Below are 57671 nucleotides of genomic sequence, written 5' to 3' on the forward strand. Positions count from 1 at the left end.
ACTGTTCTTCGACTATCGGCGGCAACACAACCTTTCGATAAAGGTTGCCCGCATTTTCAATACTTACGGTCCACGTATGCGTCCCTATGACGGGCGTGTCATTTCCAACTTCATCGTGCAGGCACTAACCAATCAGCCGATCACAATTTACGGCGACGGGCAGCAGACGCGCTCATTCTGCTACGTCGATGATCTGATCGACGGTCTGGTCAGGCTGATGAATACACGTGACGACGTCGTCGGTCCGATGAATCTCGGTAACCCCGCCGAGATCACAATGCTTGAACTGGCCGAGATGGTCGTGGACCTCACAGGATCCAGATCCGCGATCGAGTTCAAGCCGCTTCCGATCGACGATCCCAAGCAACGCCAACCCAACATCAAATTGGCTAAGGACTCGTTGGGCTGGCTTCCATCGCTCTCGTTGCGGGACGGCCTAGACAAGACCATTGCCTATTTCGAGAGCCTGATGATTGCGCAGCGTGTGGAGGCGACGAAGTGAAAAAGACCGTTCTTGTCACCGGTGGTGCCGGCTATGTCGGTTCGCATTGTTGCAAGGCGTTTGCGATGGCCGGCTGGAACGTCGTGACGCTCGACAATCTTTCCCGGGGGTGGCGCGATGCGGTGCGCTGGGGACCGCTGATCGAGTGCGACATTCGCAATTCCGTCGGCGTGCGCGCCGCCCTGGAAAGCCACAAGCCAGACCTTGTCGTGCATTTTGCGGCGCTGGCCTATGTCGGCGAGTCCGTAGCCGATCCTGCCATCTATTACGACAACAACACGAGAGGAACGCTTGCCCTTCTGGAGGCCATGCGAGCGGCCGGCTGTTCGCGCGTGCTCGTTTCCAGCACGTGCGCCAGTTACGGAATACCCAATCGGATTCCGATAGACGAAACGCATCCTCAAGCGCCCATCAATCCCTATGGATGGTCCAAGATGATCATCGAGCGCATGCTGCAGGACTTTGGTCGCGCGTACGGAATGTCGTCGGTCTCGCTGCGCTACTTCAACGCCGCGGGTTGCGATCCAGACGGCGAGATCGGCGAGCGCCACGAGCCGGAGACGCACGCCATTCCGCTTGCGATCGAAGCTGCGCGCCGAGCTGATCGGCCTTTCACGATTCTGGGAGCGGACTTTCCGACGCCGGATGGCAGCGCAATCAGGGACTATATTCATGTCAATGACCTGGCGCAGGCCCATCTTCTCGCGGGTGAGATGCTGCTAGCTCGAGGCGGTACTCATGTCTTCAATCTCGGTACTGGGATTGGCACGAGCGTGCTCGAACTGATACAGGCCGTGAAGCGTGTCTCCGGAAACGATCCCGTCGTCCGCCGTGGCCCGCGCCGCTCGGGAGACCCGCCGACACTTGTCGCTTCCTTTGCCAAAGCAGAGCGGGAGCTTGGTTGGAAGCCTAGGCAGTCCCACATCGACTTCATCGTCGGGACTGCGCTCAGGTGGCGCGATAACAATCCGCCGGCGTGACATTGCACGAAGATGGCCGACAACTCGTTCATTGCAGGCATTGGATTGGGACGGGGCGTGACGCATGTCTCCGTTGGGTCCGCTTCCGATGTTGCGCAAGCGCGATTGAGGGAGGGCATGACGGTGTTCTGGCGCGCCGACCAGCCCATTGGCCATGTGCTGATGCACGAGGGCAAGGTGACGGATGCCAGGATCGAGCATATCGACGACACGTTTCTCTCAGCCATCGACTCCAAGGTGCGACCGTCGGCAAAGGCGGGGCTCTCGGCAAGCGTGGTGATCTGCACGCGAGACCGTCCGGATGAGCTGAGCAAATGCTTGTTATCGCTGCCTCTGCAGACCCATCCTCCTCGAGAAATTATTGTGGTCGACAATGCGTCGCGCGATCAGCGGACGCGAGATATCGCGGTGGCCGCGGGAGTGACGTATGTTCGCGAGGATAAACCCGGTCTGGATATTGCGCGTAATGCTGGCGCGCTCCATGCAACCGGCGACATTGTCGCCTATACGGACGACGATGTGCTGCTTCACCCGCGTTGGCTGGAGCAGCTGACATGCGCGTTTGACTCTCCCCAGATCGGCGCGGTGACGGGACTGGTGCTTCCGGCCGAGCTCGCGACCGAGGCGCAACGGCACTTCGAGACGTATTGGGGATTTAATAAAGGCTATCGCGAACAGGAATACGACAGCGAAGTGTTCCGATCGCATCGCGGCCAGGTCCTTCCCGCGTGGGACATAGGCGCAGGAGCGAGCATGGCATTCCGGCGCGAGGTGTTTCAGGCCGTGGGATTTTTCGATGAGCGACTGGACGTCGGTCAGGCCGGCTGCTCGGGCGACTCGGAATACTGGTATCGATTGCTCGCGGGCGGCTACACGTGTCGTTACACTCCGGCGTCAGTCGCGTTCCATTTTCACCGTAGGACGATGGATGGCCTGGCCAGCCAGATCTATCACTACATGCGTGGTCATGCGGCAGCGCTTCTGGTGCAGTATGAGCGAACGGGGATCTCGGCGAACCGGCGTCTGGCTTACTATCACAAGCCACGTTGGTACCTCTATCGGCTGCTCCGTAAAGTCATGGAAGGAGACAGCATTCGCGACCGCTTCCTGAAGGAGGAGGTGACAGGATATCTCGCCGGGTTACTGTTCTATCATCGCCGAAGGTTTCGAAGATGACCGCCTATCCGCGTACCTCCGTCGTGATCGCCGCCCGCGATGCCGAAGCAACCATTGCTGAAACGCTCGGCAGCCTGCTCGCGCAGAGCTTCCCCGACTGGGAGGCTCTCGTCGTGGATGACGGTTCGAACGACGCCACGGCCGCGATCGTAGCTGAACATGCGGCGCGGGATTCGCGGTTTCGGGTTCTGAGGTCTGACGGAGCAGGCGCATCAGGTGCCCGCAACAAAGGACTTTCAAACGCGAACGGCGAACGAATACTGTTTCTGGATAGTGATGATTGGATTGATCGATCCTTCCTTGCCCGGATGAATGCTGCGCTGGATCTCGATCCCTCGGCGGTGGCCGCTTATTGCAACTGTTGCCGGATCATGCCTGACGGCAGCGAGACTCCCGTTCGCGGCGATCCGGCCATCCAGGACAACGCTTTTGAGCGGTTCGCTCGTACGTGTGCCACGTTCATCCATGGTGTGCTCGTCTTAAAGAGTGCTGTCGTAAAGGTCGGCGGCTTTGAGACCAATCTCAGTACGTGCGAGGATTGGGACCTGTGGCAGCGAATCGCGCGCTGTGGAGGCAGGTGGATCCATGTCGCCGAGAAAATGAGCTACTACCGGACAAGCGACCGTTCACTGACGCAGGACGTCAAACGGATGCTGGTCGATGCGCAGGTGGTCATTGCGCGCGGATTCTCGAGCGATGATCGCGTCAGCGAGCCGGCACCCGCACATCGGGCGGGAGCATCAACTGCATATGGGAGCGCCGCCGCTGCCTACGCGTATTTCGCGCTCTGGTGTGCCGGATTTGATTGCGGTCGCGGGAATGCCAGCGATCCATCACTGGAAACGCTCAGTGACATTCCAAAGACCGGGACGTCGGCGGACGAGATTACCACCGTCTTGCTCGATGCCGTCATGGTCGGGGCAAGAACTGTGGCTGCCAAGCTGGCGGAACGGTGGCCGCAATACGGGGAGGGCGTAACGAGCCTCATCTCGGCAATCGGTTGCGCATGGAACGACCCGGCAGCAGGGCGAAAGTGCCAATACAGATTCGAGCGGAAAGTGCTCGACCATGACGACCTTTCGGCGCCCAGGGTCCTCACATTGACGCTCGGCACGCGCGTAGACCTTCGCCATATCAGCACCATCAGGCCAACCGGGACTGTTGATCGATTGTACGTCTATCTCTGCGACGGCCCTCGCATCCTGACGCTGGTCGATATTGGGGCTCTCGGCACTGTCGGCAGCCGCTTCTGGATCGCATTGGCCGCCGACGGACTCGTTCATTTGCAGGTTAAAGACCAGATCGGAAACCTGGTTCGGGCAAAAATCGCGCTCCACAAGCGGACCGGACGGCTTCGATCTTTCATGCGCGACGGGCGAGATACGCACCGGGCGCGGCTGCGCGAGTTGAACTTGCGGGCTTCGCGCCAGGCGCGGCCGCTCATCATTTCAGGCATCCCCGATACCAGCGGCCGGATGCGATGCGTCGAGAAGTCTCAAGCAACCGTACGCAAGCAATTTTGGGAAGATCTCTTCGAGCAGGAAGATCCCTGGAACTACGGTTCGCCGTATGAACAGGAAAAGTACAACCGGCAGCTCGAGCTCCTTCCAGACCGACCGATGGATCATGCGCTTGAGCTTGCGTGTGCGGAAGGTCATTTCACGCAGCAATTGGCCCCCAGGGTCAAGCGCCTCCGGGCCGCCGATATTTCGACCAAGGCGCTCGATCGCGCCCGCGCCCGATGCAATGGACATCCGAACATTGAGTTCTCTCAACTGGATTTGTCCGGCGATCCGCTTCCGCGGGACGTCGATCTGATCGTCTGCTCCGAGCTCCTTTACTACCTTAATGACGAGGCTGAACTCGAACTGGTCGCAAAGCGATTGGCGCAAGCACTGCGCCCCGGCGGTCATCTTTTGGCCGCCCATGCCTTTGTGCTGAAGGATAACATGTCCCGAACGGGTCTCGACTGGGAGACCCCGTATGGGGCGGAGACGATTACGCGGATTGTCCGGGGCGTACCCGGACTGGCCCTGGAGACGTCGATCGAGACGGAGCTTTACCGCATCGATCGGTTCAGGCGGTTACTGCCGGGCGAAGGCACCCCTGATACGCAGGTCAGATGCGCGGCCGTCAACGTGCCGATCGAGGTCGAGGTTGCGCGGTCCATCGTGTGGGGTGGTGCCGTCGCGCGCAGGTTTGACGTCGCGCAATCCGAAAGACGCATGCATGTTCCGGTCCTGATGTACCACCGGATTGCGGTTGAAGGGCCAGGTGAACTGGCGCGGTACCGCCTGTCTCCCGATGCGTTCCGGCAACAGATGTTGTGGCTTCGCCGCAATGGGTACCACACGATCAATTCCGATCAGCTCGCCTGGTTCGTGACAAACAACCATTGGTTCGTCGGCAGGCCGGTGATGATCACCTTCGACGATGGGTACGAGGATTTTGCCGAGCATGCATGGCCGATCTTGCAGGCAAACGATTTCTCGGCAGAGGTGTTCGTTGCGACCGACTTCGTGGGAAAGCGGGCGGAGTGGGATGCATCGTCCGGAGAGCCTGCTTCGCTGCTCGGTGCGGCCAGGATTGCGGGGCTTGCCGCCGAGGGCGTGTCCTTTGGCAGCCATTTGGCGAGCCACCTGCGGAGCGAGGAGCTTGCGACCTGGAATCTTGCCGAGGAACTGACGCGATCTCGTGCACAGTTGGAACGATGGCTTGGGCGACCGATAACGTCGCTTGCCGCGCCTTTTGGCTCCACCGATCAGCGGCTCGGCATTCTCGCAGCCGAATGCGGCTACAAGACCCTGTTCAACACGGTCAGCCGGGCCGCGACACTGAAGGACAATTTGTTGGACCTGCCGCGAATTGAGGTCAGAGGCGATTCTACGCCGGACACATTCGCGCGCTGCCTGGAGCAGTATCAATGAGTGTCGGTACGCTCCTGGTCAGTGTTGTTATTCCGGCCTTCAACGCCGGTGCAACGATCGACGAGACGCTTCGTAGCGTCAGATCCCAGTCGCACCGGCAGCTGGAAATCATTGTCGTGGACGACGGCTCTACGGACGACACAGTTGCGATCGTCCAGCGACATCTGGATCAGGATTCTCGAATAGCAATCATAGAACAGCGTAATGCGGGGGTGGCCGCCGCCCGGAACGCGGGCTGGCAGGCGGCGCGCGCGGACTTCGTCGCGTTCATTGATGCCGATGATCTCTGGACGCCTAGCAAGGTCGAGCAACAGCTTCAGGTCTTGCTGGATGCAGGAAAAAGGACTGGTCTTGTCTACAGCTGGTATGATTGGATCGACGCCGACAGTCGCGTGAGCGCCAGGTCCGAGCCGGTGTTCCATGCGGGCGAGGTGCTGGACTATCTTTGCCAGGGAAATTTCATTGGCAACGGCAGCTCGGCGCTGGTTCGCCGGGAAGCTCTCATAGCTGCGGGAGGTTTCGAGAGCGGACTCAGGGCATCGGGTGCCGAAGGCTGCGAAGATCTACTGTTCTATTGCCGTGTCGCGGAGGCGTACCACTTCGGGGTCGTGCCCGAGTACCAGATTGGCTATCGCTATCTCCCGAACAACATGTCGAGCAACATGACCCGGATGTTCCGGTCGTGGATGCTGGTCGCAGATGAGATCATGACGCGGCATCCCGGGCGCACGGCGCTCCTCGATCAGGGCTTCAGAAACTATGCGCGTTGGCTGCTTCGGAGAGCCCTGACGGGTGGTCAGTTGTGGTACTTCGTTTCAGTCCTTGGCCTCCTGTGCAGACGGAATCCCATGCTGGCGCTCAGGGTCTTCGTGCACGATGTGCCGCGAGATACCGTCTCCGCGATCCGGTGGAAATGGCGCCACCAGCGTCACAGAGCAGTTCGACATCCACTTTCGTCGTTTGCGATCGGCGATCCAAATCAATCGCTATGACAGAGAACGCGGACAATACGAGAAGACCGAGAGCTGCCCGCAGCGCTGCATTGGTCGAACTGTTCAAGCTGCTCAAGCTTGCTCCGCTGCCCCGTTGGGTGACGCCCGCGCTGATCGTCCTTGGCCTGGCTGCATCGTTGGCTGAGACGGTCGGGATTACCCTCGTGCTACTGTTCTTCTATTTCGCGATGGGGCAGGTGGAACTTGCGACGTCGACCGGCGGCCTCCTGGGCGAGGCGCTTCGATATGCGGCGAACTGGTTTCACAGCTCGACTGAAACTGCTGTCGTGCTGCTCCTTCTCATCGTTGCTCGCGGTGCTCTTTCTTTTGTCAACACACTCATCAGTGCGCGTGTTGGCGAACAGATCAATGAAGCCGCACGCAACCGCGTCCATCTGCAGTATCTGGCGACTTCGTATTCGTTCTTTCAACGCCATGAAGAAGCATATCTCATGGAGGTGTTGGGAACTGAGACATGGGTGATTTCTGGAGCATACGCCAGCCTCACCCGCATTATCGTGAGCTCGTGTTCGATTTTTCTCTTTGCGTCCTTTCTGTTGGCGCTCTCGATCAAGGTAACCGTCCTCGCCATCGTTGCCTCGATGCTTGTATCGGCCGGATTGCGTCATCTTTCATTGCCCATGCAGCAGTTGGGCACCGGCGTAAAGCTGGTTCATCAAAGACTGGGGGAGCACATGTTGATGACACTCCAGGGTATGCGCACGATCCGCGCATATGGCCAGGAGGAGAGTCACCAGAGGCGCTTCGAGCAGGCTTCGACGCAGGCGCGACAGGTCGCGCTGCGGCTTGCGCGTCTGTCTGCCCTGGTCTCGCCTCTGACGGAGGTGGGGTATCTTGTCGTGCTGTTTCTCGTCATCGCGTCCGCAGACATGTGGGGAATTGGCTTTGCGACGAGCTTGACCGCGGTAGCGCTGCTTTATCGATTGCAACCGCATATGCGAGACCTGGAAGGGAATTTGCTGTATATGGCGCAAATCGAGCCCCAGCTTCGGTCGATCCGACACATGCTGTCGACGGATGACAAGGAGTACCCTAAGGCTGGGCACGTTGCCGTGACTGAATTGGATGACGGCATCTCATTTCGCGACGTGACTTTCCGCTATGACGCCGGAGCCGAGGCCGCGCTTTCGGATGTTTCGTTTGACATTCCGGCGGGGAAGACCACTGCGCTCATTGGAGCCAGTGGAGCGGGCAAGACCACGATCGTAAATCTGCTGCTGCGACTCTATTCGGCCAACGAGGGTGTCATACGGGTCGATGGTCGACCCATCGAAGATGTTCGCCGGACAGATTGGCTCGGCATGCTCGCGATTGCGGGCCAGGATGTCGACCTGATCGAAGGCACGGTGATCGAGAATGTTCGGATGGCCAAGAACGACGCCACCGAGGAGGAGGTTCTGCAGGCGCTGCGGGTGGCGGGTATTTCAGAGGTCGTCGAGGCCTTGCCCGGCAAATACGACACCTGGATAGGACAGCATGGCCTGCGCTTTTCGGGCGGTCAGCGTCAGCGTCTTGGTCTTGCACGCGCCATTGTGCGCAATCCGAAGTTCCTAATCCTTGACGAAGCAATGAGCGCGCTCGATCTGGCGCTCGAGGACAGCATCAGGAGCGCGATCCAACTGCACTTCAAAGGCCGAACTTTGTTGCTCATAACGCACCGCCTCGAGTCCCTGCGCGATGCGGACCATGTGGTGTGCATCGAAAACGGCCGGGTTCGCGCGGAGGGTCCTCCGGCGAAAGTCCTGGCGAATCCGAGGAGCGTACGTACCGCGAACTTCGCGCGCTGAAATCGGTTCGGGGCCGGCATCGAGTTCTAGCCGGTTCCAGTAGCCGCAGGACCGGAACGAAGCCTGGTTCCGCGCGCTGCTTGAGACGCGATAGCCCGTGCGTGGAATTCGCCTGTTCCAGAACAGCGCTGACTTATCAGCCCGTAGTGTTACGGCGTCTCTCTCAGTCGTCGGCAGATTCTCTCTCATGCTTCAAATTGTGTGGAATCCGTAAGGGTGTTTTGAAGGTCGGCGTAGTTCGGTGCTCCGCAAAGGGAGCACGAAAGTCATCATGACCATCATCATTGGAACTTCCGGTGCTGACGTCTTGTTTGGCGGAACAGGCGATGATCTCTTAACCGGGGGAGCAGGCAGCGACACCTTCGTTGTCTCGAAGGGCTACGGTTCCGACACCATTAGCGACTTTCAAGTTGGCGCCAGTGGCGACGTCCTGCGGGTGCAAAATTACGGCTTTGCGACGTTTGCAAGCTTCATGTCGGCCGCAAAGCAGATCGGAGCTGACGTTGTCGTCACGCTCTCGTCCACGGAAACGCTCACATTACAGAACATCGCGCTTTCCTCGTTCACGTCAGCAAACGTTGTGCTCGACAATCCCCTTCCAGCAAGCGCAGCGCCGGACACTGCTTGGACCACGGTTGGAGCCGGGGGAACGCTCACGGGCGGTGCGACGAACGACTCTCTGCAGGCGATGGGCGACGGTGTCACGTTGATCGGCGGCGCGGGCGACGACTCCTACTTCATGTACAATCACGGCACGAAGGTGGTGGAACTCGCCGGTCAAGGTATCGACACCATCTATGATGGCATGATCGACGGCTACAGCCTCGTTAATGCGCCGAACGTCGAAAATCTCACTCTGGGTGATAAATACAATTCTCCCGCGACCGGCAACGATCTCGACAACATCATCGTCGGCAATGCCGGCAACAACATGATCGACGGCGGCAAGGGTAACGACGTCCTTACGGGCGGGGGCGGAAGCGACACGTTTGTCATCAGGGCCGGCAACGGAAATGACATAATCACCGATTTTCAAACCGGTGCCGGTGGGGACGTTCTGCAGATCAATGGCACGAGCTTCAAGACAATCGCCGACGTCACGGCCGCCATGCAGCAGGTCGGCTCGGATGTCGTTCTATCGCTTGGAAACGGCGAAAAACTCACCCTCGAAAACACGGCCATTCAGAATTTCACGTCCGCCAATATCAATATCGTCACAGCGCCAACGGGATTGATTCAAACGTTCGGTGATGACTTCAATTCGCTTTCGGCCGGCCAGGATCCGCATCTCACCTGGAAAACGAACTACGCCTGGAGTGGCGCCGCAAGTTACTCGCTCTCCGGTGAGCAGGAGGTGTACGTCGATCCCAGCTTCACGGGATTGCCGGGAACACAAGCCTCGAGTCCGTTAGGCCTGAATCCATTCTCGATTCAAGATGGCCATCTAGTCATCACAGCAGCACCAATTCCATCGAACGATGCAGCCTACGTCGGCAATCATGTTTTCTCTTCGGGAGTGATCACGACCGAGAACAGCTTCGTCCAGACCTATGGCTATTTCGAGATGAAGGCTTCGCTACCCGGCACTCAGGGAGCATGGCCTGCATTCTGGATGTTGCCGATCAACACCCATGGCCTCAGCACGGAACTAGATGCGCTTGAGGCGCTGGGCAAAGATCCTGACCAGGCCCATTGGGGCTTTCTGTCGTCCACCACCCCAAATCAAGGTTATTGGGCGAACACCGCCAACCTGTCGGCCGGCGACCACATCTTTGGTGTGGAGTGGACGCCATATACCCTGACCTATTTTGTCGATGGCGTCGAGCTCGGGCAGGTCGCCACGCCGTCCGATATGAACACAGCCATGTACATGATCGCCAATCTGGCGATGGGCGGAAGCTGGGCCGGAAACGCGGATCCTAGCGCAACTGCGCAGATGAGCATTGATTACATAAAGGCCTACCAGCTGCCGGAGTATACGCTCGCGAATTATACGCTTCTGGCCAGCGGAGCGCCGACGAACACCATCGCTGGCACCGCAAGTGCGGATACTTTGACTGGAACTACCGGCAACGATCTCCTCGGCGGTGCAGGAGGTGCCGACACGATGGCCGGCGGGCTTGGTGACGATACCTACATCGTCACAGATCCGAACGCCAAGGTGGTCGAGAGCTACGGCGGTGGGGTGGATACCGTTATTTCCTCCGTCACGTATAAGCTGCCTGACTACGTTGAGAATCTGACGCTGACCGGTTCGGCCGCGATCAACGGCACGGGCAATTCCGAGTCCAACATCATCATCGGCAACGATGCGGCTAACGTAATTACCGGTGGCTTCGGAAATGACGTTCTGACCGGCGGCGGTGGTGCCGACACCTTCGTTATCAACTCGGGTGATGGTTCGGACGTCATCACCGACTTCACTCCCGGATCAGCCACGGGACACGATGTCGTTCAATTGAACGGCTTTGCGTTCACCTCATTCAACGACATCAAGGTAGCGATGACGCAGGTCGGCAACGACGTTTATCTTGCGTTGACGAGCCAGGATACGCTGGTTTTTCGCAACACGACGATTTCGGCCTTCACCAGCGACGACTTTCAGCTGCCCGGAACGTTACCGGTAGGTGGCACTATCACGTCCTGGATCAACGGAACAAGTAGCAGCTATATTGTCTATGGTACCGCCGCAAACGACAAAATAACGCCAGTGCACTACAATGACACGTTGGTGGGTTGGACCGGCGACGACACCTACGTCATCGGCAATGCAAATCAAAAGATCATTGAGAATTCCGGTGGCGGCATCGATAGTGTCGAAGCCTGGTCGTCCTATACGCTCCCTGCAAACGTTGAAAACTTGACCCTGATGCAGGGTGGGCTCACTGGGATCGGCAACGACCTGGCAAACCGTATGGTCGGCTCGAGCGGTGACGACATCCTCGATGGCGCCGGCGGGAATGATTGGCTCTACGGAGGAGCCGGGAACGATACGTTCATCTACAAAGCAGGCAGCGGCAACGATACGATCGCGGATTTCCACGTCTTCACGAGCGCGACCGCCGAACACGACAAGCTGATCCTGAAAGGCTACGACAGCGGCGCCTATTTGACGCATGTGAACGACGTGTGGACCGTTCACTACGCGGGTGGAGCAGATACCCTGCGCATTGCCGGCGTCGCCAGCTTGACGTCGGCCGACTATTCATTCGTGTCCGCGACGAATTCGCCGATGGCGATGACGCCTATCGCCGTGCCGACGATCTCGGCGACCAACGACAGCGGCTCGATCGTGTCGGGCCTCATCAACATAAATCATCTGACCCTCACGGGCCAAGCCGAGGCAGGTGTCACCGTCGAGGTGTTCGACGGGACCAATCAGATCGGCATGGCGATCGCCGACGGCAATGGTAGCTGGAGCTTTGCCACCGAAACGCTGGTCGAAGGCGCCCATGCCTTCGCGGCCGCCGCAATGGACGGCGTCGGCAATCTCAGCGCGCTCTCGGCCGGGGTCAATGTCACCATCGACACCATCGCCCCGACCGCGCCCAAGGTGGCGTCGTTCTCGCCCGACAGCAATGTTGCCGGCGATGGCGTCACCAACGTCAACCGGGTGATCTTGACTGGAACCGCTGACGCGGGAAGCACGGTGCAGGTATTCGATGGCGGGACGTCGATCGGAACGGCAGTCGCCGATACCAATGGAGCCTGGTCCTTTGCGACGGGAACATTGGTGGACGGCAACCACACCTTTACCGGCAGAGCCGCGGACGCCGCCGGCAATGTCAGCGCTTCCTCGGGCGCTCTGAACGTCACGGTCGATACGCGCGCACCGGTTGCACCTGTCATGACCTCGGGGGCACCCGCCGCTTCGAACGCCATCATCGTTTCCGGCACGGCGGAGGCCGGAAGCACTGTCCGGCTGTACGAGGGCTCGACCTTGCTCGGCACGGGCGTGGCGGCGGTGAGCGGGGCCTGGAGCGTCACCACCGGATCGCTCACGGCAGGCCAGCACAGCTTCACCGCGACCGCAACCGACATTGCCGGAAATTTGAGCCAACTCTCGAATGCTTTCAGCTCCGCGGTCGGGACGGTGATCGAAGCGGCCGGCACGACATCGCTCATCAAGTCGGGAAGCAACTTCTACCTCTCGACGGCCGGCTCATCGGTGCTCTTGAAGAATGGCGGGACGGCGGTTGTCGCGGGGCAGCTTGGCGCATGGGTGCCGGTGGGGGCGGAAGCATCGTCGAACGGCTACCTCGTCGCCTGGAAGATTGCCTCCACCGGCCAGTTCGCGATCTGGAACACCGATAGCAACGGCAATTTCGTATCCAACTATCTGAACAAGGTGTCTGGAACGGACCCGGCGCTGGAGTCGAGCGAGAGCCTGTTTCACCAGGATCTCAATGGCGATGGCGTGATCGGCGTTCCTTCGACTGCCACGACGCAGGCGTCGACCACGACAACGATTGCGGGGACGACAATCGAGGCATCCGGCTCGACCAGCCTGGTTGCGGTCGGCAAGAATTTCTCGTTGGTCTCGATGGCCGCCGGCAGCGGACCGACGTTGAAATATGGTGGTGTCGCGGTTGTGTCCGGACAGTTCGGCGTCTGGACGCCGGTGGCGGCGGAGCAGACGTCCACAGGCTACGACGTGGCCTGGAAGATTCCGGCCACCGGCGAATTCTCGGTATGGACCACCGACAGCAACGGCAACTACGTATCGAACCTGCTGAACAAGGTGTCCCCGAACGATCCGTCGCTCAAGGCGGTCGAAACGACGTTTTACCAGGACCTCAATGGCGACGGCGTAATCAACACGTCATCGACCGTCCTCAAGATTTCCGGGAGCGTCGTATTGAAGCTCGGCAACATGACTCAGTCTGCGACGATCGACGCCGGCGCCACACTCGAATTGTCCGGCGCTGCCTCTGGATCGATCACCTTCAAGGCGTCGACAGGCAATCTGGTGCTGGATCATGCGGCACAATTTACGGGGACGCTGATCGGTTTGACGGGTGATGGCGCTGCCGCCAATTCCAACCATATCGATTTGAAGGACATCACCTACGGAGCGGGAACGTCCGCGTCCTTTTCCGGCAACACGGCCGGTGGCACGTTGACCGTGGTCGATGCCCAAAATCACTCGGCACATATTTCGCTTGTTGGCGACTACACCAATTCGAGCTTCACTCTCTCGAGCGACGGAGCAGGCGGCACGCTGGTCATCGATCCTCCGAAAGCCAGCTTTGATTTTGCGCCGGCTCCGGCGTCGCAACCTCCTGCGACCGTGCTGGCCGTCATCGCGGCGCGCCTTGGAGGCGACGGGTTTGTTTTCGAACAGTCCGCTGCCTCGAAGGACGTCCATGAGTTCGTCAACGAGGCGTTCCATGAATTAGCCAAGGTAGCGTCCATCGTGGAGATCAGTCGTCCAAATGCCGACCCCGGCCTTCACTTGGGCGATCTCGTTCACGCGGTGGCGCCGATCGATCCTCATCTGGCGGAGTTGCATAACTTCATCCTTCGCTGAAGGTCCTTACCTTTTGATAGCCGCTGCGCAAGACGCGTCTCGCGAGTGCCCGTTTTTGCGCGAAGAGAATGATAGCCGCGAGATATGACGCGTAGGCAAGCGTTAGCAGCATAGCTAGCTCCGCCGGAGAGTTTCCATCCAGCAACGAGATGGTGGAAATCCTTGTGGCGGCTGCTGCGACGAGACAACCGATCCAATGCGGACCGGTCGTTTGGATCAAGCTCCTCGTTGTCACGGGACCGCTACGACCGATCGATATCGCGTACAGCGGCAACACGATGGCGTAGTTCACCAGCGTATACGCTATGGCAATCCCAAGGGCGCCCCAGGGAAGGCCGATGAGGAACGACATCACATTGATCAGGGCGGTCCAAATGCCGAGCCTGAAGTATTCCTGGCTACGGCCTTGACTGAGAAACAGCCAGGCTGCCGTCGCAGTCGCGACCTGGATCAAGCCCGCAAAACCGAGCCACGAAAAAATCGGAGCTGCACCCACCCATTGCTCTCCAAGGACAAATCTGAAGAGCGGCTCCGAGAGCTGGATGGCGAAGATGATGCCCGGATGGCATACAAGCATGACCATGGAAAGGGTATCGTCGTAGGTGCTCAGATATTTTTCCTTGTCGGAACGAAGCCGCGAAAGCAGCGGGACGATCACCTGGCCGATGGGATTGTGCAGTTGAATGATCGGAAACAGCAACAGCTTGTAGGCCCGATCGTATAGGCCGAGTTCCGCGCTGCCGCGGAATTTTCCGATGAGAATGTTGTCCGCATTTCTCGAGAAGTAGTTGACCAGATTGAACCCGGACACGTGCAGGCCAAATCTCGCCATGTGCCGAGCTTCGCTGTCCAAATGGGGGTAGCTAGGACGATAGCCCGAACAGGCCCAGATCCCGACTGTCGAAAAGAGTGTGAGAACCAGCGTGGAAAGGTAGAGCGCCCAGTAATCCCTCAACATGATCACGGCGACGAGCCCTGCGACAACGGAAGCGGTTGTCGCTACGACGTCCAGGATTGCCAGGGCCTTGAATTGTGAATCTCTGGCGAGCAGTGCGGCGGGAACGGTTGGAAGGCCCGCGATGAAGCTGAGTCCGGCAATCGCGATAGTGAGTCGTTGAAGCCTGGGGTCGTCGTAGAGCAGCGCAATCGGATATGCGCTCAACGCCAGAACGAGAGCAGATGCTGCTGAGGCCAGCACCGACAGCCAGAACAGCGCATCGATCTGGCCCTTGGCGATTTCCGGGCGCTGAACGATGGCCTGCCCAACTCCGAGGTCCTTGAAGAGCCCAACGAACGTTGCTGCGGTCGCAGACATCGCAAGCAGGCCGAAGTCGGACGCTGCGAGATTTCGCGTCGAGACGATGGTCAAGAGAAAGCCGGCGCAGAGTTTCCAGGCTTGCGACCCGCCTGTTATCAGGATGTTGGTTGCGGCTCGTGACTTGCTGTCTCTGTCCAAACGAGCTCACCCGATATCGAACGGCTCTTGCTTGGCCTTGCATCTGGCGGCAGCAAAAGCCGTCGGCTCTCAATGACGACCGTTGCAGGTGTTTAGCTTGGCTCTGGTACGAACGGAAGACGGGATCGAGCCGTGCGGGGCGAGCAGGCTCTGAAAGCGCTTGTCGTTTGCATGTTTTATGGATGCCAAAATCTGATCATGAACAACTGCCTTAAGTTCACCGCTGGCAAAACAGTCGTGCGGTCACATCAATGCCCGCAGTTCGTCACATTTCAATTCGCAATGCTCAGGTTCCCGCGAGATGATTTTGTGAGCAATGCCACCGCGGAAGGCCAAGACTGCCCGCGCGATGCTTGCGCAGCGGAAGTGATCCGATAAGGTCGATTGCAATCGCGCAGTTCGGGTTCCGAGAAAAAGGATGGCGTTCTATACCGTCGCTTCACAGCAAGGAACCCGGTCTGGTGTGTCCTCACTCGCGGGACCTCTCTTTCTCCTTGCAATAGCCGTCATTCTCTCTGCGGTTTCGCGGCGTGCCGTCACGCATCTCGCGCGCTGGTCCGATATTTACGCGCTGATGCTGGTTTGCGCGGCTTTCGCCGGCGCGATCGCCTTTAGCTCGGTTCGTTACCGGGATATCTCGCCGCCATTGCGGATCACCGCCTTCGCGATCGGAATGGCGATCTTCGTGCAGTTGCTGTTCGATTCATTGGGGCCGTTCGCAGGTCCCCCCAATATCCTGTTCGGCTCCGGCGAGAAGATTCTGTTCTTCCGCTACGGCGCCGTGCTTGCAGTTGTGGCAGGCGGGGCTGCGATCTGGCGTCCTTCATTTCTGCTGCCGCTGCTCTACTACTACCATGCATGGCGCGAAATGGTGAGCGTCGTGTCCGGCATCTTCGTGACCGAGACCGATTACCTCGGCATGCTCGACGTCGGCAACTTCGCCGTTCTTGGCGTGCTCGGCACGATCGTCCTCACCAGCACCTGGGCGATGGATCGCGTGCCGTGGCTGCGAACTCTGTTCGCTTCCGAGGATAATGTGAAGCAGCTTCGCGATCGCACCTATGGCTTGATATGGGCGTGCGCGGTCGGGGCGCATCTCGGCAGCTATTTCTGGTCGGGAATCACAAAGCTGCAGGCGGGTGGCGAGAAGCCGTGGACCTGGCTGCTCGCAAATCCGACGCAGACCTCGATCCTGATGGGACTCGAACGTGGCGACGCCCCGCTCGGCCTGTGGCCAGGCGCATTGCAGACGATCTGGGACGCGATCGTCAGCAACCAGCTGCTCTTCAACGTCTTTGTGCTGGGCGCGCAGCTCCTGTCGCCGCTGGCTGCGATCTCGACGCGCGCATTGTCGTTCTTCTGCCTGCTGTTCGATGTCTTTCACATCGGCGTGTACTTCACGCTCGGGGCGCTGTTCTTCTTCTGGATTGCGGTCAACCTGTTCATCGTCGCCGCGGCACGCACGCTGCCGCGGGATGGTTTCACCCCGGCGATGAAGGTTGTGATGGTCGTGACCGTCATCTGCGGCCGATTCTTCTTCTACACCAACTATCTCGGATGGCTGGACGGGCCGAAACTGGCAAGCCCGCGGGTCTTCGTCGAGACCAGGGATGGTCGCCAGATTCTCGCGCCGTCCACCTATTTCGGCATTTACTCGTACATGATCGGGACTGGATCCATGTACATCCCCGAGAACCACTTCCGGGCTCGCGTCGGCGGCAACAACCACGATCTCGTAAGCTGGCACGACGCGACCACCTGCGGCCCGGAGATCCTTTCGCATCAGGACACCGGTGTAACCATGGAGGCCGTGGAGAAATTGGTCCGCAGGACGGATCGTTTTTTTCGCGTCTATCCCTGGGTCAAGGACAAGAACAGCTTCTATGCCTATCCGCACCACATGCTCTCCAATCCATGGCTGTACGGCGAATTCAACAAGCTGACCATGGACGACATTGTCGCCTATCACTACGTGGTGGATTCAGTATGCCTCGGCTTGGCGGAAGGGAAACTTGTGCGCGACGTTCGGAACCGAACAGGCTATCGAATTGACCCAAGATAGCGATGACGAGATCTGGGTGGTCTATGACGGCGAATGCCCGTTATGCAGTCGTTATGTTCTGCTGTACCAGTTGCGGGAGCGGGGTCAGCGTGTTCACCTGATCGACGCGCGCTCGCAGCATCCGATCGTAGGCGATATCCGCGCGCGCAACCTCGATCTCAATGAGGGTATGGTGGTTCGCTGGCGTGGTCAGTATTACCATGGGGCCGAGGCAATGCATCTGCTGGCAACGCTCGCCGGCGAGGCGACTTACTTCAGCCGGCTCAATCGGCTCGTGTTCTCCCGGCCGCGCCTCGCAAGGGCACTTTATCCAGCGCTCATGCGCGGAAGGAAGCTTCTCCTTCGGCTTCTTGGCCGGAAGCTGATCGGTGAGATCTGATCAGACAGAACAGGGGTGTCGGTCGATCCTTCCGAAACCACATCAAGCACAACGATAGAACCCGGTGACGATTGGAGGAAGACTCCGGCGCACCGGAAGCGGTGGGTTAGGGTTGCCGCGTTGCGGCCTGGTAGGCCGGGGAAAGGCGCATCAGACCGCAACTGACAAGATCGTCCGGCGATTGGTAGATCCGGCTGTTCGGATAGGTGAGCTCGAATGAGCGGTCCTGAGCGAGCCGCTCCGCGTAGCGTTGATACTCGATTGATCCGAGGTAGTAATTTCCCTCGCGGACTGCGATGGCGACCTTGTCGGTGAAGTCGTGGAGAAATTTGAAATGGAGCAGGACGCCTGTGACGTCGCCTGGCTTGCCGGGCGGGGCCATCACGTGACCGGCGGCGACATGGCGACGGCCGGGCAACCAGCGCGCGAGCGGCACCTTAGTGAGCAGCGGCGGCTGCCAACGCGCGATGTTGACCGCAGGCAGCAACCGGTCCAGCCCGTATGGCTCAAGCAACTGTACGAGGGTGCCGTAAAGCGCGATCTTCGGCGGCATCGGCTCGTCATAGAACAGCCTCGCTCGCGCTCCGCCAACCAGGTAGTTCATCGGAAAGCCGCGCCGACGGCGCTTCACATAGGTATCCGAATCGAAGTAGGGGCAGAATGCGACGAGGCTCTCACCGGCGCGGTAGCGCTCGGGTCCGCCGAGCCAGCGTGGATACATATCGACCATCTCCGCAGTCATGCAATCCGCGCCGGTGCTGTCCAGGTAGCGGCACAATCGTCGAAGATCAAAACTTTCGTAGCCGGGATAGACAAAGAGCTCGTCGGCATCGAGCGTCAGCCCCCACCGTCCCGGCGCGAATTGGTCGAGCACAGCGCTCGTCCAACGCGCGCCACCACTTGATTCTGCAAACGGCTCGCGGATCTCGAACACGTGAACATCCGGCTGATCGAGCAGGAATTCTCGCGTGCCGTCTTCCGAACGATCATCGATCGCGAGGAAATGTTGGATCCCGAGCCGGCGATGGTGACGCAGGAAATCGGGTAGTCGCAACATCTCGTTGCGGAATTTGCCGACCGCCACGATCTCATCGGCGCCGATATCGAGCGGCCGGGTATCGATCCGGTGAACGACGGGATCAGGACGTCGCTTCGGCCGCAATCGTGTTGGTATCGAGAGAGTTACAGCCGTTTGGTCTGTTCCGGTCGACTCTTGCAGTGTGTCCCGTGCGCTGCTGCGGTGTGCCGCTGCTCTCGCTAGCAATTCCATTTTGGATCCTCCAGCCAACCAAACGCACGTTGGAGCCATCATAAGACGGGACACGATAAAGACGGCGAAGATAGGTACCAAGGACGCTTCGATCTGGATTGATAGGTCCATGGCGCACAAAATGTGCCGTTCGTCTGCACAATGGAGGACAACCTGGTGCTCGGCGTGGCTGAGCCAGCGTCGGCGAAACGGTCATAAGCGCAATGGGAACCGTGACCGGCGCTGAATCGGCTGAAGAATGCCGGCAAGACTTTGCTGGAACCGGTAGAGGGCTCAGCCCGACGACACCTGTAGGTGTCTATAATATCAACCGCGGCGCGCGGTTAAGCAGGTTGAAGCTCAGAGGACTCGCAACACGGTGCCGACGAAATCCTCCGCATGCATCGTGGCCGGCAATTTGGTTAGAATGCGATTCGTGATTCAGGCAATGGCGGGGATGCCTCCGACTGCACGTGATCAAGCACCGAGAGGTTCTCCACGAGCAAACGGGTCAGCAGGCTCGCGAAATAGACGACTTGCATCACCCCCGCGCTGACAACGAACGCTGTCACGCCGGTCATCAAGCCCTGCTGCGTGCCCAAATACCACGCTGGAACCAGGATCAGCATTGTTGCAGGAATAAGAGTGAACGCACGAAAAGTGCGTCCCAAAAGAAAACCCGCCACGCCGCTTGCTACTATCAGCAAGACCAAACTTCACCCCCATGCACCTGCGCCTGAGATGTCCCGTACAGGATATCGTCGCATTCCAACCACAGAACTGCTGAAAAGATACCACTTTCCCGCTACGCCTGCTAGTCAATTGGTAGGCGTCCAGCTCCGTCGAAAAACGGACAGCGGCTCTCTTTCCTGGAACGTCCACAGCCTTTACCGATTTAAACCCGCAGACGGCATCGGAGTCTTTCTCGGTTCGAAAGCGCCATGCAGCCTATTCATGCTCGGTTCCATTGTCGGCCCGGTGGCTGCCGCCCCGCATGTCACGCAGCGTGTTCGGCCGCAATCTGACCGAGCTGGCAGGAACGAAAATGATCCATGCGCAAGTGACGTTGGATGCAGCGATCGGTGCAAACTCCCAGCAGTGGGTCGCAGGAAGAGCTCCCGCTTCTCCCTCAGTTATCCGCGTCGCTTGAACGGCCGTCCGGCACTACGACGCTTCACGCACGAGTCCTGGCGATCTCGAGTCTAAATTGGCAACGGGCGAATTTGCAGGCACGGTGAAAGACTCTTGACCAAACCGACCAAAGTCGAGCGGCCTAGCCCTCCTGCCTGCGGTGGTTCCGGAGGAGTGCGACCAGTTCCTGGAGGCTCTGTTCGATGTTTGCAGCCTGCAAAGATCCAGCATCCGGCTCAGTCCGGACCAGATGCAAGTTTGCGGCGGACGGCCTCGCGGGTTTCGCTGGCTTTGGCTCGTGAATGGATATGTCCTGAAACGAGTGTGTGATGTCGTGGTTCGTCCGTGGCCTTTTTGGGATTGGCGTTTCAGGCGCGGCACGTCGCGCCCTCATGCTTCCATCCGGAGAGAGCGTAGGCGAAATGTAGGGTTGGAATTTCAGGTGTTCGGTGTGTCGTTTGCGGGAGATCAGCTCGCGCGTGCCGTAGCCGGCAGCGAAGCCAATCGCGAGCAGAACAAATATGATAAGAAGCCCTACCATCAGCTAAACGCGCTCTCACGATTCTGCCCCAAAGCCAGCCTGCTGTCGTCTATTTCCTGTAATTGACTATTTGAAGGCACGTTGTTTGCCGTGTCTGTGTTGGGCTGCGCTCGTTTTGGAATCGTGGCCCGATGCGGCTCGATGTGTCAGCGTCGTCGGTCGACAGGCCATTCAATCTGGCCGACATCGTTAAGTAGCAAACCACGAAATGCCGAGAGCGCCGATCTTGTTGTTACAATCTCCAGGTTCCGCCGCCATGGCAGAAAGCGGCGCGCAGAAGATCGGAGCCGTCAACGGCCTTCGTGGACTCGCCATCATGATGGTCGTCGTCTTTCACTTGTTTGTTCCGTTTACATCCAGCACGCCGTCGTTTCCCGGCGAACTTGATCCGAATGGCCTTCTTGCCACTGTCGCGAAGCACGGCTACTTGGGCGTGAATATCTTTTTCGTGCTCTCTGGTTTCGTTCTGTACCTTCCCTATCGCACAAAAAAGAGAGCGATCACTCGGCTGGCGGACTTTCCAGACTTCTATTGGCATCGCGCGACCCGGTTGCTTCCACTCTACTATATTGTTGTCCTCGTAACGGTTGCACTCCATTCCAAGTCACCTGCTGGATCGCACGCATGGTATCTCGAGCTCGGCGGACTCCTATCGACCCTTTTCATTTTTGTGCCGCACGGATTTATGCCTCCCTCCAATCCCGTGTTGTGGTCCGTCGCTGTTGAAATCTGGTTTAGCCTTTTGTTTCCCTTGCTGGTCCTTATGATCGCGCGGTGGAGCCTCGAAAGGCTCGTGCTGTCGAGCGTGGTCGTCTGCTCAGCTTTCGTCGTCGCCGGCCATCTGATCGCGGTCGATCGGATTGGCATGTTTCGTCCGTTTGTAGGCGGCATCTTCGGGTCGTGCTACCAGTTCATTTTCGGAATGTTGGTTTGCGATCTTTACGTCAAGTCCAGGGACAGCGTCTCGCTCAGGCGATCGCATTCTCGCGTGCTTCTGCCCGGGGTCCTGCTGATGATTGCCGCTATATATATCAAGGATAACGGTTCCTGGGCGGTGAGCATTCTCTACGCGACGCTGTTTTGCGCCGGGTTTTCCATGGTGTTGTTGGCGGTCCTGTCTGGAGCGTGGTCCGTAAATCGCCTGTTCGAGGCATGGGCGAGTCAAGTCGTCGGATGTATGTGCTACAGTATCTATGCGTGGCATTCGGCCATCATGGTCGAAATGATCCCGCCCGATACGTCCTCGTTGAAAGACACGCTTCGATTGTCATTGCCATATTTCGCAATAATGATCGCCCTAAGTGCTCTGAGCTATCGCTATATTGAGTTTGGCCGTCAGCGCGATTGGCGGGCGTTGTTCTTGTTGCGCAGCTCAAAGGCCGACGAGCTTGCTGGCGCCCGGGTACCCGGTCGCGATCACGTTGAGTCCAAGCCCGTTGCATCGTCCTGAAGGAGCTTGCTGCGACACCTGCAGCCAGCGGTGTACCAGGTCTGGCTTGTCCAGGTCGCATCGATCAATCTTGCGCAGACAGTCTGTGCGCGCGGTTGCGCCCTGCCATGGCGCTGGCACGCAAGTTCGCGCTAGTCTCAAGGCCAGAGCTTCTCTGGGATGAATGGCCATGACCGATAATACTCACACAATCCGAAGCGGCGCGCTGACGGCGACCATCAAGGCGCAAGGCGCCGAGCTGTGCTCGCTAAAGCACGAGACGGGCGTCGAGTTCATCTGGCAGGCGGGGCCGGAATGGCCGCGCCATGCGCCGCTGCTGTTTCCGATCGTCGGCCGGCTCAAGAACGACGAGCTGCACCATGGCGGCAAGACCTATCGGCTGACCCAGCATGGCTTTGCGCGCGACCGGCGGTTCACCTGGCTCGAGCGATCGGCATCGCGTTGCGTGCTCGAGCTCACTGACGACGCGGCGACGCGCGCGCTCTATCCCTTCGCGTTCCGCCTGACTGCGACCTGCACGCTTGATGAAGCCGGTCTCGACCTCGCCTTCACGATCACCAATACCGGCGAGGACACCTTGCCGGCCTCGCTCGGCGGCCATCCCGCGTTCAACTGGCCGCTCGCGCCCGATATGTCGAAGGAGAGCTATGCGCTCACCTTCGCGCAGGACGAGCCGTATCCCATCCGCCGGCTCGAAGGTGGACTGCTGCGTGACGCGACGGAGCCGAGCCCGGTCCGCGACAAGGTGCTCGGCCTGTCCGAATCCCTGTTCGCCGCAGACGCGGTGATCTTCGACCGCCCGAACAGCACCTCGGTCCGCTACGCGGCCGGGCAGGGAGCATCTCGGGCATCTTGGGTGGAGATGTCCTGGAGCGGCTTCCGCGAGCTCGGCGTCTGGTCCAAGCCAACGGGCGCGCCGTTTCTCTGCATCGAGCCGTGGCGCGGCACTGCGAGCCCTGTGGACTTCGATGGTGCGTTCGATGAGAAGCCGGGCGTGATGCATATCGCGCCCGGCGCGGAGGAGACGCTGTCGTTCCGGATCCGGATTGGGACCATGTAGCAGGCCGAGGCTTCAGCGGCCGCGCGGCTTCGCACGTGCTAGGCATTCGTGCGGTGTTCTCTCACCGCTGATATTGTTTGCGCGCGCCGAGGCGCGTACTATCGCGCCATGTTCGCTGGGGCTTTCGAATGCATTGTGAACGAGGGTTCACATCGCGACGCATTGCGTTGCGAGCGCATTTGCGCGGCTGGCTGCGTTCACCATTTCGATGACGTCGAACGTTCAGGGAAAGGCTGACGCCATGGCCGGCTCCGTATCCCAGGACTTGCGATCGCAAGACGCGCGTCGCCCGGACCGCATCGTCGTCGTCGAGGACGATCCGGTGACCCGCGCCATGCTGGTTGGCTATTTCAGCGAGAACAATTTCGATGTGGTCGGCGCCGGCTCCTGCGCGGAATGCCGCCAGGCGCTACGCGTCCGTACCGATCTCGTCTTGCTCGACGTCCAGCTGCCCGACGGCGACGGTTTTGAGCTTGCCAAGAAGATCCAGGCGCTCAGCAATGCCGGTATCATCTTCGTCACGCGCCGCGACACCGACGTCGACCGCATCCTCGGGCTCGAGATCGCCGGCGATCATTACGTGACCAAGCCGATCAACCTGCGCGACCTGCTTGCGCGGGCGCGCAGCGTGCTGCGGCGGCGCTCCATCGATCGCAAGGCGGCGCGTAACCACAACTCGATTGCTTTTGGTGATTGGATCATCGATCTGATGCGCCGCGAGCTGATGGACGGCGACAGCAAGCCGGTCGCGCTGACCCGCGCCGAGTTCGATCTGCTCGCCGCCCTCGTCGGCGCCGACGGCCGGGCGCTCAGCCGCGACTATCTCATCGAGGTCGTCAGCAACCGTCAGACCGACGTCGACGTGCGTACGGTCGATGCGCTGGTGGCGCGGCTGCGCCGCAAGCTGATCGGCAGCGGAACGCCGGTGATCGCAACCGTCACCGGCGTCGGCTACAAACTCGCGATTAGCGAGCGACTCTAGGCGGACCAGGCGGCTGCAACGCTAGCCCATCCGTTTTGTGGCCAGAGCCGGCGCCGTGCCGTTGAGCGCTTGCTTGTGCACGCAAGCGAGCCATGGAACCGGCGGCGCGGTTGTCCTCAACAGTTCTTGAAATGTAAGGTGGCTCACACCCCCGGGCCGGCAGATCGGGCCATCGTTTGCAGCGTCGATGGCAGCAGGCTTTGCCGCGGCGTCGATCCACCAGCCCATGGAGGCAACATTGAGCCACGCTGCAGACAAGGAAGATATCGTCCGCAAATTCCTGGCATCGCGAGCGTTCGACTTCGTCGCGTTCGGAAAGTTCGTCGCCGAGAACGGCGCGAGCCCTGCCAGCGGCCGCGACGGCGAATTCGGCTTCGTCATCGGTCACCGCGTCATCCGCTACTGCATTCCGCCCCAGGTGGAGGTGACCGAAGAGATCGATCCGGCCGTTCTCCGCAACGAAGTCACCCGCCGCTGACGCAGGCCCGATCACCTAGCGCAGCTAATCCACCGCGGCGCGTCAGCTCCGCGATCACCCACCGGGAGGCGGACATGCAGCACCCACAGGAAAGCAAGGTCGCGCTGGATCACAGGCGCGACGTCGGCCTCGCTCTGGATCTGGACTTTCGACCGGACCTGCGACGACGTTTGCGGCTGGCGATGCGGATCGCCGCGCGCACGGTCCAGTTCCTCGGCGAGGACGGCTTTGACGGCTCGGATCTGCCGGAGGGCAATTTCGCCGCAGAGAAGCCGCTCGCGGAAACGGCCATGCTGCTCCACATCGCAGGCCGGCACGCCCCGCATCCCGGCATTCGCCACGCGATCGACGCGCTGCTCGCCGAACTCTTGCCCCACGCCCGCTCGCAGCAAATGCACTGGGACGTTGCGCGCTATCCATCGGTCTGTCTTCAGCTCGCGACCCCGCACATCATCCTGAGCACGTTCGGTCATCCCGACGACGCCTTCGACACGCTGCTCGCGCAAAGCTGGTCGGCGTCCGCGCGGCCGGGCCACGAGGTGGTGCCCTATCGAGAGCTCGAGATCGGCTGGTTGTTGTCGCTGTGGCTCGACGATCCACCCGGACCCGACTTCGCGCAGGTCGCGCGCAAGACCGCGCTCGGCAACGCAATCGATCTGCTCAACTGCACGCGCGAGGACGCCTACGCGCATACCCATGCGGTGATGTATTTTACCGATTTCGGCAACTGGCAGCCCAGACTGCCGCGGCCGCGTGAAGAATTCCTCGATGAGTCGGCGGCCGTGCTTGCCCGCGCGCTGGTGGTCGAGGATTACAATCTTGCGGCCGAAGCGCTGATGGCCTGGCCGCTGCTCTCGTCGGCCTGGAGTCCTGCCGCCGCGTTCGGCTTCCGCGTCGTGGCCTCGCTCGAGGACAAGGTCGGCTTCCTGCCGGCGGGACGGTCGGCGGCGAGCCAGCTTTTGCGCCTGAGCGGTCACGACAAGACCAGATGCGCGCTCGCGACGTCCTATCACACGGCCTATGTCATGGGCATGCTGTGCGCGGTTGCGCTCAAGACCGGCATGGCCTCGCCATTCGCGATCGCCGGCCCGTGCTATCCGGATACGCTCGCGGCAGATCTCTACGCGCGCATTCCGAAGACCGGCGCGCATTGGGAAGAGGTGTTCGAGCGCCTGGAGGCGAACGAGCAGGCCGCGCTCGCACCCTTCCTGCTCGACGTCGCGCTGATGCAGGCGAGCCGCAGGAGCGATGCTGCCGAGATGGCCGATCTGCTTCACGTCGCCGTCACCCATGGCATGGCCAACACGACGCTATGCGCCCAGGCCGCCGAATTCCTGGCACGGCTCGGTGCACTCGTCGGTGGACGCTAGAGCATGATCCGAAAAAGTGCCAAGTGGTTTTCCCTCGCGACAATCGCGGAACGCGTTTGCGCGGAGATCATGCTCAAACAAGAATCCAAAGCGCGATGACGATTGATCCGATCTCATCGCGCTTTAGAAGCGTCAGCGCGCGGATGCCGCCTGGCCGCCCGCGAGCCGGTCGTCGACGGCATAGAGGCTGCAATCGGTCGCCCATTTGCCGCAGGCCGCGAGCGCATCGCGCTGCGCGTCGTCGGTCGTGGCGCGGCCGGAGCGCCAGCCGAAGGCGCCTTTGGATGCGACCGCGAACGCCTTGTGCGGATTGATGCTGGCGAGATAGCGCGAAAACTCGTCCTTGCCCGAACCTGAGACCTGCCCGGGCGCCGGCAGCGGATCCGGCGGGCTCAACGTCTCGCGGCTGCCCAGCCCGCGCTCGCGCAAGAATGCGTCGACCAGCGGCGTCCACAGCGGGCGCGTCACGGCGGAATAGAGATAGTGGCCGTCATCGCCATAGGCGGGCGCATCGACGAACTTGGCATTGCCGCCGCCGCCGCGGAACGCGTCGTAGAAGCGATGCGCCAGCACTGGCGCGAAGAACAGGTCATTTGCGGCATAGACCCACAGCATCGGCACGCGCGAGGTCTTGCCGAAGGTCGCGAAGGCCTGCACGAGGTCATCCGCATTGCAGACGAAATTGTCGCTGGACGAGCCGCGGCCGCCGGCAAAGTTGATCGCGCCGACGAGCCCGGGCGGTGCCTGCGCGGTCAGCGCCACCGTGGCAAGCCCGCCCGCGGAATGGCCGACCGCGATCATGCCGGCCGTCGTGACGTCGCTCCGTTGCGCCATCGCATCGATCGCGGCGCGCAGGTCGGCGACGGCAACCGCGGTGGCCGGCAGATAGGCGGCACGGGCGCAGGGGCCAAGGCTGTCGACCCGGTCGCCGGGCGAAGTGCCATAGCCGCGTCGCAGCACGATCAGCGCGGCAAATCCGCGCCGGGCAAACTCCAGCGCGATAGCATGGTATTTGTGCGCCGACATTGTCGCGCGGTCGTCGAAGTCCCGCGGCGTGCCATGGCTGAGCAGGGCGAGCGGATAGCGCGTGGACGCAGCGGGCCGGACCAGGAAGGCCTCCAGCCCCTGCGGCCCCGCTGCCGCCATCGGGATGCGGAGATCCTCGGTGTAGAACTCGGCAGCATTCGCGTGGGCCGCTACGCCCGCGATGGCGAGCAGGCAGAGCACGGGCACAAGCCGGCGCGCGAGGTCCATGGGCGGGATGATTCTCCGTGGCCGCGCGAGACCATAGCAGAGCCGCACGATCCGGCGAACGGGCGTTCACCGGATTTGCCGGCCGCCTGCCAGCTTCAATCGCTTACTTCAGCGTCTGAAGATAGGCGATGACGTTGCTGCGCTCGGTGGGGTCCGGCAGCCCCTTGAAGAACATCTTGACGCCGTGGACGTCGCCACGGGGATCGGCGAGGTAGGTGTCCAGGGCGCCCGGTGTCCAGACCTCCTTGTTGGCCTTCATCGCCTCAGAATAGGCGAAGTCGGGGACGGCGGCCGGCTTGCGTCCAACGACATTCCAAAGACTTGGGCCGACCTTGTTCACCCCGATCACGCTCGCGTGGCAGTTTGCACAGGTTCGCTCGAAAACGGTCTTGCCGGCGGCCGGATCGCCGTCCGCGGCGAGGGCTGACGAGACGACGCTCGCCAGCATGAGCGCGAAAATCTGACGTCCAATCATAATCTGCTCCCTTCGGGACCTGCCGGTGAAACTCCCGCAATTCCCGGCACTTCAGTGATCAAACGGGAAGCAGCGTGCCGATATGGCGTGGCAGCGTCTTTGTCCTGCATCAACCGACATCCGGCACCAAAGTACGAGATCGCCACTGCCGGTGGATCGTCCCGTGGCGGATGGGCGTTGTCGGTTGGTCGTTGGCTGGTGCGCCGCGCTGACGGGTCCGGCAACCGGCTTGGCGACGGCCTGACCGATGGTATGGTGTTCTAGGCTGTCGTTTGAAAGTGCGAGGAGTTGCAGTGGCAGAAGTCGATCCCGCGGCGGGTAAGCCGGTTGCGCCGAGCGCGCTTGCCAATGTTCCAAGGCTTGTCACGGCCTATTTCGCCAACAAGCCGGATCCGGCCGATCCGGCCCAGCGGGTGGCATTCGGAACGTCAGGTCATCGCGGCACCTCGCTGAAGAATTCGTTCAACGAGGGCCATATCCTCGCAACGACGCAGGCGATCTCCGACTACCGGCGTGAGAAGGGGCTGACCGGTCCCTTGTTCATCGGCATCGACACCCATGCGCTGGCCGAGCCCGCGCTGGTCAGCGCCATCGAGGTATTCGCCGCCAACGGCGTCGACGTCATGGTCGACCAGGCCGGCGGCTACACGCCGACGCCGGTGATCTCGCACGCGATCCTGTCCTACAACAAGGGGCGGACGAGTGGCCTCGCCGACGGCGTCGTCATCACGCCGTCGCATAATCCGCCGGAGGACGGCGGCTACAAATACAATCCGCCACATGGCGGTCCCGCCGACACCGACGTCACCGGCGTCGTCGAGAAGCGCGCCAACGCCTTGCTTGCCGACGGCCTGAAGGGCGTCGCGCGCATGGACTACGCGAAGGCGCTCAAATCCTCCTCCGTCCACGCGTTCGATTTCGTCACGCCTTACGTTGCCGATCTCGGCAATGTCGTCGATCTCGCGCTCGTCAAATCGGCCGGCGTCAACATCGGCATCGATCCGCTCGGCGGCGCCGCCGTGCATTACTGGCATCCGATCATCGAGCGCTACGGCCTGAAGGCGACGGTGGTGAACGAGGCGATCGACCCGACCTTCCGCTTCATGACGGTGGATTGGGACGGCAAGATCCGCATGGACTGCTCCTCGCCCTATGCCATGGCGAGCCTGATCCACATGAAGGACCGCTTTGACGTCGCCTTTGCCAACGACACCGATGCGGATCGCCACGGCATCGTGACGCCAACCGGCGGCTTGATGAACCCCAACCATTATCTTGCGACCGCGATCGCGTACCTGTTCGCGCATCGGCCGCACTGGGGCAGGGATGCCGCGATCGGCAAGACCGTGGTCTCGAGCTCGGTGATCGATCGCGTCGCCAAGAAGCTTGGCCGCAAGCTAGTCGAGACCCCCGTCGGCTTCAAATGGTTCGTCGATGGCCTGGTCACCGGCTCGTTCGGCTTCGGCGGCGAGGAGAGTGCAGGGGCCTCGTTCCTCAAGCGCGACGGCACGGTGTGGACCACCGACAAGGACGGTATCATCCTCGGCCTGCTCGCCGCCGAAATCCTGGCCAAGACCGGTCGCGACCCGAGCCAGCTCTTTGCGGACCTCACTGCCGAGCTCGGGGTGCCCCATTACGAGCGCATCGACGTCGCCGCCACCGCCGCCCAGAAGAGCGTGCTGAAGTCGGTAACCCCCGAGCAGCTCGGCCTGAAAGACCTTGCCGGCGACCCCGTCCGGGCCACGCTAAGCAAGGCTCCCGGCAATGGCCAGCCCTTCGGCGGCATCAAGGTCGAGACCGATTACGGCTGGTTCGCAGCCAGGCCCTCCGGCACCGAGGATGTCTACAAGATCTACGCCGAGAGCTTCCGCAGCACCGATCACCTGCACCGCATCCAGCAGGAGGCCCAGGCCGGGCTGAAGAAGGTGTTTGGGGCGTAACTCCCTAGACCGCGAGCCTCGCTCCCACCACGGCGACGCTGTGCTCCCTCTCCCGTCTGCGGGAGAGGGCCGGGGTGGGGGTTGTCTCGGCGTTGGGATTATCCGAGATTTGCGGAGAAAATCCCTGGGCGGAGAGAGCCCTCACCCGTGCCTTCGGTACGACCTCTCCCGCAGGCGGGAGAGGTCACACTGAGCCTGCGGCCAATCCCTGCAACATGTATACATAAAACCTCATAGAGGTATTTTAAAACCTCCAATTTTTCCGTTTCGCGTGCTATTGTATACATAACGTATTCATAAGCCCTTGGGAGAGAGACCGGTGACAAAACCATTCCCGATGAATGCCTGGTACGCCGCCGCCTGGGACGCCGAGGTGAAGCAGGCGCTGCTGCCGCGGACGATCTGCGGCAAGCATGTGGTGATGTACCGGAAGGCCGATGGTGGCGTGACGGCGCTCGAGGACGCCTGCTGGCACCGCCTGGTGCCGCTTTCCAAGGGCCGGCTGGAAGGCGACACCGTCGTCTGCGGCTATCACGGCTTGAAATACAACGCGCAAGGCCGCTGCACCTTCATGCCCTCGCAGGAGACCATCAACCCGTCGGCCTGCGTCCGCGCCTATCCGACCGTCGAGCGCCATCGCTTCGTCTGGCTGTGGATGGGTGATCCCGCGCTGGCCGATCCTGCGCTGGTGCCGGACATGCACTGGAACGACGATCCGGCCTGGGCGGGCGACGGCAAGACCATCTACGCGAAATGCGATTACCGCCTCGTGGTCGACAACCTCATGGACCTCACGCACGAGACCTTCGTGCACGGCTCTTCGATCGGCAATGACGCGGTGGCCGAAGCGCCGTTCGACGTCACCCATGGCGAGAAGACGGTCACGGTGACGCGCTGGATGCGCAACATCGAGCCGCCGCCGTTCTGGGGCAGGCAGCTCGGCAAGCCCGGCCTCGTCGACCGCTGGCAGATCATCCGCTTCGAGGCGCCGTGCACGGTGACGATCGACGTCGGCGTCGCGCCGACCGGGACCGGCGCGCCGGAAGGCGACCGCTCGCAGGGCGTCAACGGCTTCGTGCTCAACACCATCACCCCTGAGACCGAGAAGACCTGCCACTACTTCTGGGCCTTCGCGCGCAACTATCGCCTTGGCGACCAGCGCATCACGACCGAGATCCGCGAGGGCGTCACTGGCATCTTCCACGAGGATGAGCTGATCCTCGAAGCGCAGCAGCGCGCGATGGATGAAAATCCGGATCGCGTCTTCTACAACCTCAACATCGACGCTGGCGCGATGTGGTCGCGGCGGTTGATCGACAAGATGGTCGCGAAGGAAAACGGGCCGCAACATCTTCAGGCCGCGGAGTAGGTCATGGCCGAGCGCGAGGTCGATCGCTCCGTCTCGCAGACCGTGAAGGCGCAGCTCGCGCTGCGCGACCAGATCCTGTCGGGGTCCTTGCGTCCCGGCGAGCGCATCTCCGAGCTCCAGGCGGTCGAGACCACGGGCGCCTCGCGCACGCCGGTGCGCATGGCGCTGGTGCGGCTGGAGGAGGAAGGCCTCCTTGAGGCGATCCCCTCCGGCGGCTTCATGGTGAAGGCCTTCTCCGAGCGCGACATCCTCGATTCCATCGAGCTGCGCGGCACGCTGGAAGGGCTCGCCGCACGCTTCGCCGCCGAGCGCGGCGTTTCCGCACGCGAGCTCGAGCCGCTGAGGGAGTGCCACACCGCGATCGACGAGCTGTTGCGGCAAGTGCCGATCTCGGTCGATGCCTTCTCGTCCTATGTCTCGCTGAATGCGCGCTTCCATGCGCTGCTCACCGAATTGTCGCGCAGCCCGCCCTTGATCCGGCAGATCGACCGCGCCTCGGCGCTGCCGTTCGCGTCCCCAAGCGGCTTCGTGATGGCGCAATCGGCGCTGCCGGAGGCACAGCAGATTTTGATCATCGGGCAGGAGCATCATCGCGTCGTCATCGACGCCATCGAGAACCGGGAAGGCGCCCGCGCCGAAGCCATCATGCGCGAGCATGCGCGGCTCGCCGTGCGCAATTTGCGGCTTGCGCTGCGCAACCGGACGCATCTGGACCTGCTGCCGGCGCTCGCGCTGATCAAGTCCGCAACCGAATAGGGGAGTGCCATGCGATTCATCGAAACCTGGACTCCGGCAACGCTGGTCGAGACCCGCGAACTTTCGCCCAGCATTCGCGAATTCCTGATTCTGCCGGATCAATTCGACGGTGCCGCCTATCCGGTCGGCAGCCACATCAACGTCGCCGTGACCATCAATGGCCAGCCGGAGACGCGGTCCTATTCGCTGGTCGGCGAGGCCGATCCCCGTGGTTTCAGGATCGCGGTGCGCCGTGCCGAGGATTCCCGCGGCGGCTCGCGCTACATGTGGTCGCTTCAGCCGGGCGCGCGGCTCGACGTTACGATGCCCTCGTCGCTGCTGTCGGTCGACTGGAGCCGCAAGCACTATTGCCTGGTCGCCGGCGGTATCGGCATCACGCCGATCGTCGGTGCCGCGCAGGCGCTGGTCCGGCGTGACGCCGGCGTGACGCTCCATTATGCGGTGCGCTCGCGTCAGGATGCCGCCTATATCGATCATCTCACCGCGCTATTGGGCGACCGTCTGGTCGTCCATGCCAGCGACGAGGGAGGGCGGCTCGATCTCGATGCGCTGTTCGCCGCACTGCCGCCGGACGCACTGGCGCTGTTCTGCGGCCCGATGCGCATGCTGGATGCTGCGCGCCATGCCTGGCTCGGTGCAGGGCGCCCGCTCTCCGATCTGCGCTATGAGACCTTCGGCTCCAGCGGCTCGCTGCCGACGGAGGCGTTTCGCGTCCGCCTGAAGGGCTCGGATGTCGAGTTCGAAATCCCGCGCGAACGCTCCATGCTGGACGTGCTCAACGCCGCCGGCCACGAGGTGATGTACGACTGCAAGCGCGGCGAATGCGGCCTGTGTGCGATCGACGTCGTCGACGTCCAGGGTGAGATCGACCATCGCGACGTCTTCTTCAGCGATCATCAGAAGCAGGAGAACCAGAAGATCTGCGCCTGCGTGTCGCGCGCCCGGGGCACCATCACCGTGGATACGCTGCACCGGGCGGACGCGATCTAGCGCGTGTACATATAGACGCAACTTTGCCCCTTCCGCGCTCACGTCTGCTTAGCCCCCAGCAGCGGCGCGAGAGCGGACAATCCGGGACCGCCGCTTTGGGCCAGGAGCGGTTATTTCAAGCAAGTAGAGAGCGAATTAGCTTGCCATGCTCTGAGTCCTTTAGCACTCTCTGGGAAGGAGGCCGAGGCATGAAAATAATGACCGTCGCGTGCACTCTCGGAACGGCCCTAGTGCTGTGTAGCTTGGGGACGTCTGGTGCTGCAGCCCAAGTGCGGAAGGCCCAAGTCGTTCGCGAACCGCGGCAGAGGCTTGTCGTCACGGTGCCCGTGTTAAGGCCAACTCCTTGGGATTATTATATTGTTCCACGGTATCGCTATCGCCCTCAGGACGACCGGGTCGATCCAAACGGACCGCCACCAAGTCTTGGCTCATCCGTCCCGCCGCTGGCGTCGGATCTGCGCTTCTATGAGGGGTGGCCATACTACTGGTGAACAAGGATCGCGCCGAGGAAGATTGCATTCTGGGTGATGTGGTGATCGGCGACGCGGAACTGAATGGGAACGCCGGGATACAACCGCGTATCGTGATGCTGCTTAGTGGGTTCTATCTCGAGCGCTCGACCGCCGCAGTTTGCACTGGATAGCGGGCATAGAGCGTGTCGACGCGGTCCCGCCACATCGCGACGAACGCGCCCGAGGTGAGATGATCGACCGACTTCCATTCGCGCTTGACCACCGGCAGCGTGTTGCCCCAGATGGCGCGCTTGCACCATCGCTCGCCCTTCGCCGAGCCCTCCTGAGTTGCGCACATCGACTTCCACGCAATCCGCTGCGGATGGCTGATGTGTTGGGCGGCTCCTTCCCAGCCCTGCTGGTGGATCAGGTAGAGATCGGAAAACGTCGGCTGCTTGTGCGTTATTACTTCGAATAGCGCAGCCTCGGTGATGAACTTGTAGGCGGCGCCCATCGCGTTGTCGCGAGGATTGAGGATGTCGCCCGATCCGTATTTGCCGAACTCATACTTGCTCAGCTGGAACAGGCCGATATAGGAGCCGGTGCGTTGCTTGGGATTGAAATCGGATTCGATTTTGGCGACCGCCTTCATGAAATTGGCATCTATACCGAACGCCTTGGCCGCGTGTTCGATCTCTTGGATGGGCGTTCCGAGCGGAACGCCGCTCAACGCCGACAGGGCGATCTTCGCGGGTTTGTCCGGGGGCGGGATTTCCGAGTAGACGTAGTATTTGAGATACGACGGTTCGCCTTCGTCCGGATTGGGTGAGGCAGCGCGCGGACGGTCCTGCTGTGGCGTTGCCGAGTTCTCGGGCGGCGCTGCCTCAAGGCTGGCGACCTGCAACATTGGCTCTTGCCGCGGCGTACTGGTTGAATCGGACGGCATCACCGCGTCCGGCGCGGCAGCGCTGAATCCCGCCGCGACGATCGCATTAGCCGATGATCTCGTATCGAACTTGGTCTCGATGACCGGCGTCGGAAACGCTGCGCCGGCATTTGTCAGGACCGTCGTCACATTCAGCGGGATGGCGCTGAACGCATCGGCAACTCTCGCATTCGGCGTTGCGATGCTCGGGCGCGATACCGCGATCGGATGAATCGCGGCAACCGAAGTCGCGGTCAGCGCGCCGGCAATGCAGCTTGCGTGCCAAATCTTCAATGTCGCCAGCCGCGCGGCCGCGGTCCCCCCGTTCAAATCCCCAACTTGGTACGCAGGTTAAGGAGGCGAAGGGAAGACAATATGGCGCACTTGTGGCGCAGATGCGGTCAGTCTCGGCCGTGTCGCCAAGATGTGCCTAAATTGGAAGTTGCTGTCCTGATGCGCCTCCTGCCGAGGAACAGGACGGGCGCCATGTCGCGTGACCGTCGCTAAACAACGCATCTTCGCGCGTTAGCGCGTCGAGACCGACGCCGTCCGGTTTGCCGCCGACGGAACATCACAATGGCTTAAGCACAATGGCTCAAGCGCTGTTCGGCTTGGGCCAATCGCGCGCTGCACCAGGCGGCCTATTCGATCACCTCGTCGGCAATCAGCAGAAAGTCGCGATTGGCCGTCAAGCCGAGCGCCCTAGCCGTCTTCAGATTGATCACCAGCTCGAGCTTGGTTGGCTGCTGTATAGGCAATTCAGCCGGCTTTGCGCCTTTGAGGATACGGTCCAGATAAGTTGCGGTCGCGCGAGACAGACCGGGCAAGTTCACGCCATACGAGACAAGGCCTCCGAGGTCGACTGCTTCCCGCGCCGCATACATCGCCGGCAGGCGACTGTTTGCCGCGAAGGTTACGATGCGCGCGTACTGGCTGAACAACATCGGGCTGGGAAACACAATGAGAGCATCAGCACGCTCTGCAGCCATCGCTGCGAAGGCACCGTCCAGATCAGCAGGACGATCCACCGGCACGAGTTGAAGTCTCGTTCCCAGGGATTGGGCGGCGCTTTCGATCTCCTTCAACATGCCGGCCATTGTGTGCTCGCCGTATGCACGGGGGTGCCACAGCACGACAACGCGAGAAAGACCCGGAACGATTTCCTTAAGCAGTTGTAGCCGCTTCGACACCAGTTCGGGGCCGAGAAATGTCGTGCCTGTTACATTGCCTTTCGGCCGCCCCAGGCTTGAAGCAAGCCCGTCCTCGACGGGATCGGCCATGCCTATGCCGACGATCGGGATTGTCGAAGTCGCTCGCCTCGCCGCGCGGACAGCCGGCGTGCTCAAGGCGACAATTGCATCAACTCGCTGCTCAACCAATTGCTGCGCCAGCTCGTCGAGCTTGGTCGCATCACCATCCGCAAATCTCCGGTCGAAGCCAATACTCTGCCCTTCGATATAGCCAAGCTCGCGCAGCGCCGGCACGAACGCGTCGAGAGTTGTCAGACTTGCGTCGGACTTGTCGCCGCGGCCAAACGACAGGACTCCTATCCGGGAATTCTTCGCCTGTTGGGCATGTGCCGCGAGCGGCCAGGTAGCAACTGCGCCTCCAAGAAGTGTGATGAACTCGCGCCGCTTCATCGCCGCACCCACGCTGTCAGTGCCGGTCACGTTCCCGCCGGGGTGCGAAAGACTTTCAAAAAGTCCCAGGCGGGCCCCGTTGATCATGGCAATCCCGACGATCGGAATGGTACTCGTCGCATGCTTTAAGATGACGGCGCCGATCGCAGGCGTTCCGACCAGCACGTCGGGCTTCGCTGTACCAATCTAAACGCACTACAAGTATCTGCCGTGAATGTCGATGGTCGAACGCACGCCGATGTGGCAATAATTTGCAGCTAACCACTCCTCAGCGCAGGTACGGCCCACGTCGCGCAGATAGGTGAGAAACTCCCAGTCTGCATTGAACTTGGAGGCGACGCCGAGGTCTTTCATGAACGATTCCGCCTCTATGGCATGAATCAGCATCGTCTTTATCTCGTCGCGCAGCGCGCCTCTGCTAACGAGCTTGTTGGCGAAGGCAATTGCTCGCATCTCGCGCATCAGCGACGAATTGAAGCTGATTTCGTTCAATCGGTTTAATATATCGCTCGCCGTGCGAGGAATCTCCCCACGCACAATTGGATTGATGTGAATAACGATGACGTCTGTGGATTGGCAGCCATAGATCAGCGGGAAGATCGCTGGGTTGCCCATGTAGCCGCCATCCCAATAGGCTTCGCCATCGATTTCAATAGCCTGAAAGAGCTGCGGAAGGCACCCGGAAGCGAGAACGGCCGAGACGGTGAGCTCATGGTTCTCAAAGATCTTCACCTTTCCAGTGCGGACGTTTGTGGCACAAAGGAACAGTTTGACGACATTCTCCCTGCGCAGTCGCTCGAAGTCGACGGTCTTCTCGAGCACGTCACGCAATGGGTTATAGTTCAATGGGTTAAACTGATAAGGTGACAGCAGTCGTGTCATCATGTCGAAGAACATGAAGGCCGGCGATCTCTCGATCGAACGAGTTTGCGACAGACGATCGAAAATGGAGGGCCGCAGCGGTCCGCAGGCCGCAGCTTCGCTGATGCGGCGCCAATATTCGGCGAGAGTGAGTTTTGCGCCTTCGCGGCCGCCTATCGTCAGGCCGTACGCCATGACCGTGCCGTTCATGGCGCCAGCGCTGGTAGCGCAGATCCCCTCGAACGACATCCGCTCATCTTCGAGCAGGCGATCCAAAACACCCCAGGTGAAGGCGCCATGCGCACCGCCACCCTGTAAAGCAAGGTTGACCGTCTTGCTCGCCGTATCCATCAGCGCTTAGCCCCGACCACGCTGTGCGCGCCGCCTGGCAGCGTCATGAACTCGCGGCGTTTCACTGCGCAGTCCCTCCACTTCTTGCGAGTGATAGGATATCACAGGTCGATACGGCAGGAGACGGCCCGCTGCGAGATTTCGGGCCGGGCTATGACTGCTCTGGGGCATTCGCGACTGAGCCGGGCGGTGCTCGCTACCAATCGATATCCGCTTCGGTCCCGATAGCTCCAGCATATGAGCAAACGGAGCAATGACGCGAGGGGCCGACAACAGACGACCAGTGCAGGACAGGTTTTCGTTCGAAAACGCTACGTCGGTCACATCATGACCCCGGGCATGAAACAACGAATTTCGATCCGCCGCAGGTTGCCGCCGAGCGCCCAATAGTAGATGGGCCAGACCATGGTGCGAGCGGCGCGGTTCGGCTCCTTGATCACGGCCTCGTCCGGCACGTCCCGCCATTGGCGCTCGATGCGCACGCGGTAGTGACCCTCTCTCACCTCCCAGTCGATGTCGGATAGCGCCTTGCCGTCGGCGTCGGAACAGCATGGCCCCTTGCCACTTTTGAGGCTCTCGAACCAGCTATCGAGTTCGGGACGGCTATGATCGTGTGCGTTCGCCGCGAAGTGCCAGACCAACAGCACGATCAAAGCCCTGATGGCGGTCATCAAAAATATCTTCGTCACTGCAATCTCCTTTGAAAAGAGATTTGCGCCACGACTTCCGAAATGACCTAGTTCAAACCGCCCGGGTTCTCTGATGTGAACCACTTCACATGTTGCGCCAACTCCAGACTAGCTGGGCGGCTCCTGAATTCCCCGGCTGTTGTTACGTCTGGGGTGCGGACACTAGGGTTCAAGCGGCGCGGTCATTGGACGCACCAGACGTCAGGTTCGGGTCAAAATGCGAAGAACTCAACGTGAGCAACTCTCGTCCGCTTCATGACGCTGAGCGGACCTCGGCAAGGCATATTGCCGCTTCGCTGATGGGCCAATAGCAGGCGACTCGGTGTGCCCCGGCGTCCCACGGCCATCAGGTCAAGGTTACCTTGCCGGTTTGATCGATCTAAGGCTGCTTTTCGAACTTTCGCATCGACGCGACGTGTGTGACCCATGGCTGAGCGGAGCGAGACCACCACTGCGTACGGGGGACGATCAGGTCGCGTTGACGAATGGAGCCCACACGGATGGCGTAAACCTTGGGGCCTGCTCCGACGGCCGTCGCGTAGATATGTGTTCCACATTCCGGGCAAAACGCCTGTGGCCTCTTGTTTCCGCTTTCGGCGGTCTTGACGTAGATTTTCGGTTCGCCCGAGAGCAACCTGAAAGCGTCTTCCCGCGTGAAGGCGTGCACGCGGAACGCGGAGCCGGAGAATGTCTGGCAGTCGGTGCAATTGCAGAGCAGGGTTTTGTCCGGCTCGATGTCGGCTTCAAATGTAATGTATCCGCAGTGACAACTCCCATCGATTTTCATCGTATCCTCCGCAGCGCGTTCATGCGCAACCTAAGGCTACCAAGCGCATCGATTGTCCGGACCTCGCTGAGCCGTGCGGTCACTTCGCCGATGGGCCATTTGGAGACCTCCTTAAGGTCCATTTGGTTTACGCTTCAGAGAGGATCATGCAACTCGTTGTCTAGGGCGACTTCGCACAGTCGATAGGCTCCGATCCCGACCAGTTGTGGCCTGAGCAACGGTTGCAGTTCGACGGGCTGGAGTCGGTTGTGCCATGGCGTGCCAAAGAGGGCACTGCGGACGGCGTCAGTGACGAAAATCCCGTTCTCCTCGCTCGTCAAGAGCTTGCTCGATGCACTCTGCAATTGCGAGGCAACCCAGACATCGCGACCATAGAGAAAGGAGCGGAATGCGTAGAGTGTGCCTCGGTGCAACCCGATACCGATCGTGCAGTCGAACTGCTCCTCGGGCCGGATTGCCTCCCACTTACGGATCGAGCGCTCTGCCCCCGCCATGGCCTGCGCGGCATCGGCAAATGTTATGCAATAGGAATCACCTAGGTTGAATCGAACCGTGCCGCCGAATTCTTGTGCCGTCCCGTAGGTCACCCCATCGAGCATGTCGAGGATGCGCTCAATTTTGGCGACAGGCCCGGCATCCATGATCTTGCCGAAGCCGTGAAGATCTAAGAAAAGAATGTAGATTTCAGGAATAACGCGTGTGCGATGCCGCTGTTCGATGCGGTAGATCGGCATCGGTTCGACAAACCCCTTCAATGCAAAACTCTCAACGAGCGCGGTCTGGATCTCCGCCGATGTTAGAGCGAGTCGGGCTCCAGCCGTGAGGTAGATTTCGTCGGGCGGCGTTAGCGCTTCGACGCGGGTGACGAGGGCAAAAACGTCCCCGATGAAGTCGTCGTCCTGAACGGCGATATCCCCGAGTGCAATTACGATGCGAATCGAGAGGCGATCGTGACCTCGGTTTACTTGGGTCAGTTGCAGGTCTTCCTGCACTGCTATCGCAGCTTTGGCCGCTCCAGTGACGCTGAGGAATTCGAGCCAATAACCGTCTCCAGCGGGTTTGATGATACGGCCGCCGTGCTCGGCGGCACGGCGCGCCAGAAGCGCGCGATGTTCACCCAATAGCGCCTGGAGATCGGCGGTCAGAAGTTCACGGAAGCGTGACGTCGAGCCGCTGATGTCGGTCTTCATAACGACGGTGGTTCGAAGGGGATTCATCGTCGGATGATCCTGTGCGCAGAGAGCAGCCTACGACAATTCATCGTCGTTTGGCAGAGGAGTGGCGCGAGACCCGCGCGCACGGTCGCACTTCGCTGATGGGCCAATTTGGGAAGCTTCCGTTTCATCGATGCCAAGTGAAGACCCCTAAGGGGCCTCAACAAGAATATACCCGCGGTTCTCAACCGTATCGAATGTGCGCATACCCTTAACGAGGGTTGCAGCTGGCATCCACACCCAGCCAGCGCTCGCGGGGTTGACGTCAAGGACAAGGAACGAGTCGGATTCAGTGTCGTATGCGCCAAGCGGCGAGATGTGGCCGGGGCCCTGTTGTCCTACAGCCTTGCGCTGGTAGGCGACGATCACATAGTCACCCCGACGTTGGAGGTTTTCAACCAGATCAGTCTTAATATCCTGCTCAGGCTTGCTGTCATCAACGATGACAAGCCGGGTCGTAAGACCATTCGCCCTTAGCATCTCATCGAGCTGACGAACCTGATATCCGAAATCCTGAATCTGCTTTCCATTGATCGTCACCGGTTCGCCGAGAACTTGCGCGCGTGTCTTTTGACCTTTGGTGATCACGTTGTCCTGTGTGAAGCGAGGGATTGAGGGATCGTAGCCGCTCGGAATGTATTTAAGATCTTCTGAGTGTAATCGGCTCCGGTCGCGCGGCAGATCAGGGCTCCGACCTCGAACGGCGTTGAGCACAATTGCCGCAGACGCGGGTCCACAGAAGGCTCCGTTGGACTCGGCTTCAAACTGATTGGCAAGGGCCGGAAAGTCCACCTTGGCGGTTGAGCGGGCCAGTCGCGCAAGCCCGTCGTCCGACGAGAATGGCACAAGATCCTGCGAAATGGTCGCTGGTGCGTTGTCTAGTGCAAATGCTGCCGGAAGTTGCGTAGTCGTCAACAGAAGCGCGAGTACAATTCGGGCAAGAGGTGACATGGTCAGCTCCTATTTCCTGCAAGCCCGACGCAATCTAATCTAGCGGGTCCCAAGTTGGATACGGCAAGAATATTGCCGGGATTGCGTGCATGCCGCCCGGAGCCTGAATGTCCGAGTTGTGGTCAAAAGCGGAAGGTTCAGAACGAGCCAACGTTTTGCCAGGCATTGCGGTAGCGATTGTTTGCCCCGGGTTGTGAGCGCGAGGTCCTTCTCCGGATTAATCGGTGGACCTCATCCTGAGGAGCCCGCTGGAAGCGGGCGCGCTCGGGGCACCATCACGGTGGACACCGGGTGGATGCGATCTGGATCAACTAATGTAAGCTTGAAGGTTCGCGCCGATATTCAACGAACGGCTGCACTGTTCGATGGCTTCTTCAAGTTGACGGAGGTGCAGGTGCGCAATGCAGAGAAGCCGCGCCGTGATGTTGTCCTGCAAGACGGTCAGATTTGTTCGGTCGCCGTCGAACCGATCTGACCAGATGTCGTGGGCGGTCTGAAGATCGGTTAGCGTTACGTTGATCCGCACCTGGTCTCCGTTGCGTCTCACCGCGCCGTGTACGGCCCAGCGGATACCGAGATCCGTCCCGAGCTGCTTCAGATCAATCGACTTGTTCTTGTAGGTAGAGGCGGTCTCGCGTCCAATAACGAAAGTGGCTGGCGTTCGTGCGAGACCGGTCGTCAAATCTGTCGTGATGGCGTCGACAAAGCGCTCCTGCTCTGGATCGTTGTTGAGATTGGCGAAGGGCAACACGACGAGAGAGAGACGAGTCGCAATCTCGGGCCCGACTGTCGGTTGCCCCTGGATCTTTTGAGCTTCCCGAACTACGTCTGTACGGATCGTCTTCCAGACATTCCAATAACCGATAAGGCCGCCGGCAATTGCGCCGATGGTGGCAACCGACGCCAGCGCCCCGCCGACGAGCTTCATACGACCTCTGAGCTGACCCAGCCAGTCATGGAATTGCCGTTTGCTTACTGCTCTTTCAGCAAGATCTGGGACCGAAACCGCTGTGCTCCCTGCCGCGCGGGCAAACTTTGACGGTTCTGCGAGGGAGACCACCGCCGTTCTTGGGCACCGATCCTCTTCGTGTATGGCGCCCACGAAACGAAAACCTTTTCGTGGAAATGTTTTGATAAGACGTTGTTGCTCGCCGGAGTCGCCGATCGCGCGTCGGACGGCGTTCAGCCGGGTCGTCAGTGCCGAGTCAGATACAATCCGACCATTCCAAATCGCGTTTATGAGATCGTCCTTGCTGACGACGCGATCCCTGCTGCGGATCAAATATTCGAGCAGATCGAGAACCTGAGGCGGCGTAGGCACAACATCGGGCCCGCGCCGCAACTCGCGCTTGTCGGTGTCCAACGCACAGTCCTCGAAGAAATAGCGCATGGCACCATTCCCCAGGCTTGCCCTCTATCCCCCGAGAGCGCGGCCGCGATCGTGCGGCGAGATTAGGCCGGAAAGGAAAATGTAAGCCGAATATCAAATCCACAAATATGATCTCTTTCACACATGCGGGCGCAATCCTCAGGAGGACGGAGAAAAACGCAAGGTTGGCTCTACGCCGCGTGGGTCGCCCTATGCTTCTTCGGGCCGAGCAGCGCCAGAACCTGCTCGGCCGAGGCGGGGCGGCTGATGAGATAGCCCTGGACTTCGTCGCAATTGGTCTGGCGCAGATATTCGAGCTGATCAACCGTCTCGACGCCTTCGGCGACCACGCCGATATTCAAGTCCCGCGCGAGGGAGATCACCGACTTCACGATCGCGGCGCAGTCCGGCTGCGCCAGCATGTCGCTGATGAAGGACTGATCGATCTTGATGCGGCTGAACGGCAGCTTGCGCAAATACGTCAGCGACGAGAATCCGGTGCCGAAATCGTCCAGCGCCACCGTGACGCCGAGTTGCAGCAGCGCGTTCAGGATCGACGACGCCGAACCGTATTTCGACAGCAGCATCGATTCGGTGATCTCGATCTCCAGCCGGTACGGGGCGACGTTGGCCTCAGTCAGTGCCTGCACGATGGTCTGGAGAATGCCCGTGTTGTGGAATTGTGCCGCGGAGAAATTCACCGCGACCCTGATATGGTCGGGCCACTCCGCCAGCGTCGCGCAGGCGCGCCTGATGACCCATTCGCCGATCTCGTGAATGAGGCCGGTTTCCTCGGCGATCGGAATGAACTCGCTCGGCGGCACCAGTCCGCGCACCGGATGCTTCCAGCGCAGAAGAGCCTCGAAGCCGGTAATCCGGTTTTCCCTGAGATTGAGGAACGGCTGAAAGACCAGGAACAGCTCGTCCCGTGCGACGGCGAGCTCCAGATCCGATTGCAGCGCCTTGCGGTCGCGCGCCGACTTGTCGTCGGCGGCCTCGAAGAAGCAGATCGTGCCGGGGCCGGCCTTCTTGGCGCGATAGAGTGCGGCATCGGCATGTTTGAGCAGGTCAAGCTGCGTGTCGCCGTCCCGCGGCGCCAGCACGATGCCGACGCTGGTGCCGCCAATGATCTCGCGGCCCTCGATCAGGAACGGCTTGGCGAAGGCCGTGACGAATCGCTCCGCGATCCCCAGGGCGTCCTCGGCCCGGGTGAGATTGGCCATGACCAGCGCGAACTCGTCTCCGCCGATGCGCGCGACGTGCTCGGCCGCCCGCGTGCAGCGTTGCAGGCGGCTGGCGACCTGGACCAGGAATTCGTCGCCGGCGGGATGGCCGAACTTGTCGTTCACCTCCTTGAAGCGATCGAGGTCGAGCAGCAGCACGGCGAACTCCTCGCCGGACAGGGCCAGCCGCTTCAGGGCGGCATCGAGTGTCTCGTTGAACGCGAAACGGTTGGGCAGGTGCGTCAGCGGATCCTGGCGGACCGACCGCTCCGCCTCGAGCTGCCGCATGATGCGTCGCATGAAGGTGAAGGAATTGACGAACACGCCGCGCAGCAGCACGGATCCGTAGACCACGACCAACACGGCCATCAGCAGATAGGCGGGATCACCGCCGCTGCCGAGACAGATCCCGATGCCGAGGAAGAGGGGAGTCGTGAATGCGATCGCCGCGATCGGGATGGTGGCGAACGCGAAGGCGCCGCCGGCCAGCATGCCGGCGCACAGACAAGTGATGACGAGCTGGCCGCCGGTGGAGGCGTTGGCGAAGAACGCGACCGGCACGATGCCCCAGGCGGAGCCGAGGATGAAGGCGTTGCGCACGAGACGGTGCATGGCGCGACGGGATACGAATTGCGGCTTCGTGATGCGGCGCGCGCTGTGGGATTGCACGCCGAACAGGATCGCAGCGCCCGCGACTGCACTCGCCCAGACCAGGGCGAACTTCCAGTCCGGCGAATGCCAGAGCGCGATGGCAAGCACGGCCGCATTGCAGGCATTGGCCAGCATGATGCCGACGGAATAGCCGAGCACGAGAGCCATCTGCTCCGCGCGGATATGTCCGGCGACAGCGTCGTCGGTTGCGGGTCCGCCGAACGCGGCGAGATCGCCGGCGAACAGCTTGGTCAGATAGGACGTCAGTCGGGACCGCATTGCAGAGCCTGCAGGCATGGGCCGTTCATATTCGGCTCAAGGTCGGAGAATTCGCTGCAAACCTTTGACGAACTATGAATTTATCGCCCGCGCCGGGATCGCTGCGGCACGATGTGCATAGGGAACCGCCGGTATCGGTAACAAATCAATACAAATGCCGCCGTCCCCGGTTCCCGCGCGCGGCATCAGCGCGCCAGCTGCTTCGGATCGTAGAAGAAGCGTTCCTCGATCAGCTCATCGCCGCGCCAGGTCTGCCACGCAATCTCCTCCAGCGTGCGCGTGACGCCTTCGGCATTGGTGAAGGCGAATTTCCAGCGCGTGGCGACATTGTCTCCGGCGATCAGGCTTGGCCCGAGGCGCACGGCCTTGACCTCCTTGAAGGCAGCCAGCACGCCGCGCTCCTTGGCCGCGAGCTTGTCGCGGCCGACCATCGGCTCGGCCTGGTTTTCATGGGTGGCGGCGTCGGCTGCATAAAACCGCTCGATCGCCCCGACGAAGTCGCCGTCCTCGAGGTGCTTGGCAAACGCTTCGACAATCTCACGGCTCGGCATGGCAGCACCTCACGACTATAAACCGACTGATAGTCGGGAAATACCGACCGTCAGTCGAAAAGTCAACTGGCAGCAGTTGCGGAATTCGACTACAGCAGGCGTTATGGCAAAGCAGGCGGAACGGCGGGCCGCGACCACCGAGGCGATCCTGACGGTGGCGCGCCGCCTGTTTGGGACGCAGGGTTTTGTCGCCACGACCATGGACGACGTCGCCGACGGCGCCCGCGTCGCCAAAGGCGCGGTCTATCATCACTTCAAGACCAAGGAGGCGGTATTCGCCGCAGTGTTCGACGAGGTCTCGCGCGACCTCGTCGCCGAGATCAACCGCGCCGTCCGCGCCGAGAAGGACGTGCTTGCCGCGATGGTCGCCGGCACGCAGCACTATTTCGCCGCGACCGCCAAGGGGCCGACCGGCCAGATCATCCTGCGCGACGGCCCGGCCGTGCTCGGCTGGGAGCGCTGGCGCGAGATCGACGCGCAGCATTTTGGCGGCGAGATGCCGCGCGCGCTTGCTGCCGCGATGGACGCGGGCCTGATCGCGCGGCAGCCGATCGAGCCACTGGCGCGGCTGCTGCTCGGCGCGGTGACGGAGGCCGCGGTGGCCTGCGCCGGAAGAGCCGACATCGCCAAGGCGGGCGTGGAATATGCCCGCGCGTTCAAGTCGCTGATCGAGGCGCTGCGTCTGCGGCAATGAGTGTGCTATGGACCTTCGATCCGAAACGCCCACAACAACAATAAAAACCGGAAAAGCATGACCGCCCAACTGCAATCCGCCCATTCAAACGATCCCGAATTCGACTACGTCATCGTCGGCGCCGGCTCGGCCGGCTGTGTGCTCGCCAACCGTTTGTCGGCGAACGGCAAGCATTCGGTGCTGCTGCTTGAAGCCGGCCCGAAGGATTCCAACATCTGGATCCACGTGCCGCTCGGCTACGGCCGCCTGTTCAAGGAGAAGAGCGTCAACTGGATGTACCAGACCGAGCCGGAGCCCGAGCTCAACGGACGGCAAGTGTTCCAGCCGCGCGGCAAGACGTTGGGCGGCTCGAGCTCGATCAACGGCCTGCTGTACGTCCGCGGCCAGCACGAGGATTACGACCGCTGGCGCCAGCTTGGCAACGCCGGCTGGGGCTATGACGACGTGCTGCCCTATTTCAGGAAGGCCGAGAACCAGGCTCGCGGCGCCGATCAATTCCACGGCACCGGAGGACCGCTGCCGGTCTCAGATCTGATCCTGTCCGATCCGCTGTCACAAGCCTTCATCAAGGCGGGGGTCGAGACAGGCCTGCCCTACAATCCCGACTTTAACGGCGCCTCGCAGGAAGGCGTCGGCCTGTTCCAGACCACGACGCGCAAGGGCCGCCGCGCGTCCACGGCTGTCGCCTATCTCGGCCCCGCGAAGAACCGCGGCAATCTCAAGATCGAAACCTTGGCGCTGGGCCAGCACATCCTGTTCGACGGGCGCCGCGCCGTCGGCGTCGAATATCGCCAAGGCTCGGCCTTGCGCCGCGTGCGGGCGCGCAAGGAGGTGCTGGTCTCCAGCGGCGCCTACAACTCGCCGCAGCTTTTGCAGCTCTCCGGCGTCGGCCCGGCCGACCTCCTGCGTAAGCATGGCATCGATGTCGTGCTCGATGCGCCGGGCGTCGGCCACGATCTCCAGGATCACATGCAGGTCCGCATTGTGATGCGCTGCTCGCAGCCGATCACGCTCAACGATGCCATCAACCATCCGATCCGACGTACGCTGACTGGAATACGCTATGCACTGTTCCGCCAGGGCTGGCTGACGATCGCGGCGGGCACTGCGGCCGCCTTCTTCAAGACCAGTCCGCGTCTCGCCACGCCGGACATCCAGGTGCACTTTCTGCCGTTCTCGACCGACAAGATGGGCGAGAAGCTGCACGATTTTTCCGGCTTCACCGCCTCCGTGTGCCAGCTCCGCCCCGAAAGCCGCGGGAGCTTGCGGATCAAGAGTGCTGACCCGACGGTGCCGCCGGAAATCCGCGTCAACTACATGTCGACCGAGACCGACCGCACCACGAACGTCGAGGGCCTGAAGATCCTGCGCAAGATATTGCACGCGCCGGCGCTAAAACCCTTTGTGGTGGAGGAGGTCGATCCCGGCCTCAAGGTCGCGACCGATGCGGAGCTCCTGGAATTCTGCCGCCAGCGCGGCAGCACCATCTATCATCCGACCTCGACCTGCCGTATGGGCAATGATGCGCTCGCCGTGGTCGATCAGCGGCTCAAGGTGAGGGGGATCGAGGGCTTGCGCGTGGTCGACGGATCGATCATGCCTGATCTCGTGTCGGGCAATACCAACGCGCCGATCATCATGATCGCCGAAAAGGCCTCCGACATGATATTGGAGGATGCGCGGTAATCCGCGCAAAAGGGGAGCATACGGCTTGGCTATTCGATTGCGGATCGGCACGCGCAAGAGCGCGATGGCGCTGGCACAGACGGAAGAGATCGCGCGCCGCCTGACCGCCGCCGTGCCCGATATCGACGTCGAAATCGTCAAGTTCGACACCACGGGCGATCTCGACCAGACCAGCAAGCTGTTACCCCATGGCGGCAAGGGCGGCGCCTTCGTCGCACAGATCCGTGCCGCGGTGCTGTCGGGCGAGTTACAGGCGGCGATGCATTCGCTCAAGGACATGCCGGGCAACGAGGACACGCCGGGCCTCGTGATCGGCGCCACGCTGTCGCGCGATCCGCCGAGCGATGCCCTGGTGCTGCGCGATGGTGTTACGCTCGATGCATTCAGACAGTCGCGCGGCAAGGGTTTCAAGATCGGCACCAACGCCGTGCGTCGCGCGGCCTATGCGCGGCGGCTGTTTCCGGACGCCGAGGTGATCCACTTCCGCGGCGCCGCCGACACGCGCGTGCGCAAGCTCGATAACGGTGAGTTGCAGCGGTTGCCGGATGGTGGCGCGGTCGGTCCCGCCGATGCGCTGATCATGGCGCGCTCGGGGCTCGATCGCGTCGGCCTTGCGAGCCGGATCGCCTACGAATTCTCGGCTACGGAGATGTTGCCTGCGGCAGGGCAGGGCATCGTTGCGGTGGAATGTGCAGCGCAGGACTGGCAGACGCGGCGCATCCTGTCTGCGATCGACGATCCCACCGCGCATGCCTGCGCTGATGCCGAACGCGAGGTGCTGTGGGTCCTCAATGGTCACTGCAATTCGCCGGTGGCGGGGTTCTCGACGATCGACGGCGATCAGATGTCGCTCACCGCATCGGTGCTCGATCTTTCCGGCAACACCATCATCGAAGCCTCGCGCGCCGGTCCCGCGAACCGTCCGCGCGAGCTCGGCCGTGCGGTCGGGCTCGATCTGCTGGCCAGGGGCGCGTCCGAGATCATCGAGCGCAGCCGGCCGCGCTAGGCCGCCGCAAATCGATCATCGGCCCGAGCGTAGGATCGTGCTCCTGTTTTGCCCGACGCCTCAAATGCCCTGGGCGCGGCCGGAGCGCCTGGCCGGCGGGGCCGTTCTACTTTGCATGGGGTTGTTTTCGAGCATTTTGCAAAGCACGCCCCGCCGCCGTCGGGAGGGAACGGACGGAGCGTCGATGCGTCACCCGCGCACGCGCTTCAGCATCTGCTCGACATGGGCGATTGGGGTCTCCGGCTGGATGCCGTGGCCGAGATTGAAGATCAGCCGGCCTTGTCCGAAATTCGCCAGCACCTCGTCGACGGCGCGTTCCAGCGCATCGCCGCCGGTGATCAGTACCAGCGGATCGAGATTGCCCTGCACGGCGACGCGTGACTGCACGCGCTCGCGGATGAAGGCGGGCTCGGCCGTCCAGTCGATGCTCACCGCGTTGACGCCGGTCGCTTCCACATAGCCCGGCAGCAGCGCGCCGGCGCCGCGGGGAAAGCCGATGATCTTCGCATCCGGCGCCTTGGCGCGCACGCCCTCCACGATGCGCCGCGTCGGCTCGACCGACCAGCGCGCGAATTCGGCCGGCGGCAGCACGCCCGCCCAGGTGTCGAAGATCTGGAGCGCATCCGCGCCGGCAGCGAGCTGCCCGAGCAGATAGTCGACGGAGTTGCCGACCAGCGTATCGATGATCTTCGCGAAGGCCTCCGGATGCCGGTAAGCCATCATCCGCGCCGGCGCCTGGTCCGGCGTGCCCTGGCCCGCAACCATGTAGGTCGCGACCGTCCAGGGCGCGCCGCAGAAGCCGATCAGCGCGGTCTTCGGATCGAGCGCGCGGCGCACGATGCGCAGCGCCTCGAACACCGGCTCGAGCATGCCGAAGTCGGCGCGCGGCGACAGCGTCTTGACCTTGTCGGGATCATCCAGCGGCTCCAGCCGCGGACCCTCGCCGATCTCAAAGCGCACGGAACGGCCGAGCGCGTAGGGGATGACAAGAATGTCGGAGAAGATGATCGCCGCATCGAAGCCGAAGCGGCGGATCGGTTGCAGCGTCACCTCGGCGGCGAGCTCCGGCGTGAAGCAGAGATCGAGGAAGCCGCCGGCCTTGGCGCGCACCTCGCGATATTCGGGCAAGTAGCGGCCAGCCTGCCGCATCATCCAGACCGGCGGAACGGCCTGCCGCTGGCCGGAGAGCACGTCGACAAAAGGTTTTGCGGAGGAGGGTGGCACGAATGATCCCTGGGACAAGTTGCGGTTCCTGATACACCGCCGCTCCCGCCGGGCCAAGCGGAACAGAGGAACCCCTCGGCAGGCGGCGACGTTGATCGGCCAATGGAGGATCTCATGGCTGAGAAATTCAACCCCGCGCCGCACGACAAGCACGCCGACGATCCACGCGAGGCGCTCGCCGCCGATCGCGAAACCCATGCCAGGCTCGATGCCGGTCTGGTCGATACCTTCCCGGCGTCTGATCCTGTCAGCGCCGCCCAGCCGACGCCATCGAAGGCCGATGCGGAGGCGGACAGCCATTCGCTGTGGGACAAGGTTAAGGCGATCTTCAGCTAAGGCCTCGTGCGGTCCGATACCCCCTCGACGCGCTAACCTGCCGTTAGCGATCAGATGATCGCGAGCACCGTAGGACTACGTAAATCGGCGCAGTTTGAGGCGAATTGCGCTGCGCTTTTCAGGATTCGATAACAGAAGCGGCGGAATTTCCGGGCATCGGAGAATCCTGTTCGCATGAACGTCATGAGCTATAGAGCCGGCTCGAGCCGCCTGCCCTTGCGGGCGGCGGCGTTCGTCGTGCTCACCTGCACGGCCATCCTCGCCATCAGCGGTTGGCGTGAATGGAGCTCGCGCGACGCGCTGCTGCGCGGCACCGAGACGGAAATGGCGAACCTCGCGCGATCGCTGACCCAGCATGCGGAGGACAGCCTCGATCTGCTCGATTCCGGTGTCGTCGGCGTCGTCAGCCGCCTGGAAATGGACGGCACGGACCCCTCCACCATCGCCAAGCTTCGCAACCTCCTCGAAGTCCGCAAGAAGGCGATCGAGCGCATTCACAGCCTCGCCATCATCGACGACAACGGCAACTGGCTGACATCCGCCGGCGCCGTCACCTCCACGCTCAGCGACGACGAGTTCTTCAGGCATCACAAGTTCTCGCCGAAGCGGGAGGCCTATGTCGGACGCCCGATCAAGAGCCTGGTCGACGGCGAGTGGGTGGTCACACTGTCGCGCCGCTTCAACAAGCTCGACGGCAGCTTTGGCGGCGTCGTGCTTGCGACCATCAGTGCGAACTATCTGTCGCATTTCTACCAGCAATTCCTGATCGGTCGGAACAGCTCGATCACGCTGGTGCACGGCGACGGCATCATCATTGCACGCGACCCCAGCAATGACAAATTCGTCGGACGCAGCGTGGTCGACGGGGCGCTGTTTCGCCAATCGAAGCTGCAGCCGAGCGGGGCCTATAATTTCAGGTCGCTGCTGGATGGCGTCGATCGTGTCAGCTTCTACAAGCGCAGCGGCCGCCTCCCGCTGCTCCTGATCGCGACCGTCGATCGCGATGAATTGCTGGCGCCCTGGCGGGCGGCAGCCATTTCGCGCATGCTGTTTGTGCTCGCGCTGGTGTTGTTGATCGCGATCATCGGCGCTGTGCTGGTCCGGCAGTTGCAGCGCGGCCAACGCATGGCGACGGCGCTGGTGGAGAAGGAAGCGCATTTCCGTCTGCTGGCTGAAGGCTCCAGCGACATGGTTACCCGGATCGGGCTCGACGAGCGGCTCCGCTACGTCTCGCCCTCCAGCGCGCGGGTCGTCGGCTGGCGCGCCAATCAACTGATCGGCACGCCCGCGCTCGCCGGCATCCATCCGGAAGATCTGCCGGAGATCCAGGCGATCGTGGACGCGCTGAAGCGCGGCGAAAGGGAGGAGGCGCGGGTCACCTATCGCAATGTGCACCGGCAGAAGTCCGAGATCTGGCTGGAATCGACCATGCAGATCACCCGCAAGGTTACCGGCGAGGTCGAAGGCGTGGTCGCGATCTCACGCGACATCACCGAGCAGAAGAACCTGGAAAACAAGCTGGAGACGCTCGCGACCGAGGACAGTCTCACCGGGCTCGCCAACCGCCGCTGCTTCGATGAGCGGCTCGCGGAAGAATGGGCGAGGGCCTATCGCGACCGCTCGAGCGTTGGTCTGTTGATGATCGATGTCGATCACTTCAAGGCCTACAACGACGAATATGGCCATCCGGCGGGCGATGCTTGCCTGCGCACCGTGGCGAAGATCATCGCAACAGAGGCCCAGCGCGTCAGCGATCTCGCCGCACGCTATGGCGGCGAAGAGTTCGCCGTGCTGCTGCCGAACATCGATGCTGCCGGCTGCGCCCGGATCGGCGAGCGGATCCGCCAGGCGATCCGCGCCGCGGGGCTCGTTCATAGCTGCAATGAATCCGCCGGCTGCGTCACCGCCTCTGTCGGCGGTGCGACCTGCCGCCCGTGGCTGGAGCGAACCGGTGGGCCGGGAACGCTCGTCGAGGCCGCCGACCGTGCGCTCTATGGCGCCAAACAGGACGGGCGCGACCGGCTGGTGATGTCGGTCGAGGTCTTCAATCTGCTGCCGATGGCTTCAGGGCAGTAGAGCATGATCCGGACCCGAAGGGCCGCGTTAGCGCAAAGTGTGAAGCGGTTTTCCCTCGCGACAAACGCGGAGCGTTTGCGCGGAGATCATGCTCGAACAAAAACCTAAAGCACGATGACGCTTCATCCGAATCGCATCGCGCTTTAAAGCCCGCCCCTCAGTAATGCGGCGGGCGCTCGTTGCCGGGGCCGGGCGCGTTGGCTTCGGCCTCCTGGAGACGCTCGCTCAGCGCTGCGATCTGCCGCGTCAGCGCATCGATCTGCTTCCACTGCGCGGTGATGGTCTGGTTGAGCTGCTCGATGGTGTCATCCTGATAGGCGAGCCGTGCTTCGAGCGTGTCGATGCGTTCGCTGAGCGTCTCGATCTCATTCATCGGCGGAGGCGTCCTTCTGGCGCTCGCGCAAGCCATGGCCGAGCGCTACGCGCTCGTCGAACACGAAGCACTCTCCGCGCCAGCGGCTTTGCTCCTCCGGCACATCCTCGAGATATCTGAGAATGCCGCCCTTGAGGTGGTAGACCTCGGCGAAGCCGCGCGCGAGCAGATGTGCGCTCGCCTTCTCGCAGCGGATGCCGCCGGTGCAGAACATCGCGATCCTGCGATGCTTTGCGGGATCGAGCTGCTGCGCGGCAAAGTCCTTGAACTCGCCAAAACTCCTGATGCCGGGATCGACGGCGCCTTCGAACGTGCCCATCGCCACCTCGAAGGCGTTGCGGGTGTCGAGCACCAGCGTATCGGGCTCGGCGATCAGCGCATTCCACTTCGAGGCATCGACGTAGGTGCCGACCTGACGCGTCGGGTCGGCGGCGGCGTCACCGAGCGTGACGATCTCCTTCTTCAGCCGCACCTTGAGCCGGCCGAACGGCATCGCCTCGCTGGTCGAGAACTTCAGTTCGAGATTGTCGAGCCGTCCGCCGAACATGTCGCCGTGCGCGAGCTCATGGGCAAAGGCATCGATCGCCTCCGCAGTGCCAGCGACCGTGCCGTTGATGCCTTCCTGTGCCAGCAGCACGCTGCCCTTGATGCCTAGGCCGGCGCAGAACGCGCGCAGCGGCTCACGCAGCTCGCGGTGATCTGCGAGCGGCGCGAACTGGTAGAAAGCGGCAACCTTGAAAGCCTTGTTCTTGGGAGTCATGGCGGCCCGTTTAGCAGGCGGCAGCCGTCCAGAAAACCCGCAGAAATGCGCCCCATTCGCACAGCGGATGGCAGCCATTTCCGTGGTATGCCAGCATTGCCCGGCGGGGTCCGAATGTGTCATGAAGACCCGGATTTTCGAGAGGGCGCGACGTGCGCGGCCCGCGGCAAGAGAGCAGAACAGGCAATGAGAAGCTTCCATTTCCCCGGCAGGTCCACAGTCCACGCCCAGAACGCGATGGTGGCGACCTCGCACCCGCTGGCCGCGCTCGCGGCGGTCGAGGTACTGCGTGAGGGTGGCACGGCGGCGGACGCGGCGGTCGCGGGCAGCCTGCTGCTCGGGGTGATCGAGCCGCAATCGACCGGCATCGGCGGCGACTGCTTTGCACTGATCCAGCCGCGAGGCGAGGGCAAGATCACTGCCTATAACGGCTCGGGCCGGGCGCCGAAGGCCGCCAATGTCGAGTGGTATCTGGAGCGCAAGATCAATTCCGTGCCGCTGACCTCGGCGCACGCGGTCTCGATCCCCGGCGCGGTCGACGCCTTTGCGACCGTGCTGCGCGACCACGGCAAGTTCGGTTTCGACCGTCTGGCCAAGCCAGCGATCAAGGCGGCGGAGGAGGGCTACGTCGTCGCCCCCCGCATCGCCTTCGACTGGAAGAACCAATTCGAGAAGCTGAAGAACGGCACCAACACCGAGCGCTATCTGCTGCCGCACGGCAGGCCGGCGGTGGCCGGCGACGTCATCCGCCAGCCTGAGCTCGGAAAGACGCTGCGCGCGATCGCCAAGGACGGCCGCGACGCTTTTTACAAGGGTGCAATCGCCGAGGACATGGTCGAGACGCTGCGCTCTATCGGCGGCCTGCACACGCTCGACGATTTCGCCGATCATACCACCGAGGTGACCACGCCGATCGGCACGACGTACAAGGACTACGATGTCTGGCAGTGCCCGCCCAACGGGCCCGGCATCACCATGCTGGTCATGCTGAACATCCTGTCCCGGTTCGACCTGTCGAAGTTCGCGCCGCTCAGCGTCGAGCGCTTCCATCTCGAGGCGGAAGCCGCGCGCATCGCCTACATGATCCGCGAGATGCATGTCGCCGATCCCGCCCACATGAAGATCGACGTCGCAAAAATCCTCGCGAAGGAATTCGCCGACGAGTACATCGCAAAAATCCGCATGGACGGGTTGCTCGACCTGCCCAACGTCGCGCCGCCGATGAACCCCTCGACCATTTACATCGCCGTGGTCGACAAGGATCGCAACGTCTGCTCCTTCATCAACTCGATCGCGCATTCCTTCGGCTCGGCGATCGTGTCGAACAAGACCGGCGTGCTGCTGCAGAACCGCGCCGGCGGCTTCCGCATCCAGCCGGATCACCCCAATTGCATCGCCGGCGGCAAGCGCCCGCTGCACACGATCATTCCGGCGCTGCTCACCAAGGCGGGTCGCGCGATCATGCCGTTCGGCGTGATGGGCGGGCAGTATCAGCCGGTTGGCCAGACGCATGTCCTGACCAACATCCTCGACTATGGCTGCGACGTGCAGGAGGCGATCGATATGCCGCGCGGCCTGCATTACGAGGGCGTCTATCAGCTCGAAGACAGTGTGCCGGCGGCGGTCGTCGATGGCCTGAAGAAGCTCGGCCACAAGACCACGAGTCTCGTCGGCCCGCTCGGCGGCGGCCAGGCGATCTGGATCGACTGGGACAAGGGCACGCTGACCGGCGGCTCCGATCCTCGCAAGGACGGCTGCGCGCTCGGCTATTGAGTGAGGCGCCCTCGACGGGCTGGCCACGCCCGGCGCGTTGCGCTAGACACCTCCCGCTCCAAATGGAAGGTGTCTTATGCAGCGTGTCCAGCGTGCACTCCTCACCCTCATGTCGGCGCTCGCGATCACGGTGATCAGCGCAGTGTCGGCATTCGTCTCCACCCCGGCATCGGCCCAGACCGCAGGAAAAACCATGACCACAGCTTCAGGCCTCGAGATCATCGACAGCGTCGTCGGCACCGGCGCCTCCCCCAAGCCCGGCCAGATCTGCGTGATGCACTACACCGGCTGGCTCTATGAGAACGGCAAGAAGGGCAAGAAATTCGACTCTTCCGTCGACCGCAACGAGCCGTTCGAGTTTCCGATCGGCAAGGGCCGCGTGATCGCCGGCTGGGACGAGGGCGTTGCCACCATGAAGGTCGGCGGCAAGCGCACGCTGATCATCCCGCCGCAGCTCGGTTACGGCGCACGCGGCGCCGGCGGCGTGATCCCGCCGAATGCGACGCTGATGTTCGACGTGGAATTGCTCGGGGTGAAGTGACGGCAGGTACCAGCGCGAACAAAAAGACCGGCCTTGCGGCCGGTCTCCTCGTTTTCAGTCCCGCTCGTTTTTCAGTCCCGTGCGCCTTACTCTGCCGTGCGCTTGGCGTTCGCCGCGGCGCGATCGATCGCTTCCTTCGCGGCGTCCTTGGCATCGCCCATGACCTGCTGGCCCTTGCCCTTGATCTCCTGCACGGTGCCTTCGCCCTTCATGCGATCGGAACCGGTGGCCTCGCCAATGCCCTGCTTGGCCTTGCCGATCGCCTCGTTGCTGGCGCCCTTGATCTTGTCGGTCGTGCTACCCATGAAAATCTCCTTCCATCTTGGTTGCAAGGACAACGCCACGCGCCTAAGAGCGTTCCGATTTTGGTATGGCTTGATGCCGCGGCTTTGGTTAGCCTGCCGTGCACGGAACCAATGGAAAGCAGACACATGAGCGGCCACGACCACACGCACTCTCATCATCACGATCATGACGATCGCTGGAAACATGACGGCGTGCGCGTGATCCCCGGCAACCAGCTCGATCCCAATGTTCCCTCGACGCCTGGCATGGACCGCAAGGCCGCGATCAATTTCGCGCGCGTCGGCGCGCAGAAATTGTGGGCCGGAACGGTCAGCATCAAACCTGATGCGAAGACCGGCGCGCATCATCACGGTCATCTCGAAAGCATCATCTTCGTCGTGAAAGGCAAGGCGCGCATGCGCTGGGGCGAGCAGCTCCAGTTTACTGCCGAAGCCGGCCCCGGCGACTTCATCTACGTGCCACCTTACGTGCCGCACCAGGAGATCAACGCCAGCCCCGACGAGGTTCTGGAATGCGTGCTGGTGCGCAGTGACGGCGAGGCGGTCGCGATCAATCTCGACGTCGAGCCGGTCGAGAAGCCCGAAACCGTGCTGTGGATCGACCCCGTGCACCGCGATCCGAACGAGGCGAAGTGAACTGATCTCTCTCCGCCGTCATTGCGAGGAGCGAAGCGACGAAGCAATCCAGCATCCTTGCGGATGCATTTCGGGATTGCTTCGCTGCGCTTGCAATGACGGAGAACTCGGCTGACGCCTTCCGCTACGTCTGCTAGGCTTCGCTGGAGCCTACATGAAGACGAGGCGACGGAGGTCATCATGGCGAAGCCCGATCATTTGCTGCCACGGCGTAGACTGATCAAAGGGGCAGGCGCGAGCATCGTAGGTGCCGCGCTCACCAACGCACTCCCCGCCGCGGCCGCCGATCAACCCTCCGACATCTGGTCCAGCGAATACTGGGCCAAGAAGGGCGATGTGCCCTTGTGGATGTACCGCAAGCGGCTCGGTGCGCCCAAGGCGGACGAGGTGGCACGGCCGGTCGTGGTGTTCGTGCACGGCTCCTCCGTCACCTCGCGGGTGTTCGATCTCAGCGTGCCCGGCAAGGGCGAATACTCCACCATGAACGAGTTCGCCCGCTACGGCTTCGACTGCTGGACGCTGGATCACGAGAACTACGGCAAGTCGGGGCGCACCTCCGGCAATTCAGATATCGCAAGCGGCGTTGCCGATCTGAAGGCCGCGATGGAGGTGATCACGCGCGAGACCGGGCAGAAGAAATTCCATTTCGTCGGGGAGTCCTCGGGTGCGTTGCGGGCCGGCGCTTACGCCATGGTCGCGCCAGAACGCATCGACCGGCTTGTGTTCGCGGCCTTCACCTACAAGGGCGAGGGCTCGCCGACGCTGACCAAGCGGGCCGAGCAGGTCGACTATTACCGCACCCACAACATGCGCAAGCGCGACCGTGAGATGATCCGCTCGATCGCGACCCGCGACAAACCAGGCACCAGCGATCCCGCCGTCATGGACGTGCTCGCCGAGGTCGAGCTTCAGTTCGGCGATCAGATGCCGACCGGCACCTACCTCGACATGACGGCCAATTTGCCGGTGGTGGACCCGGAGAAGGTGCTCGCACCGGTGCTCCTGGTGCGCGGGGAGTTCGACGGCATCGCGACCGTCGCCGACCTCGAGGCGTTCTACAACAAGCTGCCGAACGGCGACCGGCAATTCGTCATCCTGCCGGGAACCGCGCATTCGGTGGTGCTGGCGATCAATCGGGCGCTGTTCTGGCATGCCACGCGGGCATTTTTGACGATGCCGACGCCGATCGCGACCTGACGAAAAATTGCGCGCGGGCGTTCGGTGCGACAGAACCCCGCAGTGTGACAGTCCGAAAAATATTCGGAAGCCGTGTCGGATGGCTGCTGGGTCATCCGTCCTTGGGCAGAACCCCGCCCAAGGAGCTTCCGATGCCCAGGATGATCTTCGTCAATCTGCCGGTGACCGATCTCAAGCGCGCAACCGTCTTTTACGAGGCAATAGGCGCGACCAGGAACCCGCAATTTAGTGACGACACGGCGTCCTGCATGGTCTTTTCCGAGA

The 57671-nt window shown here is 61.7% G+C and carries 47 protein-coding genes and 1 pseudogene (2 of these 48 cut by a window edge); 29 read left to right on the top strand and 19 right to left on the bottom strand.

Annotation, left to right across the window (positions count from 1 at the left end; all coding sequences use genetic code 11):
• The 7 genes from YUU_RS0112805 to YUU_RS55065 form a co-directional block, all read left to right on the top strand.
• A protein-coding gene (locus tag YUU_RS0112805; protein ID WP_035662205.1) for a UDP-glucuronic acid decarboxylase family protein crosses the window boundary here: on the top strand, nucleotides 1-502 show its 3' portion. 470 nt of this gene lie to the left of the window's left edge; only the last 502 of its 972 coding nucleotides appear in the window; its start codon lies off the left edge, out of view; the stop codon is at nucleotides 500-502.
• A complete protein-coding gene (gene galE, locus YUU_RS0112810; protein WP_027522721.1) occupies nucleotides 499-1482 on the top strand; it encodes a UDP-glucose 4-epimerase GalE in 984 nt (327 codons plus the stop codon). Before YUU_RS0112805 ends, galE begins: the two co-directional genes overlap by 4 nt.
• A gap of 117 nt (nucleotides 1483-1599) precedes the next feature.
• The gene (locus YUU_RS0112815) at nucleotides 1600-2658 is read left to right on the top strand and encodes a glycosyltransferase family 2 protein (RefSeq protein WP_051389729.1); all 1059 of its coding nucleotides are present in this window, start codon (nucleotides 1600-1602) and stop codon (nucleotides 2656-2658) included.
• Entirely contained in the window at nucleotides 2655-5585 is a 2931-nt protein-coding gene (locus YUU_RS0112820; protein ID WP_027522723.1) for a trifunctional glycosyltransferase/class I SAM-dependent methyltransferase/polysaccharide deacetylase, read from the top strand. The genes YUU_RS0112815 and YUU_RS0112820 overlap by 4 nt, the downstream gene beginning before the upstream one ends.
• Complete coding sequence (locus YUU_RS50800; protein ID WP_035662207.1) at nucleotides 5582-6577, top strand: glycosyltransferase family 2 protein; 996 nt, start codon at nucleotides 5582-5584, stop codon at nucleotides 6575-6577. Before YUU_RS0112820 ends, YUU_RS50800 begins: the two co-directional genes overlap by 4 nt.
• A 50-nt stretch (nucleotides 6578-6627) precedes the next feature.
• A complete protein-coding gene (locus YUU_RS0112830; RefSeq protein ID WP_245288006.1) occupies nucleotides 6628-8385 on the top strand; it encodes an ABC transporter ATP-binding protein in 1758 nt (585 codons plus the stop codon).
• A gap of 271 nt (nucleotides 8386-8656) precedes the next feature.
• On the top strand, nucleotides 8657-13915 hold the full coding sequence (locus tag YUU_RS55065; RefSeq protein WP_156944260.1) for an Ig-like domain-containing protein: 5259 nt from the start codon (nucleotides 8657-8659) through the stop codon (nucleotides 13913-13915).
• On the opposite strand, the gene YUU_RS50810 is transcribed toward YUU_RS55065, so the two are convergent.
• A complete protein-coding gene (locus tag YUU_RS50810) occupies nucleotides 13902-15371 on the bottom strand; it encodes a lipopolysaccharide biosynthesis protein (RefSeq protein WP_084801428.1) in 1470 nt (489 codons plus the stop codon). The genes YUU_RS55065 and YUU_RS50810 overlap by 14 nt on opposite strands.
• 418 nt (nucleotides 15372-15789) lie before the next feature.
• Here YUU_RS50810 and YUU_RS0112845 point away from each other — a divergent pair, with 418 nt between their 5' ends.
• On the top strand, nucleotides 15790-17433 hold the full coding sequence (locus YUU_RS0112845; RefSeq protein ID WP_027522725.1) for a hypothetical protein: 1644 nt from the start codon (nucleotides 15790-15792) through the stop codon (nucleotides 17431-17433).
• A complete protein-coding gene (locus YUU_RS0112850) occupies nucleotides 17420-17812 on the top strand; it encodes a DCC1-like thiol-disulfide oxidoreductase family protein (RefSeq protein WP_027522726.1) in 393 nt (130 codons plus the stop codon). The genes YUU_RS0112845 and YUU_RS0112850 overlap by 14 nt, the downstream gene beginning before the upstream one ends.
• A 106-nt stretch (nucleotides 17813-17918) precedes the next feature.
• On the opposite strand, the gene YUU_RS0112855 is transcribed toward YUU_RS0112850, so the two are convergent.
• Complete coding sequence (locus tag YUU_RS0112855; protein ID WP_084801429.1) at nucleotides 17919-19193, bottom strand: glycosyltransferase family 2 protein; 1275 nt, start codon at nucleotides 19191-19193, stop codon at nucleotides 17919-17921.
• 290 nt (nucleotides 19194-19483) lie between these two features.
• Nucleotides 19484-19768, bottom strand: a complete 285-nt coding sequence (locus YUU_RS0112860; RefSeq protein WP_156944261.1) for a hypothetical protein — start codon at nucleotides 19766-19768, stop codon at nucleotides 19484-19486.
• An 854-nt stretch (nucleotides 19769-20622) separates the two neighbouring features.
• Here YUU_RS0112860 and YUU_RS58610 point away from each other — a divergent pair.
• From YUU_RS58610 to YUU_RS0112890, 6 genes are all read left to right on the top strand, one after another.
• A complete protein-coding gene (locus YUU_RS58610) occupies nucleotides 20623-20799 on the top strand; it encodes a hypothetical protein (protein ID WP_156944262.1) in 177 nt (58 codons plus the stop codon).
• A 190-nt stretch (nucleotides 20800-20989) separates the two neighbouring features.
• Nucleotides 20990-22183 (top strand): acyltransferase, encoded by a 1194-nt coding sequence (locus YUU_RS0112870; protein WP_027522730.1) that lies wholly within the window; start codon nucleotides 20990-20992, stop codon nucleotides 22181-22183.
• 169 nt (nucleotides 22184-22352) lie between these two features.
• Nucleotides 22353-23243, top strand: a complete 891-nt coding sequence (locus tag YUU_RS0112875; RefSeq protein WP_027522731.1) for an aldose 1-epimerase family protein — start codon at nucleotides 22353-22355, stop codon at nucleotides 23241-23243.
• Nucleotides 23244-23484: 241 nt separating this feature from the next.
• Entirely contained in the window at nucleotides 23485-24225 is a 741-nt protein-coding gene (locus tag YUU_RS0112880) for a response regulator transcription factor (protein WP_156944263.1), read from the top strand.
• Nucleotides 24226-24463: 238 nt separating this feature from the next.
• The gene (locus YUU_RS0112885) at nucleotides 24464-24703 is read left to right on the top strand and encodes a hypothetical protein (RefSeq protein WP_156944264.1); all 240 of its coding nucleotides are present in this window, start codon (nucleotides 24464-24466) and stop codon (nucleotides 24701-24703) included.
• Between the two features lie 74 nt (nucleotides 24704-24777).
• On the top strand, nucleotides 24778-26073 hold the full coding sequence (locus YUU_RS0112890; RefSeq protein WP_027522734.1) for a hypothetical protein: 1296 nt from the start codon (nucleotides 24778-24780) through the stop codon (nucleotides 26071-26073).
• Between the two features lie 132 nt (nucleotides 26074-26205).
• Here the strand turns inward: YUU_RS0112890 and YUU_RS0112895 are convergent, their stop codons facing one another.
• Nucleotides 26206-27327 carry a S9 family peptidase gene (locus tag YUU_RS0112895; protein WP_027522735.1) on the bottom strand — a complete coding sequence of 374 codons (1122 nt, stop codon included), beginning with the start codon at nucleotides 27325-27327 and terminating at the stop codon, nucleotides 26206-26208.
• Between the two features lie 103 nt (nucleotides 27328-27430).
• Nucleotides 27431-27802, bottom strand: coding sequence for a cytochrome c family protein (locus YUU_RS0112900; RefSeq protein WP_027522736.1), 372 nt, complete (start codon nucleotides 27800-27802; stop codon nucleotides 27431-27433).
• A gap of 293 nt (nucleotides 27803-28095) precedes the next feature.
• Here YUU_RS0112900 and pgm point away from each other — a divergent pair, with 293 nt between their 5' ends.
• The 4 genes from pgm (at nucleotide 28096) to YUU_RS0112920 (ending at nucleotide 32857) form a co-directional block, all read left to right on the top strand.
• The gene (pgm, locus tag YUU_RS0112905; protein ID WP_027522737.1) at nucleotides 28096-29742 is read left to right on the top strand and encodes a phosphoglucomutase (alpha-D-glucose-1,6-bisphosphate-dependent); all 1647 of its coding nucleotides are present in this window, start codon (nucleotides 28096-28098) and stop codon (nucleotides 29740-29742) included.
• A gap of 319 nt (nucleotides 29743-30061) precedes the next feature.
• Complete coding sequence (locus YUU_RS0112910; protein ID WP_027522738.1) at nucleotides 30062-31111, top strand: aromatic ring-hydroxylating dioxygenase subunit alpha; 1050 nt, start codon at nucleotides 30062-30064, stop codon at nucleotides 31109-31111.
• A 3-nt stretch (nucleotides 31112-31114) separates the two neighbouring features.
• On the top strand, nucleotides 31115-31867 hold the full coding sequence (locus YUU_RS0112915; RefSeq protein ID WP_027522739.1) for a GntR family transcriptional regulator: 753 nt from the start codon (nucleotides 31115-31117) through the stop codon (nucleotides 31865-31867).
• 9 nt (nucleotides 31868-31876) lie between these two features.
• Nucleotides 31877-32857: a PDR/VanB family oxidoreductase gene (locus tag YUU_RS0112920; protein WP_027522740.1), complete on the top strand. Its 981-nt coding sequence runs from the start codon at nucleotides 31877-31879 to the stop codon at nucleotides 32855-32857.
• Between the two features lie 603 nt (nucleotides 32858-33460).
• On the opposite strand, the gene YUU_RS50815 is transcribed toward YUU_RS0112920, so the two are convergent.
• From YUU_RS50815 to YUU_RS0112975, 10 genes and pseudogenes are all read right to left on the bottom strand, one after another.
• Nucleotides 33461-34528 (bottom strand): transglycosylase SLT domain-containing protein, encoded by a 1068-nt coding sequence (locus YUU_RS50815; RefSeq protein ID WP_245288007.1) that lies wholly within the window; start codon nucleotides 34526-34528, stop codon nucleotides 33461-33463.
• A 347-nt stretch (nucleotides 34529-34875) separates the two neighbouring features.
• Complete coding sequence (locus YUU_RS0112930; protein WP_305728039.1) at nucleotides 34876-36060, bottom strand: ABC transporter substrate-binding protein; 1185 nt, start codon at nucleotides 36058-36060, stop codon at nucleotides 34876-34878.
• A gap of 9 nt (nucleotides 36061-36069) precedes the next feature.
• Nucleotides 36070-37086: a patatin-like phospholipase family protein gene (locus YUU_RS0112935; protein WP_027522742.1), complete on the bottom strand. Its 1017-nt coding sequence runs from the start codon at nucleotides 37084-37086 to the stop codon at nucleotides 36070-36072.
• A 320-nt stretch (nucleotides 37087-37406) separates the two neighbouring features.
• Nucleotides 37407-37757: a hypothetical protein gene (locus tag YUU_RS50820; RefSeq protein WP_156944274.1), complete on the bottom strand. Its 351-nt coding sequence runs from the start codon at nucleotides 37755-37757 to the stop codon at nucleotides 37407-37409.
• A 397-nt stretch (nucleotides 37758-38154) separates the two neighbouring features.
• Nucleotides 38155-38562 (bottom strand): GFA family protein, encoded by a 408-nt coding sequence (locus YUU_RS0112945; RefSeq protein WP_027522743.1) that lies wholly within the window; start codon nucleotides 38560-38562, stop codon nucleotides 38155-38157.
• Nucleotides 38563-38696: 134 nt separating this feature from the next.
• Entirely contained in the window at nucleotides 38697-39752 is a 1056-nt protein-coding gene (locus tag YUU_RS0112955) for an adenylate/guanylate cyclase domain-containing protein (protein WP_035662214.1), read from the bottom strand.
• Between the two features lie 174 nt (nucleotides 39753-39926).
• Nucleotides 39927-40727, bottom strand: a complete 801-nt coding sequence (locus tag YUU_RS0112960) for a phytochelatin synthase family protein (protein WP_027522745.1) — start codon at nucleotides 40725-40727, stop codon at nucleotides 39927-39929.
• A gap of 340 nt (nucleotides 40728-41067) precedes the next feature.
• Nucleotides 41068-42117, bottom strand: a pseudogene (locus YUU_RS50825) (winged helix-turn-helix domain-containing protein); the annotation flags it as partial.
• Nucleotides 42118-42287: 170 nt separating this feature from the next.
• The gene (locus YUU_RS0112970; RefSeq protein ID WP_027522746.1) at nucleotides 42288-44249 is read right to left on the bottom strand and encodes a bifunctional diguanylate cyclase/phosphodiesterase; all 1962 of its coding nucleotides are present in this window, start codon (nucleotides 44247-44249) and stop codon (nucleotides 42288-42290) included.
• A 185-nt stretch (nucleotides 44250-44434) separates the two neighbouring features.
• Entirely contained in the window at nucleotides 44435-44800 is a 366-nt protein-coding gene (locus YUU_RS0112975; RefSeq protein ID WP_027522747.1) for a nuclear transport factor 2 family protein, read from the bottom strand.
• 103 nt (nucleotides 44801-44903) lie between these two features.
• Between YUU_RS0112975 and YUU_RS0112980 the strand changes: the two genes are divergently transcribed.
• The 3 genes from YUU_RS0112980 to hemC are packed head-to-tail and all read left to right on the top strand — an operon-like array spanning nucleotide 44904 to nucleotide 48186.
• Nucleotides 44904-45494, top strand: a complete 591-nt coding sequence (locus tag YUU_RS0112980) for a TetR/AcrR family transcriptional regulator (protein ID WP_027522748.1) — start codon at nucleotides 44904-44906, stop codon at nucleotides 45492-45494.
• A gap of 57 nt (nucleotides 45495-45551) precedes the next feature.
• Nucleotides 45552-47180 (top strand): GMC family oxidoreductase, encoded by a 1629-nt coding sequence (locus YUU_RS0112985; RefSeq protein ID WP_027522749.1) that lies wholly within the window; start codon nucleotides 45552-45554, stop codon nucleotides 47178-47180.
• A 25-nt stretch (nucleotides 47181-47205) separates the two neighbouring features.
• Nucleotides 47206-48186, top strand: coding sequence for a hydroxymethylbilane synthase (hemC, locus tag YUU_RS0112990; RefSeq protein ID WP_027522750.1), 981 nt, complete (start codon nucleotides 47206-47208; stop codon nucleotides 48184-48186).
• Between the two features lie 189 nt (nucleotides 48187-48375).
• Here hemC and hemE read toward each other — a convergent pair whose 3' ends face one another.
• Nucleotides 48376-49410, bottom strand: coding sequence for a uroporphyrinogen decarboxylase (hemE, locus tag YUU_RS0112995; protein WP_027522751.1), 1035 nt, complete (start codon nucleotides 49408-49410; stop codon nucleotides 48376-48378).
• A gap of 114 nt (nucleotides 49411-49524) precedes the next feature.
• Between hemE and YUU_RS0113000 the strand changes: the two genes are divergently transcribed.
• Nucleotides 49525-49746, top strand: a complete 222-nt coding sequence (locus tag YUU_RS0113000; protein ID WP_027522752.1) for a hypothetical protein — start codon at nucleotides 49525-49527, stop codon at nucleotides 49744-49746.
• Nucleotides 49747-49920: 174 nt separating this feature from the next.
• The gene (locus YUU_RS0113005) at nucleotides 49921-51822 is read left to right on the top strand and encodes a diguanylate cyclase (RefSeq protein ID WP_027522753.1); all 1902 of its coding nucleotides are present in this window, start codon (nucleotides 49921-49923) and stop codon (nucleotides 51820-51822) included.
• Between the two features lie 157 nt (nucleotides 51823-51979).
• Here the strand turns inward: YUU_RS0113005 and YUU_RS0113010 are convergent, their stop codons facing one another.
• Nucleotides 51980-52195 carry a SlyX family protein gene (locus YUU_RS0113010; protein ID WP_027522754.1) on the bottom strand — a complete coding sequence of 72 codons (216 nt, stop codon included), beginning with the start codon at nucleotides 52193-52195 and terminating at the stop codon, nucleotides 51980-51982.
• Entirely contained in the window at nucleotides 52188-52955 is a 768-nt protein-coding gene (locus YUU_RS0113015) for a rhodanese-related sulfurtransferase (RefSeq protein ID WP_027522755.1), read from the bottom strand. The genes YUU_RS0113010 and YUU_RS0113015 overlap by 8 nt, the downstream gene beginning before the upstream one ends.
• A 186-nt stretch (nucleotides 52956-53141) precedes the next feature.
• Here YUU_RS0113015 and ggt point away from each other — a divergent pair, with 186 nt between their 5' ends.
• Nucleotides 53142-54728 carry a gamma-glutamyltransferase gene (gene ggt / locus YUU_RS0113020; RefSeq protein WP_027522756.1) on the top strand — a complete coding sequence of 529 codons (1587 nt, stop codon included), beginning with the start codon at nucleotides 53142-53144 and terminating at the stop codon, nucleotides 54726-54728.
• 76 nt (nucleotides 54729-54804) lie between these two features.
• A complete protein-coding gene (locus YUU_RS0113025) occupies nucleotides 54805-55269 on the top strand; it encodes an FKBP-type peptidyl-prolyl cis-trans isomerase (protein WP_027522757.1) in 465 nt (154 codons plus the stop codon).
• Between the two features lie 86 nt (nucleotides 55270-55355).
• Here the strand turns inward: YUU_RS0113025 and YUU_RS0113030 are convergent, their stop codons facing one another.
• The gene (locus YUU_RS0113030) at nucleotides 55356-55574 is read right to left on the bottom strand and encodes a CsbD family protein (protein WP_027522758.1); all 219 of its coding nucleotides are present in this window, start codon (nucleotides 55572-55574) and stop codon (nucleotides 55356-55358) included.
• A 126-nt stretch (nucleotides 55575-55700) separates the two neighbouring features.
• Between YUU_RS0113030 and YUU_RS0113035 the strand changes: the two genes are divergently transcribed.
• The 3 genes from YUU_RS0113035 to YUU_RS0113045 form a co-directional block, all read left to right on the top strand.
• Nucleotides 55701-56210: a cupin domain-containing protein gene (locus YUU_RS0113035; RefSeq protein ID WP_027522759.1), complete on the top strand. Its 510-nt coding sequence runs from the start codon at nucleotides 55701-55703 to the stop codon at nucleotides 56208-56210.
• A 180-nt stretch (nucleotides 56211-56390) separates the two neighbouring features.
• Nucleotides 56391-57407 (top strand): alpha/beta hydrolase, encoded by a 1017-nt coding sequence (locus tag YUU_RS0113040; RefSeq protein ID WP_027522760.1) that lies wholly within the window; start codon nucleotides 56391-56393, stop codon nucleotides 57405-57407.
• 131 nt (nucleotides 57408-57538) lie between these two features.
• On the top strand, nucleotides 57539-57671 hold the 5' end (the start) of the coding sequence (locus YUU_RS0113045; RefSeq protein ID WP_027522761.1) for a VOC family protein. Its footprint extends 296 nt past the window's final position; only the first 133 of its 429 coding nucleotides appear in the window; the start codon lies at nucleotides 57539-57541; the stop codon falls past the right edge of the window.

Source organism: Bradyrhizobium sp. Ec3.3 (genome assembly GCF_000472925.1).
Lineage (GTDB): Bacteria > Pseudomonadota > Alphaproteobacteria > Rhizobiales > Xanthobacteraceae > Bradyrhizobium.

What these genes read in the sequence shown, in the direction of transcription:
- YUU_RS0113030 (WP_027522758.1), bottom strand. Translation starts at nt 55,574, where the DNA reads ATGGGTAGCACGACCGACAAGATCAAGGGCGCCAGCAACGAGGCGATC.
- YUU_RS0112915 (WP_027522739.1), top strand. Translation starts at nt 31,115, where the DNA reads ATGGCCGAGCGCGAGGTCGATCGCTCCGTCTCGCAGACCGTGAAGGCG.
- YUU_RS0112870 (WP_027522730.1), top strand. Translation starts at nt 20,990, where the DNA reads ATGGCAGAAAGCGGCGCGCAGAAGATCGGAGCCGTCAACGGCCTTCGT.
- YUU_RS0112815 (WP_051389729.1), top strand. Translation starts at nt 1,600, where the DNA reads ATGACGGTGTTCTGGCGCGCCGACCAGCCCATTGGCCATGTGCTGATG.
- YUU_RS0113000 (WP_027522752.1), top strand. Translation starts at nt 49,525, where the DNA reads ATGGCTGAGAAATTCAACCCCGCGCCGCACGACAAGCACGCCGACGAT.
- YUU_RS50800 (WP_035662207.1), top strand. Translation starts at nt 5,582, where the DNA reads ATGAGTGTCGGTACGCTCCTGGTCAGTGTTGTTATTCCGGCCTTCAAC.
- YUU_RS0113015 (WP_027522755.1), bottom strand. Translation starts at nt 52,955, where the DNA reads ATGACTCCCAAGAACAAGGCTTTCAAGGTTGCCGCTTTCTACCAGTTC.
- YUU_RS0112945 (WP_027522743.1), bottom strand. Translation starts at nt 38,562, where the DNA reads ATGAAAATCGATGGGAGTTGTCACTGCGGATACATTACATTTGAAGCC.
- YUU_RS0112980 (WP_027522748.1), top strand. Translation starts at nt 44,904, where the DNA reads ATGGCAAAGCAGGCGGAACGGCGGGCCGCGACCACCGAGGCGATCCTG.
- YUU_RS0112985 (WP_027522749.1), top strand. Translation starts at nt 45,552, where the DNA reads ATGACCGCCCAACTGCAATCCGCCCATTCAAACGATCCCGAATTCGAC.
- YUU_RS0112890 (WP_027522734.1), top strand. Translation starts at nt 24,778, where the DNA reads ATGCAGCACCCACAGGAAAGCAAGGTCGCGCTGGATCACAGGCGCGAC.
- YUU_RS0112920 (WP_027522740.1), top strand. Translation starts at nt 31,877, where the DNA reads ATGCGATTCATCGAAACCTGGACTCCGGCAACGCTGGTCGAGACCCGC.
- YUU_RS0112900 (WP_027522736.1), bottom strand. Translation starts at nt 27,802, where the DNA reads ATGATTGGACGTCAGATTTTCGCGCTCATGCTGGCGAGCGTCGTCTCG.
- YUU_RS0112935 (WP_027522742.1), bottom strand. Translation starts at nt 37,086, where the DNA reads ATGGATACGGCGAGCAAGACGGTCAACCTTGCTTTACAGGGTGGCGGT.
- YUU_RS0113035 (WP_027522759.1), top strand. Translation starts at nt 55,701, where the DNA reads ATGAGCGGCCACGACCACACGCACTCTCATCATCACGATCATGACGAT.
- YUU_RS55065 (WP_156944260.1), top strand. Translation starts at nt 8,657, where the DNA reads ATGACCATCATCATTGGAACTTCCGGTGCTGACGTCTTGTTTGGCGGA.
- YUU_RS0113010 (WP_027522754.1), bottom strand. Translation starts at nt 52,195, where the DNA reads ATGAATGAGATCGAGACGCTCAGCGAACGCATCGACACGCTCGAAGCA.
- YUU_RS0112820 (WP_027522723.1), top strand. Translation starts at nt 2,655, where the DNA reads ATGACCGCCTATCCGCGTACCTCCGTCGTGATCGCCGCCCGCGATGCC.
- YUU_RS0112855 (WP_084801429.1), bottom strand. Translation starts at nt 19,193, where the DNA reads ATGGACCTATCAATCCAGATCGAAGCGTCCTTGGTACCTATCTTCGCC.
- YUU_RS0113005 (WP_027522753.1), top strand. Translation starts at nt 49,921, where the DNA reads ATGAACGTCATGAGCTATAGAGCCGGCTCGAGCCGCCTGCCCTTGCGG.
- YUU_RS0112895 (WP_027522735.1), bottom strand. Translation starts at nt 27,327, where the DNA reads ATGGACCTCGCGCGCCGGCTTGTGCCCGTGCTCTGCCTGCTCGCCATC.
- YUU_RS0112880 (WP_156944263.1), top strand. Translation starts at nt 23,485, where the DNA reads ATGGCCGGCTCCGTATCCCAGGACTTGCGATCGCAAGACGCGCGTCGC.
- YUU_RS0113040 (WP_027522760.1), top strand. Translation starts at nt 56,391, where the DNA reads ATGGCGAAGCCCGATCATTTGCTGCCACGGCGTAGACTGATCAAAGGG.
- YUU_RS0112960 (WP_027522745.1), bottom strand. Translation starts at nt 40,727, where the DNA reads ATGTCACCTCTTGCCCGAATTGTACTCGCGCTTCTGTTGACGACTACG.
- YUU_RS0112955 (WP_035662214.1), bottom strand. Translation starts at nt 39,752, where the DNA reads ATGAAGACCGACATCAGCGGCTCGACGTCACGCTTCCGTGAACTTCTG.
- YUU_RS0112845 (WP_027522725.1), top strand. Translation starts at nt 15,790, where the DNA reads ATGGCGTTCTATACCGTCGCTTCACAGCAAGGAACCCGGTCTGGTGTG.
- YUU_RS0112875 (WP_027522731.1), top strand. Translation starts at nt 22,353, where the DNA reads ATGACCGATAATACTCACACAATCCGAAGCGGCGCGCTGACGGCGACC.
- YUU_RS0112970 (WP_027522746.1), bottom strand. Translation starts at nt 44,249, where the DNA reads ATGCGGTCCCGACTGACGTCCTATCTGACCAAGCTGTTCGCCGGCGAT.
- YUU_RS0112975 (WP_027522747.1), bottom strand. Translation starts at nt 44,800, where the DNA reads ATGCCGAGCCGTGAGATTGTCGAAGCGTTTGCCAAGCACCTCGAGGAC.
- YUU_RS50820 (WP_156944274.1), bottom strand. Translation starts at nt 37,757, where the DNA reads ATGACCGCCATCAGGGCTTTGATCGTGCTGTTGGTCTGGCACTTCGCG.
- ggt (WP_027522756.1), top strand. Translation starts at nt 53,142, where the DNA reads ATGAGAAGCTTCCATTTCCCCGGCAGGTCCACAGTCCACGCCCAGAAC.
- YUU_RS0113025 (WP_027522757.1), top strand. Translation starts at nt 54,805, where the DNA reads ATGCAGCGTGTCCAGCGTGCACTCCTCACCCTCATGTCGGCGCTCGCG.